A 53,492-nucleotide genomic window follows, 5' to 3' on the forward strand; every position below is an offset into this window, starting at 1 on the left:
GCTCAACGACGACGACTCGCTCGGGGACGTCCTGGCGACCGGAGCCTTCGCGGGCGACGGCACGCTGACCCTCCAGCCCGACGAGCCCGTGGAGGCAAACCGGGTGGCGCTGTGGATCTCCGAGCTGCCCTCGGACTCCAAGGGTGACGGATATCGCGGTCGCATCGCGGAGATCCAGGTCGGATGATCTCGCCGGCGGATGCCCATCTGGCGCGTCTGAAGCGCCGCCGAGGCGGGGTGCCCCGGATCTCCACCATGCTGGGGATCCCGGCTCCGCTGCTGGTCATCGCGCTGCTGCTGTCGGCAGTCGTCGGCCTGCAGCTCTCGGGCGCCCTCGAGACCGCGACGACGACCCGCTCCAGCGCCATCACGTCCGTCGACTCCACGAGCACCACCGGGAAGAATTCGTCCGGTCTCCCCGTTGTCACGGACAGCACCCTCGGCACGGAGGTGCAGCGTCAGGTCGACACCGGCGCCATCCAGCCGATGACGAGCTTCGACGCGGCGCAGTGCCTGGCGGAGCTCGGCATCACCGACTCGGTGCAGATCATGGAGGAGGTCGCATGGGGAACAGCGCAGACGCCCGCCTGGCTGCTGGTCTACGGCCCGGGAGACCGGGACACGCTCCGCGCGGCCGGGGGCACCGTGAAGGTCACGGTCGTCCTGCCGACCTGCGGGAACGGTGACGACACCGGTGCCGCGGACAAGCAGCTCTGGTCGGGATCCGTCCTGATCGGCAGCGTCTGACCGCGCACCACGGCCCCGCGTCACGCACCACGGCCCAGCGTCACGCCTCACGCCTCACGCCTCACGCCTCACGAACATCGCACGCACTCCGCCGGCTCGCTGATCCGGCATCCGTTCTCGGAAGGACATCCATGTCGCAGCCCATCCAGGCCCTGAACATCCTCGGCTCCGTCACCCCGAAGGCCGACGCCGCCCCCGCGGTCGACGCCGTGCAGGACGACACCGTGCACGAGGTCGTCATCGTCGGCTCCGGACCGGCCGGCTACACCGCCGCCATCTACGCCGCCCGCGCCGAGATGAAGCCGATCGTCCTCGCCGGGGCGCTCGACGCCGGCGGCGCGCTCATGACCACGACCGACGTCGAGAACTTCCCCGGCTTCGCCGAGGGCATCCAGGGCCCTGAGCTCATGGCGACCATGCAGGAGCAGGCCGAGCGCTTCGGTGCCGAGGTCATCCTCGAGGACGTCGTCGAGGTCTCCCTCGAGGGCGAGATCAAGACCGCCACGCTCGACGACGGCACCGTGTACCGGGCGAAGGCGCTGATCATCGCCACCGGCTCCGCTTACCGCAAGCTCTCCGTGGAGGGCGAGGAGCGCCTCTCCGGCAAGGGCGTCAGCTGGTGCGCGACCTGCGACGGCTTCTTCTTCAAGGACCAGGACATCGTCGTGGTCGGCGGCGGCGACAGCGCCGTCGAGGAGGCCACCTTCCTCACCCGCTTCGGCAAGAACGTCACGCTCATCCACCGCCGCGACGAGCTGCGGGCCTCGAAGATCATGAGCCGACGAGCGGAGTCCGACCCCAAGCTGCAGTTCGCGTGGAACAGCGAGCTCGTCAGCATCAACGGCGGCGACAAGGTCGAGTCCGTGACCCTGCGCGACACCGTCACCGGGGAGGAGCGCGAGCTCGCGACCTCTGCCGTGTTCGAGGCCATCGGTCACCTGCCCCGCACCGAACTGTTCACCGGGAAGCTCGAGCTCGACGACCAGGGCTACATCGTCTGCCAGGGTCGCTCGACCTACACCTCGGTGGAGGGCGTCTTCGCCGCCGGCGACGTCGTCGACCACACCTACCGTCAGGCGATCACGGCCGCCGGCTCCGGCTGCCAGGCCGCCCTCGACGCCGAGCGCTGGCTCGCCGACCGCGCCGCCGCCGAGACCTCCACCGCGTCGGAGACCGCGGAGACCGTCGCCGCACGCTGACCCCTGCACCGCCCGCCGCGCGATCGCGGCGGGCGGTGCCGCGTCGGCGATGCGACTCCGCGAGGTGCAGACAGTCCATGGACGATTCCCAGCGACCCATCGGCGGGCCCGGCACCGCCGTCCTCGTCCTGTGGGCTCCATGGGCGGCGCCGTCGCGCCCGGCGCCGACAGTCCTCCGGGAGCTCGGCCGACGATGGGGGGACACCATCACGACGCTCGCTCTCGAGGATCCTGATGATGCCGTCCTCGACCTTCTGGACGTCGACGTGCTGCCGACATGGCTGATCCTCCGTCGCCTCGCCGATTCGGACAGCGGCGAGAGCAATGCTGAGGACGAGACGAGCACACCGGCCCCGGACACCGAGCAGGACGAGCTCCCGTCCATCAGCCGCGGGGCGGAAGAGTCTCAGGAGGGGAGAGGCGGAGTGGTCCAGGACTTCACCATCCCGAGCGGCGCGAGTCCTCTGAGCGGAGGATCGACGCCGCCGAGGACGACCGCCCCCGCGCGTTCCCCCGAGGTCGATGCCGGTGAGGTCAGCTCGCGCGTCGTCCTCCCCGGCACGTGGCGCGTCATCTCCCGACGCACTGGAGCTCTCCCGAAGCACGAGGTCGCGAACCTCGTCGATCAGGCGTTGGAGCGGAGTGAACGACTCGCCTGACGAGTGCTGTCAACTTCCTGACGCAGGAGCCGTATGACGTGCGCGGACGCCGTCATCCACATGCTTATCCACATCTGTGTACACAGTGCTCCAGGCCTCCATCCACATGGTTGTCCACATCTGAATGTGGACAACCCGACGAGAGATTCAGATGGCGCGACACGCCAAAATGGCTTCTGACCTGCTGAAACGGGGCTGACGGCTGAGAACTCGCGAACAGCACTGTGCAGACCGCTGAGGATTTGAGATCTGTCCGTGATCTCGTCCGCGACTGTTGTCCACAGAGTTGCACACACTGTGCAAAACCTCGTCGCGGCACCGTTCCACGTGAACCGCCCGCCCCTCCAGATGCTCGAGTAGTCGCGCGTCCATCATTTCCCGGAGCGCACAGGAAGAGACCGGCGGCGAGACGCTATGCCCCGCAACGTGCAGCTGCGCTTCCCCGCAGGCAGGCGCGATCGCCCGAGAGGCGGAGGAGGAGGAGGAGGAGGGGTGCATGCGCGGAACGTTGGCTGGCTCTGACCAGACGGCAGCCCCATAAGCTCGGCTTCACATGAAACAACACCCTGGTCTCGGGGGGCGTGGCAAGTCAGGATGTCGACTTGCGAGGTTTCACGTGAAGTGCTGGCGTTACGACGTCTCGTGAGGGACCGCCTCAGCACCCCGACCGCGGGTCGCCAGCAGGCCCAGCTTCTCCTGCGTGGCGTGAGATCGTCGCCTCTGGTCAATCGAACTCGTCATGTGGACTTCCTCCCCGCACCACCGACATCACTGGTGAAGAGCTCTCCCACGCCTGGGCCGGCCGCGAGTGGCAGGCACCCTCGACGGCGCACTTGCCGCGATCCTCACGATTCACGTGAAACGCCACCCAGGCCGAGGACCCGCTAAACCTCGTACACCGAAGTGGCCTAGGTCACTCCGTGGCTTCGATCCTCGGCAGTACCGCGATCGAAGCCTCCTCGGGGAAGAGTCGGACAAGAGCACCCGGAGACAATCAAGGAACTTGCCAGCCACTCAGAGAGTAGGCCAGCGGCTCTCCCTCCGCGGGGCTGCCCAGTTCGCGCAAAGCCTTTCCCTCGATGACAAGCCCAGCTGCATCCCTCAGCGGGCTGCGGTCGCCCCAGCATCTCGCCTGGCAGAATCGCCGCCTCAGTGTTCATGCCGTTCCCTTCGTCAGCACCACAGAGAGACGGCTTCGGCTGGCCTTCGTGAGGAGCCAGCTGCTCTTTGTCGAGGGGAGCGTTTCACGGGAAACGTTGAGTCGTAGGCCGCGCACGATGTTGCATGGGACTGGGCGGGCACGTTGACGTGATTCCAGCGAGCCGGACGGATCCAACTTCTACCTCGCGAACGACCATGGCGTCGCTCGAGCGCGGGTAGCGGGCAATCCAGCGCTGAGCATCGAGGGGCTTCTGCGCCTCACCTTCCTACTTCTACGGCGGTAGATGTCTGGAGCATCTCCACATCCCCGTCTACGCATCAAGCAACTCCGGGAGACGGAACGGGTGGCGAACTCCGACCCCTCGTCGACGCAAGGGGCGTACACGAAGAGGTGGCCATCCCCGCAGCCGGCGGCCTACAGCTGGCTGGTCCACCCTCCAGAGGCATGCTGTCGCCACAACCAGCGGGACCAGTGTTTCCCGTGAAACGTCGACTGCCATCTCTCCCAGATCATGACAGTTCGGGGAGCAAGATGGGGTCACGAACGTTGTGGCGGGCAAGAGTGTCAGAGCAGTTCCAAGCTCGCGCACGTGGGAGGGACTGGACGGATGCCGCGTACCAGGCATCGACATGTCGCGGGGAGCGGTGCAGGCCTACAGCACGGGTCCTGTTCGTCCTGGATGTCTCATTCCTTCTCCGCGGATCCAGTGGCCTGTGTTCCTCGCGAAGCCGCGCGGCCGCGTCGTTCCACGTGAAACCAGCTCTCATCTAAGAGATCGACGAGGGCCCGGCCGAGATGTCCAGACCGGGTTGAGCTCCCGAGATCGAGCCCGACACCCACCTCCTTGGGCCACCTCGCCGAGGACCTGTTCTACGAGCAATCGCGCCCAATGGCGCAAGCAACACCGGTAGACGGAAGTGGTAGCCGCTATAGCTGCGTTTCCCGTGAAACATGGCCATCGCAGTCACGATCACGCCCGACCAGATGGCCCCCACACGTGCCATGCCGCGCGCGTTAGCAGGCGAGGGCTTGCCCGTGGCCGTTGGAGGACCTCCCACTCACATTCCATGTCGGCGGATGGAAGCTCGACTCCCGTCAACTGAGTCCGCCCGCTCTATGGCTGCAGCGCGCCGAGCACAGAGCACAGAGCACAGAGCACAGAGCGCGTCAGTACAGCGGCGCGGCGCGGTGCGGTTCCAGACGATGCGTGGAGCCCCTTCTGACTGTTGCTCATTCCGCATCGTCCCTCCGTTTCCCGTGAAACTTCGGATCCTCCGTCATCAGGCCGCCAGTCGCCCCGCGCTTCCAGGGGTCGCTTGCCACCATGGCCCCCAATGCGGCTGCCGTCCCTTGAGTCCAGACGGGATCCGCCTGGCATCCATCTACTCGTCGATCTCTATGACCGCTTCCCCTCGGGCACTGACCGACAGAGCGAGAACAGCACACCACCGACCTGGGGAGGCATCGGCCTATCGACTCATGAGCAAGTCAGGCAACGAGTTGTCTGTGCTGATCTAGTCATGTCGGACCATGGACCGCGAGCGGGGTCTGCTCCTGGCACACGGTTCGTGGATGCGAGCACTGTCCCTGAGACGTGTCTTGCCCACCGCAGCCCGCCATGGGATGACAGGGTCGCCATGCTGCTCAGAGGTGATCCGCTAGCCACGCAGCGAGATGCCGACTCCTGCTTGATGCGGCGGTCCGCTCTTGGGTCTTGGCTGCACACACGGATCTCGTTTCCCGTGAAACTCTCGAGATGCCTACGAATCCCCGCTGCCGCGTCCGCCTCTCCACTCCGGCTCACTCCTGTTCGCCTCGCCCCAGTGGTCGTTGAACGGGATGGTGGGCGGCGCACGGTGCACGGTGCAAAGGGGATGGGGATGCGCCGTCAGCCCCGTGCTTCACGTGAAACGCCTGGGTGATGCAGACGATCGGCTACCCCAACTGCCCCCTGCACCGTTCAATGCAGCCACCGCCGTGACACTTTCGTGCTACGTGGGATGCCTTGCGTGGCTCTCAGGGATGTTGGATGAGCAAGACTCCTCCCGTCAGCACCGACATCGTTGGGCAGATCATCCAGGAACCTTTCGGAGGCGTAGAGCAACCAGCCGACGAACACGCCCCGACGACGTCGCCAGGCGCCTCCGTACCCCGGCCGGCGCCAGTGTTTCCCGTGAAACTCCTCCTGTGACCGCACACCGCAGGTGCAGCGATGAAGACTCGACCTCTGCCGAGCACTTTCCCCAAGGGCCCCTCTGCGAACTGATCACTCCACAGCTCGCTGATCCGGCCACTGAGCATAGAAGCGAGGCGGTAGGTTCCACGGGAAACACCGCAGTTCGATGTCTACCTCGGATCTCTCGGAGCAGCGGGGGCACCGTGCACCGGGCCGCTCTATAGGAACTCCTCGCCCTTGCGCCTCTCGCGATGCGCGGTCCGAGAGCACGCCCACCTGCTCAGGTAGCCTCTCCTCCGTCAAAGGCGAGGCACTTCCCCTCAAGAGCTTCTCTCACCCAGGCCGAGCCAGAGCCACGTCGACGGACCCACAGCACGCCTATCCCCGGGACCTTCATCGGCCGTCACCCCTAGGCTGCCGTCGCCATGTTGTCTCCGCGACAACGGTGTGTCGTCGCAATCCACAGAGTTGTGCACAGTGGTGGATACTCCAGCGTCAGCGAGATGACCAGCGCGTTCGTCTCATTCTTCCCGTGGTGCGCACAGTCCGTGCACAACGATCGCTCGCCATCACCAGGGTGCAGCTGTCCGCTCTCACCCGTCCGCTCGCCCAGCCGTGCGGACCCTGGACTGCTGCAACGGGCCCCTCCCCGATGGATGTCCGTGCGCCCCCTGCACATGACAACAGTTCATTTCATCTTCAACTATCGGTTCGAGAGGTGTCTACCCATGAACCAGTCCTCCAGGAGCTCGCCGCTCTTGCAGACCACCCGCTCGGGGACCGGCCCGTACCGCCCCGCCGAGCCGAGCCGAGCCACGGATGCAGCAGCGAGCGAGGGCACGACGGAGCAGCAGGCCACCGGATACCGCAATGACAACGCCCCCGGTCCCGCGAGCATTCATCGCTCGAAGGCCCGAGGGCGTCGTCCGGGTGCTTCCGCGCCCACCGATGGAGACCGGTGGAGACCTCAGTCGGTGGTCGCGTCCTGTGCGCTCTCGCCGTCCTCCTCGACCGTGGGGTCGACGCCCAGCGTCGAGATCAGTCGCTCGAGATCGTCGATCGTGGTGAACTCCAGGGTGATGCGTCCCTTGCGCTTGCCGACATCGATCCGCACCTGCGTCTCGAGCCGGTTCGCGAGCCGGCTCGTCAGGTCGACCACGTGCGGGTCGTAGCTGGTGCGACGCGCCGTGCGCATGCCGGTGGTGCGCTGTGCTCCTCCGGCGGACACGAGACGCTCGACCGCACGCACCGAGAGACCTTCGGTGACGATCCGCTGGGCGAGCTCCTCCATGAGAGCCGGGTCATCGAGCGAGAGCAGAGCTCGCGCATGACCGGCGCTGAGCGCCCCGCTCGCGAGCCTCCGCTGGACCAGCGCCGGCAGGCGGAGCAGTCGCAGCGTGTTGCTGATCTGCGGACGGGACCGACCGATCCGCTCCCCGAGCTCGTCCTGCGTGCACCCGAAGTCCTCGAGGAGCTGCTGGTACGCGTTGGCCTCTTCCAGCGGGTTCAGCTGGGAGCGGTGGAGGTTCTCCAGGAGGGCATCCCTAAGGAGGTCGTCATCGCTGGTCTCGCGGATGATCGCAGGGATTGTTGCCAGTCCTGCCCGTCGGGCGGCCCGCCACCGGCGCTCACCCATGACGAGCTCGAAGGACTCGCCGTTCTCCGTGACCGGGATGGACCGGACGACCACCGGCTGCAGCACACCGACCTCACGCAGCGAGAAGGCGAGCTCATCGAGCTCCTCGTCGTCGAACAGCGTGCGCGGGTTGCGGGGGTTCTCCCGGATCTCGTTGATCGGGATCTCGGCGAAGACGGCGCCCGGCACGGGCAGCAGCTCGCTCTCGCTCGTGATGGCCGGCGCATCCTCGCCATCAGTCGACGTCTGCCCGGTCGACTCGGTCGGCTCGGTCGGCTCGGTCGGGGCGTCGTCGGCCGACGCTGCGGGAGTGGTCGCCGGAGCCTCAGCGACCGCGGGCTCAGGGGCCAGCGTCGCGGTGGCCGGCGTCTCGGGAGTCGAGGGCTCGAAGGCCGGCGTCAGAGCAACCTTCTCGACGTCGACGACCGGGCTGTCCTCGCCCGTGCTCGTGCGGTCCGCAGAATCATCCGACGGTGCAGCCGAAGCGGCGGCAGAGGTCTTCGCGGCGGCCGATCGGGCGGAGGATGCCTTCTTCGCGGCAGGCTTCTCCGCAACGGGCTTCTCCACCGCGGCCTTCTGCCCAGCAGACTTCGCTGCCGTCTTCTGCTCCGCAGGCTTCGTGGCAGTGCTCGCTGCAGCGGTGCTCGCTGCGGCAGTGCCCGTCGTGGTCGAGCCCTTGATCGTCGCGGGCTCCGTGGCCGTGCTCGGAGCGGCAGTCGTCGTCGCGGTCGACCTCTTCGCCGGGGTCTTCTTCGCCGGAGCCTTCTCCGCAGGCGCCTTCTTCGCCGGAGCCTTCCTCGCGGGGGCCTTCTTCGCCGGCGTCTTCGCCGAGGATCGGGTCGCGGGACGTGCGGACGCGTTCGTCGACGCCGAAGCCGACTCCTGCGCGGTCGTCTCCTGCGCGGTCGAATCCTTCGCGGTCGCCTTCTGGTCGGTCTCGTCCGCCTCCGGTACGTCGGCGGGCGAGGACGGCGAGGCGGGGGTCGCCGCCGTCGTCGCGGAGGCGGCTGTGGACGGGGACGATGCCGAACCGGCCGAGGACGCGGAGCCGCGGCGCGAGCGCGAGGATCCCGACCGGCCGCGGCGCTCCGCGGCGGCGCGCGCCATGTCGCTCGCGAGGTCACGGGAACGACCGCGCTCGCGCGGCGTCTCCTCCTCGGCGTCGCGCTCGACGCGATCGCCCGTGAAGAAGAGGTCGACGGGGCGCGCCGACGCATCCCGGCCCGTGGCGTCCACTGCTCCCGCCTGCGTGCGGGTGCGCAGCGCCGGCGCGGCCGCGGGCAGCCCCGCACCGGGGATCAGGGCGCCGAGCCCTCGCCCGAGTCCTCGCTTCTGCGTCATCTCCGTCGTCCTTCCGGATCACATGTCCACCTGGGTGATCGCCTCTTGCCGTCGGCGCGACGGTCCCCCTCCGCGAGGGCGTCCCGGGTCCTCACCGGCATCATCCTCATGGTGCCGGACGCGTCGTCAGCTCGTGGGCCGCGACCCGATAGGCCAGTGCGCCGCTCGAATGCGGATCGTACGTGAGCACCGTCTGCCCGTAGCTCGGCGCTTCGGAGATGCGCACCGATCGCGGGATCGAGACCTGCAGGGTCTGCTCCGGGAAGTGCTCGCGGACATCCTCCGACACCTGCGCGGCGAGCCGGGTGCGGGCGTCGAACATCGTGATGAGGATCGAGGAGACCACGAGACCGGGGTTCAGGTGCTGGCGGATCAGGTCGATGTTGTTCAGCAGCAGCGAGAGGCCCTCGAGCGCGTAGTACTCGGCCTGGATCGGGATGAGCACCTCACGAGCCGCGACCAGGGCGTTCACCGTCAGCAGGCCCAGCGAGGGCGGGCAGTCGACGAGCACGTAGTCCAGCCGCGGCAGCCCCTGCTCCTCGCGGTGCTGGAGGTAGTCGTGGATGGCGTTGCGCATCCGGTTCTCGCGGGCGACCAGCGAGACCAGCTCGATCTCGGCGCCGGAGAGGTTGATCGTCGCGGGCGCGCACCAGAGGTTCTCCATATCGGGAACCGGCTGGACGACCTCCGCGATCGGGGTCGACTCCACGAGCACCTCGTACATGCTCGCGACCGCCGCATGGTGCTCGATCCCGAGCGCCGTCGACGCGTTGCCCTGCGGATCGCCGTCGATGACGAGGACCTGCAGGCCTCCCATGGAGAGGGCGGCGGCGATGTTGACGGTGGTGGAGGTCTTGCCGACCCCGCCCTTCTGGTTGGCGACGGTGATGATCCGGGTGGACGCGGGGGCGGCGAACCTCAGTCCCTCGAGGGCTTCCCTCCGCTCGTGGTCACGCTGCAGTTCGCGCATCAGAGGAGTGTCCTCCAAGTCCCCGTAGCTCAGGGAGGAGCCCTCGTGAAGGTCAGCCACGCGGATCACCCTTCCTGGATTCCAGTGCGCGACGACGCACTTGGACCACTGTAGTGGGAACCTCGACCTCGTCCAGGCCGTACTGGACGATCGTCGGGTCGACCCCTCCGAGACGGGTGAGGGTCCTGCGCGCGCTCCCGACCTCGTCGGACGCGGAGCTGCCCTTCAGGGCGAGCAGCAGACCGTCGTCGGCGACCAGCGGGAGGGTCCACTTCGCGAGCTTGTCCAGCGCGGCGACGGCACGGGCGGTGACCACCTCGAAGCTGCGTCGGCCGTGCAGCTCCTCCGCGCGGGCGCGGACGACCTCGAGGCCGAGGCCGAGCTCGGCGTCGACCTCCTCCAGCCAGGTCGTCCGACGCTGCATGGTCTCGATGAGGGTCACCTGGAGATCGCCGCGGGCGATCGCGAGGACGACGCCGGGCAGCCCGGCCCCCGAGCCGACGTCGGCCAGCGTGCGGGTGCCGGCCGGGATCGCGTCGGCCATCAGCGCGCAGTTGACCACGTGCCGCTCCCACAGCCGGTCCACCTCGCGCGGCCCGATGAGCCCGCGCTCGGGCCCCTGGTCGGCGAGCATGTCGGTGAAACGGCGGGCGAGGTCGAGCCGGTCGCCGAAGAGGCGCTCGGCCGGAGCTCGCAGATGGTCGGGCAGGGGAAGCACGGCGGGAAGAACCTCCAGGTCCTCAGGAAGCGCAGCGGATCGCGGGGATCAGGACGCGGGGTAGACGACGACGTGGCGGCCCTTGCCGTCCCCGTCGGACTCGGAACGCAGGCCCTCGCGCTTGGCGACGTCGTGGACGACCTTGCGCTCGAAGGGGTTCATCGGCCGCAGCGGCACGGGGGCGCCCTCGGTGCGGGCCTTCTCCACGGCCTCCGCCGCGAGCTGCTCGAGGGAGTCCTTGTGCTCCGCGCGGAAGCCGCCGATGTCGAGCATGAGGCGCGACCGGTTGCCGGTGCGGGTCTGGACCGCCAGGCGGGTCAGCTCCTGGAGCGCGTCCAGCAGCTCGCCCTTGGGGCGGTTCAGCGTCGCCAGGCTCTCGGCCCCGCGGATCTCGACGGACGCGCGATCGCCGTCCACGTCGATGTCGATGTCGCCGTCGAGGTCGGCGATGTCGAGCAGCTCCTCGAGATAGTCGGCGGCGATGTCGCCCTCCTCCTCGAGGCGGCGGACGCGCTCCTCCGGCGACTCGCTCGCGGACTCGCCGTCGGACTCGCCCTCGGGCTCTCCGGCCGCCCCGGCCGACGGGGTCGGCTCGGACGGGGCGCCCTGCTCAGCAGGCTCGGTCGGCTCGGCAGCCGTCGGCTCGGCCGCCGTCGGCTCGGCGACGGTCTCGGCAGTCGGGACCGCGGCGGGGACGGCGTCGTCCTGCGCGGAGCCGGGGGTGGTGGTGTCGTTCATGGTGTCCTCCGGAGTACAGGGGAAAACAGGGTCCCCGGGAGCATCAGCGCCCCCGGGGGAGGGATCACTTGCGCTTCTTGCGGGAGCCCTTGCCGTCCGACGGGTCCTCGCCCTTCTCGGCGGCCTCCGCGGCCATGCGGCGACGACGCTCCTCCTGCGCCTTGGCGCGGGCCTCGCGGGCCTGGGCCAGACGCTCCTGGTCGGTGAGCTTCCGGCCGCCGTCGCTCTTCTTGGGCTGCACGCGGATCGGGGTGTCCTCGTCGATCACCACGACGGGCTTCTTGGGGGTGAAGTCCAGCGGCTCGAGGCCCTTGCGCTCGCGCCTGGCGTTGATGCGGTTGTGACGCGAGGTCTCCGCCGGCGAGCCGGGCGTCGGGTAGGTCAGGACGACGATGAGCTGCTGCGCGAGGGTCCACAGGCTCGTCGTGAGCCAGTACATGAGCACGCCGATCGGCATGCCCGGTCCCGTGATCACGTAGATGAACGGGAGCATGTACAGCATCATCTTCTGCGTGCTCGCCATCGGGCCCTCGAGGGCCGACGGCGGCATGTTCCGCATCGTCAGCTCCTTCTGGGTGACGAAGGTCGTCAGGCACATCAGCGCGATGATGACGCCGGCGAACACCTTGGTCGCCACGCCGCCGTCACCGGAGTCGAGGAAGCTGTCGGCGATGGTGACGCCGTTGACGAGGCTGCCGTGGTAGGCGCTCTGGGCGAGCTTGACGGTCAGCGGACCGAACTGCGCGCCCTCGGCCGCCTCGGGGAGCTTGTAGAACAGCACGCGGAAGAGCGCGAAGAAGATCGGCATCTGCAGCAGCACGGGCAGGCAGGAGGACAGCGGGTTGGCCCCGGCCTCCCGGTAGATCGCCTGCATCTCCTCCGCCATCTTCTGGCGGGACTCCTGATCCGTCTTGCCCTTGTACTTCTTCTGCACGGCCTGCAGGTGCGGGGAGACCGCCTGCATGGCGCGGGAGGAGCGGATCTGCCGGATGAACAGCGGCGTGATCACCGTGCGGACGACGACGGTGAGGCCGACGATCGACAGCAGCCAGGTCCAGCCGGAGTTGCTGTCCATGAACAGCGACAGCAGGGCATGGAACTTCACCATGACCCATGCGACGGGCCATTCGATCGGGTAGAGGATGTTCATCGGCCTGGTCTTCCTGCCGTCCGGATGCGCATGACGTTCATACGATGTGACGGCTGTGGTCGGGAGTCTGGGTCAAGGGTAGGCCCTACGGGCCGGGGCGCCGCAGTCCGGGTGGATTCCTCCACATGCCCGGCGCGGGCACCGGATCGGGACCGCCGCGGGTCAGCGGATTGCACCGCAGGATCCGCCCCGCGGTCAGGATCGTGCCCTTCAGGGCTCCATGCACCCTGAGGGCGTCGACGCCGTACTGCGAGCACACCGGTTCGTAGCGGCAGGCCGGCGGCGTGTACGGGGAGATCCCCTGCTGGTAGGCGCGCACCAGCAGCAGGAGCAGCAGGCGCGGGAGCCCCAGGACCCGACGGAGGATCGTGCGCGGGGCGCCCTCTCCGGCGGGACGAGCCGGCGCCTGCGAGGGGCTGCTCATCGCGGGGCCGTTCGCCGCTCGAGCTTCCGGCACGCCGAGCCCAGCGCCCCCAGCACCTCGTCCTCGAGGTCGGTGAAGGGGAGCTCGTCGATGCCCGGGGACGTCCGGATCACGGTCGAGGAGCCCGCGGGGAAGCGGTCCAGGTGCGCACGCACGATCTCGCGGAGCCGACGGGCCACGAGGTTCCGGACGACGGCGTTGCCGACCTTCTTGGACACGACGAATCCCACGCGCGGCGCATCGCCCTGCTGCGGGAGCTGGGCTAGATGCACCACCACGTGGGATCGTGCGGCGCGCACGCCGCCTCGGGTGACGGCGCGGAAGTCGTCGCCGGAGCGGAGCCGGTGCTGGGACCAGGACATCGCCCCGGGCCCGTCGTCGGCCCTCGGCCTCAGGCCGAGAGCTCGGCGCGGCCCTTGGAGCGGCGTGCGTTGATGATCGCGCGGCCGGCGCGGGTGCGCATACGGGCGCGGAAGCCGTGCTTCTTGGCGCGGCGACGGTTGTTCGGCTGGAACGTGCGCTTGCTCATCGGTTCTCCTCGTTCGCGGGCACGGGTGCGCCCTCGCGGCGGTATAGGGCGTGCTGCACGGACGATCGCGTCGGGCGCGCCCGCTTTCGCAGGGCGACTGCCAAGAGACCGAGCCGGACCGACGGACGGATCGTGGTGATCCGGGCAACCGCAGGAAGCCGGCGCGCAGCGCTGACTGAACGAGCTTAGGCGCGCCCCCTGGGCGGGTCAACGGATCGGGGCCCGCCGTCGGTCAGGTGTGGCCGGATTCTCACGTGCCGCTCCCGGGGCCCGCTCCCCGTCCTGCGGTACCCGCGACCCGCCCCCGGACCGGCCAGGGGCGGGCGGGAGGCCGGCGAAGAGTCGGCGAGCGGTCCGCGACGAGACGTCGGTCCTGCGCGCCGTCGGCCCCGCCCTCCTCATCCACAATTTTGGTCCACAATGGCGTGGATACTGTGGAAAACTACCTCGACAGTCCCCGACCCCGCCCTGGAGTGCTGATGAACGACGAGTCCGTGGACGCGATCTGGGACCGCACCCTGCAGATCCTGCGCCGCGAGAGCGCCGTCTCCCAGCGCGTCATCGCGCTGCTCATGCTCTCCCGCCTGATGGCGATCGTGGCAGAGACTGCCCTGGTCGCAGCCCCGAACACCTCGGCGAAGGACCTCTTCGAGCACCGTATCGGCACCGAGCTGAAGTCCGCGCTGTCCAAGGCCGTCGGCCGGGAGATCCGCCTGGCGGTCTCCGTCGACGAGTCGCTGTTGATGGATGGGGACGACGACGACACGCCCCTGATGTCCGCTGTGACCTCGGCATCCTCCAGTCCCTCTGTGCACAATGTGGACAGAGGTGTGGACAACCTCCCGCAGGATATCCACAGCACTCCGTTCCGCCGTGACGGGGGCTCGGTGCAGCCCTCGGACGCGCTCGGCGGCCGCGCCTCGCTGCCCGGCGGCCCCCGGCTCTCGGACGAGCCGCCCGCCTACGAGGCCCCCGCGGCGGGCGGCCTCTCGGTCTCCTCGGCGTTCACGGGCTCCAGCGCGCCCTCCCCGATGCCGTCGCCGTTCCGCGCCGGTCGGCTGACGAACGGGTCCTCGACCCTCGGCGAGGACTCGCGGCTGAACGCGAAGTACACCTTCGACACCTTCGTCATCGGCGCCTCGAACCGGTTCGCCTCGGCCGCGGCCTCCGCCGTCGCCGAGACCCCCGCGAAGGCCTACAACCCGCTGTTCATCTACGGCGGCTCGGGCCTGGGCAAGACGCATCTGCTGCACGCCGTCGGCCACTACGCGCAGAGCCTGTACCCGGACGTCGTGGTGCGCTACGTGAACTCCGAGGAGTTCACCAACGACTTCATCAACTCGGTCCAGTCCGGTCAGTTCGGCAAGGCCCAGGAGTTCCAGCGCCGCTACCGCGACATCGACATCCTGCTCATCGACGACATCCAGTTCCTGCAGCGGGCGCCCGAGACGATGGAGGCGTTCTTCCACACCTTCAACACGCTCTACAACACGGACAAGCAGATCGTCATCACCTCGGACCTGCCCCCGAAGGAGCTGGGCGGATTCGAGGACCGGATGCGCTCGCGGTTCGAGATGGGCCTGATGACGGACGTGCAGCCGCCGGACCTCGAGACCCGCATCGCGATCCTCCGCAAGAAGGTCGCGCAGGAGAACACGGGCGAGGTCCCGCATGACGTCCTCGAGTACATCGCCTCGCACATCGCGACGAACATCCGCGAGCTCGAGGGCGCCCTGATCCGCGTCCAGGCGCTGCACTCGCTCTCGCGCCAGCCGATGGACGTCACCCTCGCCGAGAGCGTCCTGAAGGACCTCCTCTCGCACGACGACGGCGCCCAGATCACGGCGTCGACGATCATCGCGCAGACCGCCACCTACTTCGGGCTCTCGGTCGAGGAGATCACCGGCTCCGGCCGCAGCCGGCGCCTCGTCTCCGCGCGGCAGATCGCCATGTACCTGTGCCGCGAGCTCACCGACATGCCGCTGATCCGGATCGGCGAGGAGTTCGGGGGCCGCGACCACACCACGGTCATGCATGCGAACAAGAAGATCTCCGAGCTCATGAAGGAGCGGCGCGCGATCTTCACCCAGGTCACCGAGCTCACCGCGAAGATCAAGAGCTCGAGCTCGCGCGGCTGACCCCCTCGCGGACGCCCGCTTGTGGATGACGGGCTCACCGCTCTCCACACGGAATCGGTCGAAACGGGCAGGCGAGGCCGGTTCCCGGGGATCTGACACCCCTCAGAGGGCCTCGAGAATCCCCAATGTGGATAACTCTGTGGACAGTGTGGACTGCTCGGCATCCGCCCAGGAGTCGATGTGGACAGCGGAATGACACGAATCCCCGAGCGGAGGGAGGCTGTGCACAGCCCGCCCCCGGGAGCAGACCGTTCCTCCACGAATGACAAGTTCTCGTGCCATGCGCAGCGACCTGCGCCGATGAGCGTCATCCACAGGATCAACAGCCGTGATGAAGAGGACTGTCTCTAGGTTCGCAACGGGGATGTGGACGGCGGCGGGTCACGACCGGCCGTCGGGCGGACCCCGGATCGGGGTCGGGAGGAGAGCCCGGAGTCCCGAGCGGAGGCGCTGCCCGGACAGGCGCAGGATTCGCTCGGGACGGTTCGGACCGGCGCGAGGACGGTCAGGAACCGCCGCCGGCGGCCCGCGGATGGCGGGAGTCCGGCCGACGGGTCGGCGGATGGCCCACGGAACCGATACGCTGTCACCCGACCTGTCAGCGACCACTGCGAAGGAGTGGCAACGGTGAAGTTCCACCTCGATCGCGGCGTCCTCGGCGACGCCGTCTCCTGGGCCACCCGAACCCTCCCCGTACGACCGGCCATGCCGATCCTGCAGGGCGTGCGGATCGTGGCCGACAGCTCCGGGCAGCTGCAGCTGTCGACCTTCGACTACGAGGTGAGCGCGCAGATCACGCTCGACGCCGAGGTCGACGAGCCCGGTGAGGTCCTCGTGCAGGGGCGCATGCTCTCGGACATCGTCCGCGCGCTCCCGAACAAGGACGTCTCGATCGCACTCGACGGGACGAAGCTGCAGGTCCGCTGCGGTTCCGCGCGGTTCGCCCTGGCGACCCTGCCGGTCGAGGAGTACCCCCAGCTGCCGGGCATGCCGCCGGCGGCCGGCACGGTCGCGGCCGACGTCTTCGCCGAGGCGATCTCGCAGGTCACCGTCGCCGCCTCGAAGGACGACACCCTCCCGCTGCTGACCGGCGTCAAGGTCGAGATCAGCGGCGAGACGATGACGCTCATGTCCACGGACCGCTACCGCCTCGCGCTGCGGGAGCTGACCTGGAACCCCGCGACGCCGGGCGCTGAGCACACCGCCCTGGTGCGCGCGCGGACGCTGCACGAGGTCGCCCGCTCCCTCGCCACCGGCGGCAGCGTCAGCATCGCCCTGTCGGATCAGGAGAGCGCGAACCTCGTCGGCTTCGAGGCCGGCGGTCGCCGCACCACCTCCACGCTGGTCGACGGCGAGTACCCGCCGGTGCGCCGGCTGTTCCCGGAGTCCTCGGCGATCACCGCCGTGGTCGCGACCGGTGCCCTCATCGACGCCGTCAAGCGCGTGTCGCTCGTCGCCGAGCGCAACACCCCCGTGCGCCTGTCCTTCACGCAGGGCCAGGTCGCTCTCGAGGCCGGTGCCGGCGATGACGCGCAGGCCAGCGAGGTGCTCGAGGCGCAGCTCGAGGGCGAGGACCTCGTCGTCGGCTTCAACTCGGGCTTCCTGCTCGACGGGCTCGGCGCGCTCGGCACCGACTTCGCCCGTCTGAACTTCATCGATTCGATCAAGCCGTCCGTGATGAGCGGTCAGGACTCCCTCGAGGGCACCCCCGACACCTCGTACCGGTACCTGATCATGCCGATGCGGATCTGACGCCGGGGGTGACCCCGTGCAGCTGACCGCTCTCGAGCTGACCGACTTCCGCTCCTATCCGCGCCTCGAGCTGGGCGTCTCCCCGGGCATCACCGTGCTCGTCGGGAAGAACGGCCAGGGCAAGACCAACGTCGTCGAGGCCGTCTGGTATCTCGCGACGCTCTCGAGCCATCGCGTCTCCCACGACGCCGCGCTCGTGCATCGCGGCGCGTCCACGGCGATCGTGCGGGCGAGCTTCGTGCGCGCCGGGCGTCCGCTGCAGGTCGACCTCGAGATCACGCCGGGCCGTTCGAACCGCGCTCGTCTGCAGGGGCAGAACGTGGCCCGCCTGCGGGACCTGCTCGGCGAGGTCCGTGCGGTGCTCTTCGCCCCCGAGGATCTGGGCCTGGTCAAGGCCGATCCCGAGGGCCGTCGGCGCTTCCTCGACGAGCTCCTGTTCGTCATCGCCCCGCGCTTCGCGGCCGTCAAGGCCGATTACGACCGCGTCCTGAAGCAGCGCAGCAACCTGCTCAAGCAGATGCGCGGCATGAAGCGCGGCGGCGCGGGTCGTTCCGTCGGCGGCCTCGACCCGGCGGAGTCGGCGGCGAGCACCCTCGGGGTCTGGGACCAGCAGCTCGCGCGGCACGGTGCCGAGCTGCTCCGCGCCCGGCTCCACCTGGTCAACCGCCTGCGGCCCCACCTCGGCTACTCCTACCTGCGGGTCTCGACCGACGAAGGGGCCGAGCAGGCGCTCGGCCTGCCGCCCGAGCGCCGCGGAGAGGTCTCCTCCCCGGCGGACATCGCCTACCGCTCCGACGTCCTCGACGAGCTGGGCGCCGGTCCGGGCGAGCTGCCCGGCACCCGCGAGATCCATGACGCCCTGCTCGAGATCCTCGCCCGACGCCACGACGAGGAGGTCGACCGCGGCGTCAGCCTCGCCGGTCCGCACCGCGACGACCTCGAGATCCGGCTGCACGACTTCCCCGCGAAGGGCTACGCCAGCCACGGCGAGTCCTGGTCGCTCGCGCTCGCGCTGCGCCTGGCCTCCTACGATCTGCTGCGCCTCGAGGAGGGCGACCTCGGCGACGGGGAGCCGATCCTGATCCTCGACGACGTGTTCAGCGAGCTCGATGCGCATCGTCGGGAGCGGCTCGGACGGATAGTCGCCGATGCTTCCCAGGTGCTCATCACCACGGCCAACGACTCCGACATCCCCGCGTCGCTCGCCGGCGAGATCCACCTGGTCGATGTGAGCCTCGGATCGGCGGTGCCGCGCACCCGGACCGGGTGGGCCTCATGAGCGGGTGGGCCTCATGAGACCGCCCCGCGGCGGCGGCTGGAGGGGGGCCGACGGCGCCGGCGACGTCGGCGACCAGGTGGACGATGCCGCATCGGCGCGACCGCGGCTCGCGAACCCCTACGACCTCTCGACCTGGACGCGCTCCGCCGCGGAGACCGACGAGCCGGGGGCGCCCGCGGCGAGATCGGCACGGACTCCGAGGCGGGGCACGTCGAGCGCCTCCGCCACCCCGCTGCCGCTGCACGAGATGATCGAGGACCCGGCTCAGACCCCGGCGCCGGCACCGCGCCCCGCGGCCGATCCTGCATCCCGCCCCTCGGCCGATCCTGCACTGCGCCGCGCCGCCGATCCTGCATCCCGCCCCCCGGCCCGCTCCACGATGCGGGCCGCGCCCGTCGGACGCGAGCTGCGGACGGACCGCGACCTCCGCGAGGCCCGGGCCGCCTGGCGGGACAGGGTCGTGGACACCGGGCCGGGCGGCCCCGTCGGCGAGGAGGACGACCGTCGGCCGGGTCCTCCCCCGGAGGAGCTCGTCGATCCGCCGGAGCTCGCCCGCCAGGACGATCCCTTCGAGCTCGCGCGCCGCACCGTGAACCGCTCGCGCGCCGCCGCCCGCGACCGCGGGCTCTTCCCGATCTCGGCGAAGACGCAGGCCAGGCGTGATGTCCGCGATCGCAGCGGACGCTCGCCCGGCTATTCGGGCGCGCGGCCGGATCCGCGCGACCCGCAGGGCGTCGAGCGGGTGCTGCGCCGGGTGCTCTCCGATCTCGGCTGGAACGAGGGCATGAGCACCGGACGGGTCCTCGAGGAGTGGGACGAGATCGTGGGCGAGCGCGTCGCCGCGCACTGCCGGCCCGTGTCCTTCGAGGAGGGCGTGCTCGTGGTCAGCGCGTCGTCGTCGGCCTGGGCCTCGCAGCTGCGCATGCTGACCCCGCAGATCGTGACCTCGATCGAGAAGCACGTGGGCGCGCACGTCGTCTCCGAGATGCGCGTGACCGGTCCGGCGGCGGCCGAGCGCAGCTGGAAGCGCGGGCGTCGGACGGTCACCTGGCGGGGACCGCGCGACACCTACGGCTGAGGCGTCGGGGCGGTGCCGACGAGCGGTGCCGTCGGGCGGTGTCGGCAGACGGTGCCGACGGGTCCCGGCGCCCGCGATCCGGGCGCCGACGGGCCGTCCGCAGACGCCCCGCAGGCGCTCCAGGACCCCCGGACGTGTACCCGACCTCCCGAGCGGTGCCCCTGAGCGGTTCTGGGGCCCGCTCCGGGCCGTAGAACGCGAGATCCTCCTCTAGTTGTCCACAGAAATCGGGGCGGTATGCGGGCGGAGACGCTCTGAGCGCGCTAGAATGGGTCAGGTCCGGCAGATGCTCCGGGGGCGACCCCGGGACTGTTCAGGGGGACGACGCCGGTTCCGCCTCCGCACCGATCGTGCGGGGTCGTTCGCGAGCGCGCGATGGCGCGCCGATCGCACGAGAGCGGAACCGCTGCCGCCTCCCCGCTCACGCCGGACCGCCCTCGGTGCCGCATTCGACCGGGGGTCCCGGACTGCGAGGAGCCACATCAGGTGAGCGAGAGCGATCGACCCATGCCCGAACAGGCCGACGCCCCGGAGGCGTCGCACGCGAGCGCGGGTGAGACCGAGGCGCATTCCCCCACGCACTACGACGCCTCGGACATCACGGTCCTCGAGGGCCTCGAGGCGGTCCGCAAGCGTCCCGGCATGTACATCGGCTCGACCGGTGAGCGCGGTCTGCACCACCTGGTGTGGGAGATCGTCGACAACTCGGTCGACGAGGCCCTCGCCGGGCACGGCGACTCCATCGAGGTGACGGTCCTGGCCGACGGCGCCGTCCGCGTCGTCGACCATGCGCGCGGCATCCCCGTGGCCATGCACCCCACCGAGAACAAGCCCGCGGTCGAGCTCGTGCTGACCGTGCTGCACGCCGGCGGCAAGTTCGGCGGCGGCGGGTACGCCGTCTCGGGCGGCCTCCACGGCGTCGGCTCCTCCGTGGTCAACGCGCTGTCGACCCGCATGGAGGTCGAGATCCGCCGCGACGGCCACGTCTGGCGCCAGGCCTACGGCCGCGGCACGCCGCTGACCCCGCTCGAGCAGGGCGAGGAGACCGAGGAGACCGGCACCCAGATCACCTTCTGGGCGGACCCGGAGATCTTCGAGTCCACGGTCTACGACGTCGAGACCCTCCGCAAGCGCTTCCAGCAGATGGCCTTCCTCAACAAGGGCCTCGCGATCACGCTGACCGACGAGCGCCCCGTCGCCACGGAGGCCCTCGACGACGTCGAGGACGCCGGCATCGAGGGCGAGGAGGCCGAGGCGGCCCCCGCGGGCCCCCGCACCTGGACCTTCAAGTACGACCGCGGTCTCGAGGACTTCGTCGAGTTCATCAACGGCGCCAAGCGCGCCGAGGTGATCCACCCGGAGATCATCTCCTTCGAGTCCGAGGACACCGAGAACCACATCGCGGCCGAGGTCGCGATGCAGTGGACGACGGCCTACTCGGAGTCGGTCCACACCTACGCCAACACGATCAACACCCATGAGGGCGGCACCCATGAGGAGGGCTTCCGCACGGCGCTCACCTCGATCGTGAACCGCTACGCGAAGGCGCAGGGGATCCTCAAGGACAAGGATCCGAACCTCACCGGCGAGGACATCCGCGAGGGCCTCACCGCCGTCGTCTCCGTCAAGCTCGGCGAGCCGCAGTTCGAGGGCCAGACCAAGACCAAGCTCGGCAACACCATCGCCCGCACGTTCATGGTCAAGATCATGAACGACCAGCTCACCGCCTGGTTCGAGTCGCATCCGAACGAGGCGCGCGCGATCGTGTCGAAGGCGCAGGCCGCGGCCGCGGCCCGTGAGGCTGCCCGCAAGGCCCGCGACGCGACCCGCCGCAAGTCGCCGCTGGAGACCGGCGGCATGCCCGGCAAGCTGCGCGACTGCTCGAGCCGGAACCCCGCCGAGTGCGAGATCTTCATCGTCGAGGGCGACTCGGCCGGCGGCTCCGCCGTGCAGGGCCGCGATCCGCGCACGCAGGCGATCCTCCCGATCCGCGGCAAGATCCTCAACGTCGAGAAGGCGCGCCTGGACCGCGCCCTCGACAACCAGGAGGTCCGCTCGCTGATCACGGCCTTCGGCACCGGCATCGGAGAGGACTTCGACGCCGGCAAGCTGCGGTACCACAAGATCATCCTGATGGCCGATGCCGACGTCGACGGCCAGCACATCTGCACGCTGCTGCTGACGCTGCTGTTCCGGTACATGCGCCCGCTCATCGAGCTCGGCCACGTCTTCATCGCCATGCCGCCGCTGTACCGCATCAAGTGGTCCAACGCCCCGCACGAGTACGTGTTCAGCGACGAGGAACGCGACGCGAGCCTCGAGGCCGGCCGCGCGGCCGGCAAGCGGATCCCCCGCGACAACGGCATCCAGCGCTACAAGGGCCTCGGCGAGATGGACTGGAAGGAGCTGCAGACCACCACCATGGACCGCGACTCCCGCACCCTGAAGCAGGTCACGGTCGACGAGGCCGCCGACGCTGACACCATCTTCTCCGTCCTCATGGGTGACGACGTCGAGTCCCGGCGCCGCTTCATCCAGGAGAACGCCAAGGACGTGCGCTTCCTCGACATCTGATCCCCCGGCCCGCCGCCGCGGCCGCCCGACCCGTCGTCGGAGCGGACCCGGCGTCGGACCCCTCCGATCCGTCGGCCCCCGCCGCGGCGCCGTGCTCGACCAGCACGACGAGCACGGCGCGCGCGGGGCCGCAGAACCGGCCCGACCCGAAAGGCCTCCCGCATGAGCGACACCCCGCAGGACCCGAGCACTCCCGAGCAGCCGGGCTCCGGCCCGACCCCCGACGGCTCCGGCCCGATCCCCGACGGGACGGGCGGCGCCGACGCCGGTCTGCCCGACGCCGGTCTGCCCGGCGCGCCCGACCTCCCGGCCGGCACGGTCCCCGAGGGCTCCACCGAGCTCTCCGGCGCCGAGGCCGCCGAGCGCACCGTCACGCTCGTCGACCCGCTCGACGAGGGCGAGGCCGACCGCATCATGCAGGTCGACCTCAACCAGGAGATGCAGCGCTCCTACCTCGACTACGCGATGAGCGTGATCGTCTCGCGCGCGCTGCCCGACGTGCGCGACGGCATGAAGCCCGTGCACCGCCGCATCGTCTACGCGATGTACGACGGCGGCTACCGCCCCGACCGCTCCTTCTCGAAGTGCGCGAAGGTCGTCGGCGAGGTCATGGGCAACTACCACCCGCACGGCGACTCGGCGATCTACGACGCCATGGTCCGCCTCGTGCAGCCGTGGTCGATGCGCTACCCGCTGATCCTCGGCCAGGGCAACTTCGGCTCCGCCGGCGACGACGGCGCCGCCGCCCCGCGATACACCGAGTGCAAGATGGCACCGCTGGCCCTCGAGCTCGTGCGCGATATCGACCAGGAGACGGTCGATATGCAGGGCAACTACGACAACACCGTCGACGAGCCCGTCGTGCTGCCCGCCCGCTTCCCGAACCTGCTGGTCAACGGCTCCGCCGGCATCGCCGTCGGCATGGCGACGAACATCCCGCCGCACAACCTGCGCGAGGTCGCCGACGCCGTCCAGTGGCTGCTGACGAACCCCGAGGCCACCAAGCCCGAGCTGCTCGAGGCCTGCCTCCAGCGGATCAAGGGCCCGGACTTCCCGACCGGCGCCACGATCGTCGGCACCAAGGGCATCGAGGAGGCGTACCGCACCGGCCGCGGCTCCATCACCCAGCGCGCCGTCGTCTCCACCGAGGAGATCAACGGGCGCATGTCGCTCGTCGTCACCGAGCTGCCCTACCAGGTCAACCCCGACACCCTCGCCCGCAAGATCGCCGAGATGGTCAAGCTCGGCAAGATCCAGGGCATCGCCGACATCACCGACGAGACCTCCGGCCGCACCGGCCAGCGCCTCGTCATCACCCTCAAGCGCGATGCCGTCGCGAAGGTCGTGCTGAACAACCTGTTCAAGCACACCCAGCTGCAGGAGAACTTCTCCGCGAACATGCTGGCGCTGTCGAACGGCGTGCCGCGCACGCTGTCCATCGACGCCTTCGTGCGCGAGTGGACCCGCCACCAGATCGAGGTCATCGTCCGGCGGACCCGCTACCGCCTGCGCAAGGCCGAGGAGCAGATCCACCTCTACCGCGGCTACCTCAAGGCGCTCGACGCGCTCGACGAGGTCATCGCCCTCATCCGCCGCTCACCAGACGCCGACGAGGCGCGCACCGGCCTGATGGGCCTGCTGGAGATCGACGAGGTCCAGGCCAACGCGATCCTCGCCATGCAGCTGCGCCGCCTGGCCGCCCTCGAGCGCCAGCGGATCATCGAGGAGCACGACCGCCTGCAAGCCCTCATCGAGGAGTACACGGCGATCCTCGCCTCCCCGGTGCGGCAGCGCGAGATCGTCTCCGAGGAGCTCGGCGAGATCGTCGACCGCTACGGCGACGACCGTCGCACGCAGATCCTCCCCTTCGACACGGACATGTCGATGGAGGACCTGATCCCCGAGGAGGACGTGGTCGTCACGATCACGCGCGGCGGCTACGTCAAGCGCACCCGCACCGACCAGTACCGTGCGCAGAAGCGCGGCGGCAAGGGCGTGCGCGGCGCCGCGCTGCGGGCCGACGACATCGTCGAGCACTTCTTCACCACGACCACCCACCAGTGGCTGCTGTTCTTCACCAACCAGGGGCGCGTCTACCGGGCCAAGGGCTACGAGCTGCCCGAGGCGGCGCGCGATGCGAAGGGCCAGCACGTCGCGAACCTGATGGCCTTCCAGCCCGACGAGCACATCGCCTCGGTGCTCGCCATCTCGACCTACGAGGACGCCGAGTACCTGGTGCTCGCGACCCGCTCGGGCCTGGTGAAGAAGACCGCGATGACGGCCTTCGACTCCAACCGCACCGGCGGCATCATCGCGATCAACCTGCGCGACATCGACGGCCCCGAGGGTCCCGAGCCCGATCGCGTGATCGCGGCGCGCGCGGTGAACGCCGACGACCATCTGCTGCTGGTCTCCCGCAACGGCCAGTCGGTGCGCTTCCCCGCCTCCGACGACGTGCTGCGCTCCATGGGCCGCGCCACCAGCGGCGTCACCGGCATGAAGTTCCGCGGGGACGACGAGCTGCTCGCGATGGACGTCGCCCGTCCCGGCAGCTACGTCGTCACCGTCACCGACGGCGGCTTCGCCAAGCGCACGCTGATCGACGAGTACCGGATCCAGGGCCGCGGCGGCCTCGGCATCCGCGTCGCCAAGCTCCCCGACGACCGCGGTCACCTCGTGGGCGCCGCGACCGTCGACGAGACCGACGAGCTGCTCGTGGTGATGGAGAAGGGCCGTGTGGTCCGCTCCCGCGTCGCGGGGATCCCGCCGAAGGGCCGCACCACCATGGGCGTCGTCTTCGCCAAGCCCGACAAGAAGGACCGCATCCTGCTGGTCACCACCAGCCCCGAGTCCGAGGAGGACGAGGAGCTGGAGGGCGTCGAGGCGCCGGAGCTCGTCGACCCGGAGGCTGAGGGCGCCGTGGAACGCGAGGATGGCGATTCGGTGGAGACCGTGGCGGCTGACGCGTCGGCGGAGGGCGATGCTCTAGGCTCGGACGCGTCCGACCCGACCGATCCGACGGCGTTCGGCGAGAGCACCACCGAGGAGTGACCCCGTGAGCACGAGCAATACACCGACCAGCACGTCCGGTGCGACCTCTGCGCTCCCGGCGTCGGGGAGCAGCGGCCCGTCGGCGAACCCCGACCACACGGGATCGCTCGACACCGGTCTCGGCGGCGGCAAGGGGCAGGCGTCCAAGGGCGCCAGCCGCAGCCCCGTGAAGCCGACGGCCGACGGGGCCGAGCGGCGCGGTCCGCGCCGCGTGCGCCTGACCCTCGCGCGGCTCGACCCGTTCTCGGTCATGAAGCTGTCGTTCCTGATCGCGATCGCGATCGGCGTGGCGACCGTGGTGGCCGTGGTGCTGCTGTGGAACCTCGTCGACGCGATCGGCCTGTGGAGCCAGATCGACCAACTGGGGCGCGATCTCAACGGCGGGTCGCCTCTGCCCTTCATGGACTTCTTCAGCTTCTCGAAGATGGTCAGCTACGGCACCGTCGTGGCCGTGATCAACGTCGTCATCATCACCGCGCTCGGAACGCTCCTCGCGTTCCTCTACAACCTGGTCGCCGCCCTGCTCGGCGGCCTCAAGCTCACCTTCACCGACGAGTGAGGCGCTGAGCGCGGGCCCCGCGGGGTCCCTCCGAACCGCAGCGGGCGGGCACCTGGGGAAGGGTGCCCGCCCGCTGTGCCGTTCGGCCTCGCGGCCTCGCGGCGTCGCGGCGTCGCGGCGCCGTCCGTCCGGTCAGGACAGCTGCTGGAGGACCGTCACGTCGGCGACCTGGGCGTTGAGATGCGCGAGGGCAGCCTCCGCCTCGACGACGACGGCGGCCCCGTGCTCGCCCGCGCCCAGCGAGATCCGTCGACCGGGCTCACCGACGAGCGAGGCGTCGGCGACGACGGGCCACGCGGTGCTCGCCCCGAAGGGGGTGATCGTGCCGCGCTCGTACCCGGTGACCTCGCGGGCGACCTCCTTGTCGGGCATCGAGATCCGGTTCACGCCGAGCACGGCCCGCAGCTTCGGCCAGGAGATCTCGCGATCCCCGGGCACCAGCACGAACAGGAAGTCACACTCCCCACGGCGCACCACGAGGGTCTTGACGATGTCGCGGGGCTCGACGCCGCGCACGGCCGCCGCCTCCGCGAGGGAGGCGACGCGCCCATGCCGCACGAGCCGGTGCTCGAGGCCGGCGGCCTGCAGGGCGACGACGGCAGGATTCTCGACGGCAGGATTCTCGGTCATGGCTCCACGGTAGTCCGCGGCCTCAGACGACGGTGAAGCCGATGCTGTGCCAGCCGCTTGCTCCGTCGGGCGCCGGCGGGGCGACCTCCTCGGTCTGGGCCTCGCCCTCGCCGTCGATCGCGCGGACGGTCGCCGTGTGATCCCCCGGTGCGGCGTCGTCCCAGCGCAGCGACCACTGGACCCAGGTGTCCTCGCTGAGGGCGGCCGCGAGCTCCGCCTGCTGCCAGTCGCCGTCGTCGATGCTGACCTCGACCGCGGCGATCCCGCGGCCCTGCGCCCAGGCGGTCCCGCCGAGGATCGCGGCGCCGTCGGCCCCGCGCTCGAGCGAGCCGCCGGAGCGGGGCACGTCGATCCGGGACGCCGTCTTGATGGGCCCGCGCTCGGACCAGCCGCGGTCGGTCCAATAGGCGGTGTCGTCGGCGAAGCGCGTGACGGTGAGCCGCTCCACCCACTTCGTCGCCGAGACGTAGCCGTACAGTCCCGGCACCACCATCCGCACCGGATAGCCGTGCTCCCGCGGCAGGGCCTCCCCGTTCATCGCGACCGCGAGGATCGCGTCGCGATCGTCGGTGAGGGCCTCCAGGGGCGTGCTCGCGGTGAAGCCGTCGACCGAGCGGGACAGGACCATGTCGGCATCGGCCGCGACGCCGGCCCGGGCGAGGAGGGTGCGCACGGGCACGCCGATCCAGGTGGCGTTGCCGGCGAGGTCCCCGCCGACCGTATTGGACACGCAGGTGAGCGTCACCCGGGTCTCGATCATCGACTCCTCCAGCAGTTCCGCGAAGCTCAGCTCGAGCTCCTGCTCGACGAGGCCGTCGATGTGCAGCGACCAGTCCTCCGTGTCGACCCGGGGCACGACGAGGGCGGTGTCGATGCGATAGAAGTCGTCGTTCGCGGTGATGACGTCGGGCATGCCGACGATCGTGACCTGCGCATCCGCCGGCACGGCGGGCGCGCTGCGGTCCGGCGTCGGCACGCGGAAGGCCTCGACGGCCTTCTGGGCGGTCGAGCGGGCGCCGGCGACGAGCCGCGAGCCGCCGCCGACGACGAGCGCGAGAGCGCCGGCAGCGCCGAGGACGAGCAGGCTCCGTCGGCCGCGGGCGGTCTCACGGACCCGGCCTTCGCCGGTGCCGGGATCCGCGAGGGCGGGGCCGACGGGGGCGGGACCGGCCGGGTCGGGGATCACGGAGGACAGCAGCGCCGACAGCACGATCACGCCGGCCAGGGTGCCGACGAGCGAGGGCGCCGCGTCGGCCGCGGTCGCCGAGGCGCGGGTGAGCGCGGCGGCCGTGGGGATCAGCCCGAGCACGGCCAGCGCCAGCGCCGCGGCGCCCGGCCTCCGTGCGCCGAGAGCCCCGATGCCCGCGCACAGCAGCGTCAGCACGATGCCCATGCAGAGCATCAGCACGAGCTTGTCGGCGGTCCCGAACAGGGAGATGACGAGGTCCTTCAGCCCGGCGGGGACGATATCGACGACGACCGATCCGACGACGGCCAGCGGCGTCGCCGAGGAGCCGAGGACGAGGCCGGTCAGCTCGGCGACGGCCAGCAGCGCGCCGCCGGCCACGATCCCGGCGAGCATCGGCAGGAGCGCGGGCGGCGAGGATGGAGGAGCGGGCGCATCGGACATGGTTCCTCGATCCCTGGTGCGGGCTGGGATGAGGGCACTGTACGCTCGACGCCTGACGCTGTGATGTGCCGTACAGCAGGGCTCTTCGATTGGACGGCGCCGGACGGCGCCGGTAAAGTGGTCTGTCGGTGGTAGGAACCGGTCGCTCCGGGAAATCCCCCACGGGCCTATAGCTCAGTCGGTTAGAGCGCTGTCCTGATAAGACAGAGGTCACTGGTTCAAGTCCAGTTAGGCCCACTTCGATGATCGGAGGATTCGTGAAGAAACTGATCAGAGTCGCCGCCATCCTCATCGGTGCCGCAGCGACGGGAATCCTCGTGTGGCGCAAGGTCGAGGCTGACAATCTTCGCAACGATTTGTGGGCCGAAGCCGAGAAGGTTGAGGTCGATAAGACCCCCCGCCCCGCATCCTCGAAGACTCAGCCGGTTCCCGCTCCGCGGTCCTGATATCGGATAACTGAACACGGGGACTTAGCTCAGTTGGTAGAGCGGTAGCTTTGCAAGCTTCAGGTCAGGGGTTCGACCCCCCTAGTCTCCACCATGTATGACAGCAGAGGCCCCCTCCTTCGGGAGGGGGCCCCTTCTATGTCTACGCAGTTGAGGATGTGTTTTGGTACCAGCGCAGTGGCAAAACTCCTCGCGGGCGGCGGTAGCGAAATGGTGGCATCCGAGTAGTACTCGGTGATGAGTCGGGTGCGCCTTGTGCGCCCCGGGGGCTGACGCTGTGACCAGGGGAGATGCGAGAGGGTTCGCACGGTGCGCCCCGTGCGCCCTGGCTCGCGCCATAGCGTCGGCGCGGAGGTGGTGCCCATGGCGAGCCCCGATCCGCGGACTGAGCGAACCGGCGGTCGAGCGTCTCGATGCTGAGGCGGCGGCACTCGGGCTGTCCCGCAGTAAGCACCTCCGCTGGCGTCTGGAGCGGAGGCTCGGGTCCGCCCCGCTGCGCCGATCACAGAAGAGGACTGGAGCCGATCGGCGGCGGCCTTCGGGGATCTTGCTGACCCCGACCTGATCGATGCCGCGTGGCGGTGACGAGCTGGCGGCGTCTTTCATCGCGCGGTCGGGTAGTAGTAGTCCGGTAGTCGTGGCCGTCGGACTATCCGACTGTCACGGGACCGATGCACGATCAGGTGTCACATTGACCTGACCGATGGCTCGGTTTCCAGTTGACGTCGCTAGTCGATGGTCTTCATGGAAGGCTCTTCGCATGCCTGAACCGCCCCGGGTTTGTTAGAGGCTCGCAAGTGCCGCGTCGGCGGGTGCTGGCACGGCCTGGTGATGGTAGACGTCTTCGAGCTCGACGGGCGGGATCATGCCGATCTCGCCGTGTAGTCGCCGGTGATTGAACCAGTCGACGTACTCCGCGGTCGCGATTTCGAGGTCGTCGATGTTCTTCCAGGGCCCGCGGTTGCGGACCAGCTCGGCCTTGAATAGCGAGTTGAAGGCCTCGGCCAGGGTGTTGTCATAGGAGTCACCGGTGGAGCCGACCGAGGCGACCGCGCCGGCCTCAGCAAGGCGCTCGGTGTAGCGGATGGCGACATATTGAACGCCCTTGTCGCTGTGGTGCGTGAGCCCGGAGACCGCCTGGCCTGCGTGATCCCGGGTCCAGATGCCCATCTCCAAAGCATCAAGCGCGAGGTCGGTCCGCAGCGACTTCGACAGCTGCCAGCCGACCACGCGGCGGGAGAACACGTCGATGACGAATGCGGCATACACCCAGCCATCGAATGTGCGGCAGTAGGTGATGCCCGCGACCCAAAGCTGGTTCGGAGCGGTTGCGGTGAAGTCACGTTCGACCAGGTCGGGACGGCCATCAGGGCCGCGGCCGGGGATCGTGGTGCGTGGGCCTTTGGCCCGGCTGATTCCTCGTAGCCCTGCGGCGCGCATGAGCCGCTCGACCGTGCAGCGCGCGCGGTCGACGCCCTCACGACGCAGCTGGGCGTGGACCTTCTTCGCCCCGTAGACGCCGAAGTTCGCGGAGTGGACCCGGCTGATCTCGACCAGCAGTTCCTCGTCGCGTAGCGATCGCTTCGAGGGTAGGCGAGTCTTGCTCGCGTAGTACGTGCTCGGCGCGATCTGGGTGCCCGCTGCGGTGAGAGTGCGGCAGATCGGCTCGACGCCGAACTCGTGTTTGTGCTGGTCGATGTACTCCACGATCAGCGCTGTGGGCGGTCGAGCTCAGCCGCGAAGAAAGCCGAGGCTGACCTCAGGATCGAGTTCGCCCTGCGCAGCTCACGCACTTCCTTCTCCAGTTCAGCCAGGCGCTGGGACTCGCTGGTCGTCGTCCCTGGACGGTGTCCCTCGTCGACTTCGGCCTGCACGACCCAGTCGCGCAGAGTCTCGGGATTGATCCCGAGCTGCTCGCCCACACGGCGGAACGTGCCCGACCTCGTCGATGGATCACGCCGTGCCTGAACGGCCATCCTCGTGGCTCTCTCCCGAAGCTCTTCGGGGTACTTCCTCGGTGCTGCCATGGTCCTCTTCCTCCCGTGGATTCAGAGCCTCCACCAGACCCGGGGCGGTTCAGAGTAGGGTGCGCCCACGTGTGCCGCCGCTTCCCTGGAATCATGGGCGCCTGATGGACCGCGTGAGGGACGGTGCGCCGTGGATGCGCCCAAGACCTTAGAGTGGACGACGTGACCGGCATCCGCACGATCGACGAGCGGCCGATAAGACGCGAAGTCGATACGGGACGAATCGAGCGCGCCGTGCTCGAGATCCTATGGGCGATCGGGGAGGATTCTGGTCGAGAAGGGATCCGGGACACGCCGCGCCGCGTCGCCCGCGCGTACGAAGAGGCATTCTCCGGTCTGCATGAGAATCCGGAGGCTGCGCTCGGGACGGTGTTCCAGGAGCGCTACCGCGATCTGGTGATCGTTCGAGACATCCGCGTCTCCTCGTTCTGCAAACACCACCTTCTGCCGTTCTCAGGCAAGGCGAGCGTCGGCTACATTCCGGGAGCCTCCGGCGCCGTGGTGGGACTATCGAAGCTCTCGCGTATGGTCGACGTGTTCGCCCGAAGGCCGCAGGTGCAGGAGCGGCTCACGTCTCAGGTGGCAGATGCGCTCGTGGAGTTCCTCGCCGCGGAGGGAGTGATCGTCGTCATCGAGTGCGAGCACGTCTGCATGTCGGTTCGCGGAGTGCGGAAGCCGGAGTCGAACACGGTGACCTCGGCACTTCGAGGGTCGCTCCGCAGCGACCCGCAGAAGCAGTCGGCAACGGTGAACCTGATCAGATCTGGAGCGTAGGACATGGTTCGGGCTTCTCGGGGTTTCTTCGATCTCGCACTTCGCGGAGAACTGCGAGATCCCTGGCGATTGATGGGCGCCCTCGTTCTGCCGCGCGGTGGCAGGCTCACGGTGGCGATCGCGCTCCTGGCGCTCGCCGCTGTCGTGCACATGGTGGTTCCGTGGTTCTTGTCGAAGATCGTCGACGAAGGGGTCATGCGCGGTGATGCGGAGGCGCTCCTTCGATGGGGGGCCGCGCTCGCTGCCGTCTCGTTCGTCAATCCCGTCTCCTATGCTGTCGGGTTCAGGATGCTCGGTCTGCTCGAAGCCGGTGCCCGTCGTGATGTGAACCTCGCCGTCAACAGGAGAGTGTCACAGGATCCGCGGGACTCTACGCAAGATCTGAGCCTCGGTGAGACTGTGAATGTCGTCACGAACGACAACGAGGTTCTGGCTTCGGTGTTCTCCACGACGGCTCACGGCGTGATGAACCTCATCGCCTTCTCCGTGGGCATCGTCCTGGTCTGGCAGATGCATCCGTCGTTGGGGATCGCCATCGCCGTCGGCGTCTGGGCAACCACGGCGGTCGCCGGCCCGCTTCTCCAGCGCTTGGAGCGCCGATCGGATCACTATCGGGAGAGCCTTGCCGAGACGGCGCGCACCGCAGCTGACATGATTCAGGGGATCCGCGTGCTGCGCGGTCTGGGAGGTGAGGCCAGGTTCGGCGAACGCTATCGTCGTCGTTCCCGCGACCTCGTGGCCGATTCCTATGCGGTCTCGAACCACAGCAGCTGGATCTACGCACTTCAGCAGGCGGTTCCGCTCGCCTACATGACGATCGTCCTATGGCTCGGCGCACGACTCTGCCTCGCCGGTGCGATATCGGTGGGCGAATTGGCCGCGGCGTTCGGGTATGCGACAGGACTCGTCATGTACTCGGGATCCCTCCTGGGCAATGCTCAAGCCATCGTCGCCCTCAGGGTGTCGGCCCGTCGAGTGTCGGAGTTCCTTTCCATGGGTCGCAAGGATTCCTCGGCGGAGCCGGCATCCGCGAGGTCCGAGATACCGCCCGAGCACGGAGGGCTGACCGTGCTCGTTCCCCGCGAGATGCGGGACGCCTGGAGCCTGTTCACAAGTTGGTCGTCGCGGAGCGCCAGCCGCGACGTCCTGCTGGTCTCCGATCAGGACTACATCTTCTCCGGATCCCTGTCGGAGGCTCTCAACGTCAGCGACGGCGATGTCGACCGAGCCCTCGACGCGGTCAGCGGGCATGACATCCGATCAAGCATCGCGACACAGCAGCGCATCCAGGACAGGGGTCTCAATCTCTCTGGGGGGCAGCGACAGCGATTGGCGCTGGCGAGAGCGCTTGCGCGCGAACCGCGCACGCTGCTTCTCTGCGATCCGACCTCGGCGGTCGATGCCGTCACGGAGCTGGCCATCGCCCGCCGCATCAAGGAGATGAGGGAGGGGAAGGCCACGATCGTGGCCACTCGCTCCCGCATCTGGCGCGCGTGCGCTGACACGGTGGTCCATCTGGACACTCCGCGCAAGGACGGAGGATCTCGATGATCGATGACGGTCAAGTGATTCAGCAGCTGCCGGTGAGCGACGGGAAAGCCTCCCGCCTGGCGTTCCTGCGTCTCGCGTTCCAGGAGCGTTCCACAGTCTCGTGCATCCTCGCCCTGTACCTGGTTGCGGCAGGCGGTGGCGTCGCCATACCGATCGCTCTCGGGGAGGTGATCGACGGTGTAGCCGAGGGGTGGACCGCAACTCAGGTCGATCTCCTCTGCGCGCTCCTGTTGATCGCCGTCGTGTGCCAGCTGCTCGCTTCACGCTTCGGTCAGCGCCTGAGCCACCGATACGGGGAACGGTGCGCGTCGTCACTTCGCGAGCGCACGATGGAGCGCGCGCTGCGCCTGCCCCTCACCGTCGTCGAGAGAGCGGGGATCGCTGATCTGCTGACGAGAACAGCCGGCGATGTGGCTGCTGTGTCGAACGTCCTCCGCCAGACGGGCCCGGGCGTCGTCGCGGCGGGGTTGGAACTCGTGGTGCTCGTGGCGGCGGTGGCTGTCGTGTCCCCGTTGCTTGCGATGCTCATCGTGCCGGTCGTCCCGTTCCTGGTCGTCGTGTCGCGGCGCTACGCGAAGCGAGCCGCCCCGGTCTTCGCGCGGGAGCGGGCGGCGATGGCGGAGATCGCCGAGATCGTCTCGGCGACGGAGTCAGGGGGGCTCACTGTCGCAGCCCACCGGCTCGGTGAAAGCCGTGAGGCAGCGGGTGCCGCGGCCATCACCGGCCATTGGCAGCGAGTTCGGCAGATCGTCGGTCTCCAGTCGTGGTTCATGCCGGCCTTGGACATCGCGCAGATCGTGCCCGTGATCGCGATCCTGTGGGTGGGCGGCCTCTGGGCTGGCGCCGGCTACGTGACGGTGGGCGCAGTCGTCGCGTGCGGAATGCTGACCTACCGCGTGGCTGGTCCGCTCGAACGGATCATGTACTCCCTCACTGACCTGCAATCCGCGTCGGCGGCGCTTGCAAGGATCGAGGGGATCGGACTGGTTCCGTCGGAATCGCGGGGCGGTCGCACCGCGGCATCAGGCATAGCTCTCGACCACGTCGTGTTCGGGTACGAGTCCGGACCCGAGGTGCTTCGAGTCGATGAGCTTCGCATCCCCGAGGGAACCCACGTCGTCGTCGTCGGCGGATCAGGCAGCGGCAAATCGACCCTCGCCAGGCTGATCGCCGGCATCGAGCGGCCGCGATCGGGATCGGCGACGATCGGCGGGGTGGTCGCAGCGGACCTCGAGCCCGAGTGCCTCCGCCGACGCGCAGTGCTTCTCACCCAGGAGAATCATGTGTTCGCAGCGACGCTCCGAGAGAATCTCGCTCTTGGCGCAGGGGAGCCGGACGACGATTCGCTCTGGGAAGCGCTGGGGAGGGTGGGCGCGTCCTGGGCGCGCAGCCTCGCGGAGGGGCTGGACACCGTGCTCGAGACAGGCGAGCTGCGTTTGACGGCCGCGCAACGACAACAGCTCGCACTCGCGCGGGCGCTCGTCGCGGACGCGGACATCGTGATCTTCGATGAGTCCTTCGCCGCCCTCGACGCTCACTCCAAAGGAGATCTCGAAGGCAGCGTCTTCACGCTGTTGCGAGAGCGAACCGTCATCGTCGTCGCGCATCAACTTGACTTCGTATCGGACGAAACGCGCATCGTCGTGGTCGCGGATGGCGAGATCGTGGAGGACGGCGTCCACGCAGAACTGGTCGTCGCCGACGGGACCTACGCGTCGCTGTGGGATTCGTGGAAGGCCGGCCACGGGAATGAGTGAGCTGAATCGCCCGGGGTCGTCGACGAGACCGAGCGAGATCGGCGATGGCGGCTCGGGATATGAGGGGATCATCCTCAGCGCCAGCGATTTTCTCTGTCGCAATGACGGGACGGCCCTGCTTCCCTAGACCAGACCGTATCTATTCAACGGTGCGGTGAGGCACGCAGACGAGGACGACCGCTGGCCGGGGCTCGGAGGAACCCAATTGGCCCGCTCGTATCGACACGGGGTGCGGGGAGAGTTCCGGAGAGCCGTCAGCCTTCTCGCGGAGCTGCGCGGTCATGCGGATCCGGCTGTGAGGCTTGTCGCCGAGAACAACATCGCCTACTGGCATGGGGCGTCAGGGGACCATGCCATGGCCGTGCGCCGTTTCGGCTCGCTGGCTCGCGATGCGTCGATCATGTTCGGACCCGGTCATGTGATGAGAGTCGCGGCTTGTGGGAGCGCTGCGCACCGGATGGCGCGTCACGGGCAGGTGAAAGAGGGCATCCGTCTGCTTGAGGACATTCTCGTCACAGGCGCGAGCGACGGGCTTTCGACAAGGGACGTGCTGCTGGTGCGAAACAACCGCGCCTTCTGGATCGGCGAGAGCGGCGATGGGGCGCGCGCCCGGGAGCAGTTCGCGATGCTGCTCCGCGAACTCGGACCCGACGACTTCTATGCGCTGGCGACGCGGAACAACCTCGCGTACTGGAGCGGGTTCATGGGAGAGGTCGGAAGAGCTCTTGACGAATACGAGACGCTCAAAGCCCAGTTGCAGAACCCCGCACTGCTGTCTCGGCTGGGGGGCGATGTCGCAGCCCGCCCACGAACAAGAAGCCGCGCAGCTACGCGCGCTGCTCGAGACCATAGATCACAAGCTCGATCAGGTGCTCCGGGGTCAACGGGATGAGATCATCGGGGATTTATCCGGAATCGAGCGTGAGCAACGGGCAGCGTCGAGAACCCTCGAGCTGGAAGGTGCGAAAGATCAAACGACATGGTCGAAGAACGACAGCGCGTCTCGCGAGCTGAGACAGGTTTAGGCCAAAGCTGTTCTCAAGCTCATCGGCATCGCCGAGGATCTTGAAGCGCTGAAGCGCTTTGGTGAACTCCGCGCACGACTCATCAGTGCTCGTGAGGAAGTCTGGCTGTGGCTCATGGTGATTTCGCGGTGCACAACGGCGCATGATGAGCACGCGATCCTTGAGCTCAATTGCACGGCAGCGACCAACCCTGATCAACTTGATATGAGGAGGGTCACGCCTGACATCCTGCGTGCGGAGGAGCGCACCGAGGTGCACGTCGTGCTCTCAACACTCGTCGCACGACTGACCGACGCTGCGAAGCGAGCCAACGTGCGCAAGCTCTTGCACTTCCGCGCCGTGCCGGAGGTGTTCGAACAGGTGACTTATGCACGCGACGCTGCTCGTCGCACGGGCGAGGCGCTGGGCATCAATGTCGACTGGACGGAAGTCGACGCGATCAGCTGGCGTGAGGCGGCGTTGCAGCGAAGCCAGTGGCGCAATGGCGTTGCAGACGGTGCAACGATCGCGTGGGAGAAGGGTAAGCCGGTTGTCGTAACCCTCGCGATTTCGGCCGTGGGCACGGTCGCCCTTGCTGTTTTCAAGGGCTCAACAGACTCCTCGGCGTCGACAGAAACGTGAGTGTTCGCCGCAAGTGCGCCCCATCGTGTTAAACGGCCCCGGAATCACGCGTTTCCGATCTGCTTTGCGAGCTTCAGGTCAGGGGTTCGACCCCCTAGTCTCCACTCGAGAAACCGTGAGACAGGGACTCGTCGCGAGGGCCCCGCCGTGAGGTGGGGCCCTCGTGCTGTCCGGAGGCGGGCGGTGGCGGCGATCCTCGGTCGACCTCTCACGCCGACGCGGTGATACGTGTCGGTAACAGCGGTGTTTCCGACACGTATGACAGCGTGGCCGCGCTCGTGGGCCGGGCTCGCGGGTCGTGGTCGGGCCCGCGTGGTCTCGTGGTCTCGCCGTGGGCCGGGCCCGCGCTCGGGGTCGATGTGCGATCCGTCCAATCCGCCCCCCCGCCGCGCTCGCCGAGGGCCATGGGGATGATGGCGGATCCACCACCCTCGAGGCCCACCTGACCGAGCTGAACCAGTCCGGGGTGTCCGGCACCGCCGGGGCGACCATCGAGGGCAACGAGGTCACCGTGACGGTGGAGAGCACGTCCACGTCGGCGGCACCAGCTCCTGCTCGGATGCCGAGGTCGAGCTCGTCGCCGCGGTGATCAGTCCGACGGCTCGGTCTCCAGGTGCTCCGCCATGGCCAGGAGGAAGTCGGCGGCGGCGCGCCTGGCGGGCTCGGGGACGTCCTGCGCGATCTCGAGCATCCGCCGGTGCATCCGGCTGAGCCGCTCGCGCACCTCGGCGTGCCCGGCGTCGGTGGCCACCACGATGCGGGAGCGGCGGTCGCGGGGGTGCGGAGCGCGCGCGAGGTGACCGGAGGCGGTGAGCCGGTCCAGCAGCTTCGAGGTGGAGGCGCCGGAGATGTCCAGCAGCTGCGCGAGGCGGAGCGGCGTGATCGGGTCCTCTCGCAGCTCATGGGCGATCACATGGCGGAGCGCGGCGAGATCCGTGGTGTTCATGCCCATGTCAGAGCTCACCCGTCGCCGCATGTCGTGGTCGGCCGCACGGAACCGGCGCAGGGCGGAGAGGAGTGCGGTGGTGGAGTCCGCCTCCGGGTACCAGTACCCGTCCCCGAGGCCTTCGTCCTCCTCATCAGGGGCATCGCGCATGGCTGGATGGTACAGTCCATTTTGATAGATAGGCTAAGCACATCGCTCGCACGCCGAGGAGGCCGCATGTCCCACCCGGCTCCACCGATCTCCGACCCGGAGGACGTGGTGGTGCTCGTCGACCCCGACGGCACCCCGCGCGGCGTCGCCCCCCGTGCCAGCGTCCACACCGAGAGCACTCCCCTGCACCGGGCGTTCTCCTGCCATGTGGTGCGGGAGGATGGTCGCGTGCTGCTCACCCGGCGCGCCCTGACCAAGCGCACCTGGCCCGGGGTGTGGACCAACTCGGTCTGCGGGCACCCTCGCCCCGGGGAGGACGATCTCGCGGCGATCTCCCGCCGGGCGCAGGACGAGCTGGGCCTCGCCGTGCACGACGTGCAGTGCGTGCTGCCGGGCTACCGGTACCGCGCGCAGGACGCCTCTGGGGTGGTCGAGAACGAGATCTGCCCCGTGTACCTCGCACGCGCGACCGCGGAACCGATGCCCCATCCCGACGAGGTGATGGACCTGCGCTGGGTCGATCCCGCCGAGCTCACGGCCCTCGTCGGCGCCGCTCCGTGGATCATCAGCCCGTGGGCGGCCGAGCAGCTGGCGCGACTCGGACCCCTCTTCGCGGCGGCCCCGGCGGTGCGAGGATGACGGTCATGGCCCACGGAGCCGTCGACGCGGAGATCGATCGTCTGCTCGCGGAGGGCGCCGGCCGGGCCGGGGCCCTCCAGCTCGCGGACCACGACGCGCTGTGGCAGGCGCTGTGCCGTGCCGTCCGCGGCGGCAAGCGGGCGAGGCCGGCGCTGCTGCTCGACGCCCACGCCGCCCTCGCCGGAACCCGCACCACGGCGGCCGTGCAGGTGGGGGCCGCGCTGGAGATCCTCCACACCGCCTTCGTGGTGCAGGACGACGTGATCGATGGCGATCTGCTGCGCCGCGGTGCGCCGAGCGTGCGCGGGAGCATCGCCGAGGCGGCCCGCCGCGCCGGTGCCGACGCCCTCGGCGCCCGACGCCTGGGCGAGGCCGGCGGCATCCTGACCGGCGACCTGGGCCTGATGACCGCCTTGCGCGCCATCCGCCGCTGCGACGCCCCGCCGCAGGTGGTCGACGCCCTCCTGGATCGCGTCGAGCGCTGCGTGCACGTCACCGTCGCCGGCGAGTTCGCCGATGTGCGCCTGCCGTTGCAGGCGCCGGGCGAGATGCGGGGACGCGACGACGAGCTGGCCGTCGCGGAGCTCAAGACCGCCGACTACTCGTTCCGCCTCCCGCTCCACGCCGCCGCCCTGCTGGCCGACGCCCCGACGGCGACGATCGACGCGCTCGAGGAGATCGGCGGACTGCTCGGCATCGGGTTCCAGCTGCACGACGACCTGCTGGGCATGTTCGGCGACGAGCGGCGCACCGGCAAGAGCGCCCTCGGAGATCTCCGCGAGGGGAAGCGCACCGCCCTCATCGCCCACGCCGCCACCACCCCCGCCTGGTCGGAGCTGCGCCCCATGCTGGGCCGGACCGACCTCGGACCTGCCCAGGCTCGCCGGGCACGCGACCTCCTCGTCGAGACCGGATCGCGGGCCTGGGTCGAGGACCTCGCCCTCTGGCACCTCGACCGGGGCCTCGAGCGCGCTGCCGAGCATGGCCTCCCCGCCCCGCTCCTGGAGGTCCTGAGGGCGGCGACGGACCGGATCCTCCGAACCACCGACCTGCTCCTGCCCGGGGAGCCCTCGCTGCACGCCGTGGACGGAATGCCCGCATGAGCGCCGACCAGCCGACGGATTCGCCGCTCGTCCTCGTCACCGGAGCCAGCGGGTACATCGGCGGCCGGCTCGTCCCCGCCCTGCTGCAGGCCGGGCTGCGGGTGCGCGCCATGGCGCGCAGCGCCGAGCGGCTGGAGGGCCGCCCGTGGCGCGGCGAGGTCGAGGTGGTCGAGGCCGACGTAGAGGACCCGGACTCGTTGCGGACCGCGCTCGACGGCGTCGACGTCGCGTACTACCTCATCCACGCCATGGGCGGAGGACGCAGTTTCGCCGAGCGGGACCGCGCCGGGGCGCGCGCCTTCGCCCGCGTCGCCGCCCGCGCCGGCACGCGGCGCATCGTCTACCTCGGCGGGATCCACCCCGATCAGGAGCACCTCTCGCCCCACATGGCCTCGCGGCGGGAGGTCGCGGAGATCTTCCTGGCGGGACCGGTGCCGACCGTGGTGCTCCGCGCCGCCGTGATCCTCGGGTCCGGGAGCGCCTCGTTCGAGATCATGCGGCACCTCTCGGAGCGGCTGCCCGTCATGATCACCCCCCGCTGGGTGAGCAATCGGATCCAGCCAATCGCGGTGCGCGACGTGCTCCACTACCTGGTCGCGGCCGCCCGGCTCGACGGCGCCCCCAACCGCAGCTTCGACGTCGCGGGGCCGGACGTCCTCACCTTCGCCGAGCTGCTGCAGGCCTACGCCCGCGCCGCGGACCTGCCCCGGCGGCGCATCCGGGTGGTGCCGGTGCTGACCCCCCGCCTGGCCAGTCACTGGATCGGGCTGGTCACCCCCGTCCCCACGTCCATCGCCCGACCCCTGGTCGAGTCCCTCGTGCACGAGTCGGTCGCCGCCGAGCAGGACATCCGCGCCCTCGTGCCCGACCCCGAGGGCGGACTGACCGGCGTCGACCGGGCCATCGGCCTGGCGCTGATCCGCATCCGCGAGCTCGACATCGCGACCGCCTGGCACGACGCGACCCCCGCGGGCGCCCCGTCCGCGCCGCTGCCGGAGGATCCGGACTGGTCCGGCGGGATCGTGCGCGGGGACGAGCGCCGACGCCGGGTCGACGCCCCGGCCGCCACGGTGTGGTCGGTGATCGAGGGCATCGGCGGTGCGCACGGCTGGTACTCGTGGCGACTGGGGTGGGTGACCCGCGGACTGATCGACCGGGTCGTCGGCGGGCCCGGGCTGCGCCGCGGTCGTCGGCACCCGAACCGGCTCGCCGTGGGGGAGGCGCTGGACTGGTGGCGGGTGGAGCGGCTCGAGCCGGGCCGCCTGCTGCGGCTGCGCGCCGAGATGCGGGTGCCCGGGGAGGCCTGGCTCGAGCTCGGGGTGGAGGAGGACGGCGACGGCGGCTCGATCCTGCACCAGCGTGCCGTGTACCACCCCCGCGGGCTGCTCGGCGATGCGTACTGGTGGGCCGTCTGGCCCTTCCACGGCGTCGTCTTCGGCGGCATGCAGCGCAATATCGCCCGTGCCGCCGAGGCCGCCGCCGCTGACGACGACTCCGACCCCGCCCCGCCCCACGACCGGAAGGACCTCCCATGACCCCCGTCGTCCGCCACCTCGCCGTGACCCTCGCCTTCGCGGCGGCGATGCTCGGCACCGCCGTCGGCGTCGGAGTCCTCGGCGGCGACCCGATCGACGAGGCCGCCGGCGGCCTGCTCTCCGCCGACGCCACGCACCTCGCCCCCGCCGCGCCCGCCTTCAGGATCTGGAGCGCGATCTACACGGGGCTGGCCGCGTACACCCTGTGGCAGTGGCGGGATGCGCGCGATCCCCGCCGGATCGCGGCCCTGGCGATCGCGTCGCTGCTGCTCAACGCCGCCTGGATCCTCGTGGTGCAGGCGGGGTGGGTATGGGTCAGCGTGTTGGTGATCCTCGCGCTGCTGGCGGTGCTGGCCGTGCTGTTCCGCCGGCTCGTGCTCCGGCCGGCGCAGGGCGTTCTCGAGCGCGTCGTCGTGGACGGTACCTTCGGGCTCTATCTCGGCTGGGTCAGCGTCGCGACCTGCGCGAACATCGCCGCGGCGCTCGCCGGGGCCGGGGTCGACGGATTCGGGGTCCCGGGGGTCCTCGCGATCGCGGTGATCCTCGTGGTGGGCGTGATCGCGCTGGCCCTGATCGGGGTCGGGCGCTCCCGGACCGGGCGGGCGCCTCTCGCCGCGCCGGCGGCCATGGTGTGGGGGCTCGCCTGGATCGCCGTGGGTCGGGCGACCGACGCCCCGCACGCCCCCGCCGTCGCCGCGGTGGCCGCCGTGGTGGCCGCGCTGATCGCGGCCGCGGCCGTGGTGCAGGCCGTGCGTCGCCCGGACCCGTCCCGCGTCGCCCGCGCCGCCATGGGATCCCGCTCCGCGGCCGACGGGGCGACCCGATGACCCCCGACCGGCTCCTCGCGCCTCCCGAGCGCCCCGAGCGTCCCCGCCGCACTGCTTTCCAACCGTCGGCGTCGGCCCGCTACGACCGGGTCGCCCAGCGCAGCGCCGCGCGCGTGATCCAGGGCTACTCCACCTCCTTCGGCTGGGCGACACGCCTGCTGGACGAGCCCGCCCGCACCCATGTGCGCAGCATCTACGCGCTCGTGCGGGTCGCCGACGAGACGGTGGACGATCCCGATCCCGGCCTCACCACCGCGGAACGGTCCCGGATGCTCGAGGACCTCGCGGAGGAGACGGCCCGTGCCGTGGCCGAGGGCCGGTCGACGAACCTTGTCGTGCACGCCTTCGCGCTGACGGCGCGGCAGTACGGGATCGGCGCGGCGCTGATCGACCCGTTCTTCGCCTCCATGCGCGCCGATCTCGCCGTCGCCTCCCACGACGAGGACAGCTTCGAGGAGTACGTGCACGGCTCCGCCGAGGTGGTGGGACTGATGTGCCTGCGCGTGTTCCTCGCGGGGGACGAGGCGGCCTGCACCCGCCTGGACGCCCCTGCCCGCGCGCTCGGCTCCGCCTTCCAGACGGTGAACTTCCTGCGGGATCTCGCCGAGGACCACGACCAGCTCGGCCGTGCCTATCTGCCGGGGGTGGATCCCGAGGCGTTCGACGAGGCGGACAAACATCGCCTGCTCGACACGATCGACGCCGACCTCGATCTCGCCGCGTCGGCCCTGCCCGAGCTCCCCGGCTCCTCCCGTCGGGCGGTCGCGGCGGCCCTGGGGCTGTTCCGCGCCCTCTCCCGCCGCCTGCGGCGCACCCCCGCCGAGGACATCCTGCGCGCCCGGGTCCGCGTGCCCGATCCCGAGAAGGCGATCGTCCTCGCCCGGGCCGTGCTACGGGGGCGCGGATGAACGCGCCCGGCTCCGTGGTCGTGATCGGCGGCGGGATCTCCGGACTCGCCACCGCCGCGCTGCTCGCCCGGGACGGCTGGGACGTGGACCTGGTGGAGGCGCGCGATGCGGTGGGCGGTCGGGCAGGCACCTGGGAGCGCGACGGGTTCCGCTTCGACACCGGGCCGTCGTGGTACCTGATGCCCGAGGTGTTCGACCACTTCTTCCGCCTGCTCGGTAGCTCGGCCGCGGAGCAGCTGGACCTGCGTCCGCTCGACCCCGGGTACCGGGTCCTGTTCGACGGCCACGAGGAGCCGCTGGACGTCACCGCCTCCGCCGCCCGCAACGCCGACCTGTTCGAGCAGATCGAACCGGGGGCGGGCCGCCGGCTCTCCACCTATCTCGACGAGGCCGCCCGCACCTACGACCTCGCCCTGGAGCACTTCCTCTACACGTCCTTCGACTCCCCCCGCTCTCTGCTCGCCCCAGCCGTGCTGCTGCGGGCGCCGCGGCTGCTGGGCCTGCTGCTGCGGAGCCTCGAGAGCCACATCGCCCGACGCATCGACGACCCGCGGCTGCGACAGGTGCTGGGCTATCCGGCGGTCTTCCTCGGCTCGTCGCCCGACCGCACGCCCAGCATGTACCACCTGATGAGCGCGCTCGACCTGACCGGCGGCGTCCGGTACCCGATGGGCGGCTTCGGCCAGGTGATCGAGCGGATCGCCGCCCTCGCCGTCCGCGAGGGCGTGCGCGTGCACACCTCGACGCGGGCGGAGCGGATCCTCACCGAGCCGGCCCGCCCCGGGGCCGGGCGCCGTCGCGCCCGGGCGCGCGGGGTCGAGGTCGTCGGGGCCGACGGCGGCCGGCGCACGATCCGCGCCGACCGCGTGGTGGCCACCGCCGACCTCCACCACGTGGAGACCACGATGCTCCCGCCCTCGCTTCGCACCTACCCCGAGCGGTGGTGGGAGCGCCGCATCAGCGGCCCGGGCGCGGTGCTGGCGATGCTCGGCGTGCGCGGCGAGCTGCCCCAGCTGGAGCACCACACCCTCCTGTTCACCGCGGACTGGCGGGAGAACTTCGGCGCCCTGCGCGAGGGCCGCGTCCCCAGCCCGGCCTCGAGCTACGTCTGTCGGCCCTCGGCCACCGACCCCTCCGTCGCCCCGTCCGACCACGAGAACCTGTTTGTGCTGGTCCCCGTCCCCTCCGATCCCGCCCTCGGCAGGGGAGGGATCGACGGCAGCGGCGACGCGGCGGTCGAGCGGATCGCCGACGACGCGATCGCCCGCCTGGCTGCGAACGCCGGCATCCCCGACCTCGCGGACCGCATCGTGGTGCGGCGCACCGTGGGTCCCGGCGACTTCGCGGAGGATCTCGGGGCATGGCGGGGGAGCATGCTCGGCCCCGCCCACACGCTGCGGCAGAGCGCCTTCCTGCGGGCGGGGAACGTCTCCCGCCACGTGGACGGACTGCTCTACGCCGGCTCCGGCACGATCCCCGGGATCGGCCTGCCGATGTGCCTGATCAGCGCGGAGTTGGTGGTCAAGCGCCTGCGCGGGGACCGCTCCTCCGGGCCGTTGCCGGAGCCGAAGCCGTCGTCGGAGTCAGAGTCACCGTCGGCGTCGGGAACCGGGGGACGCCGATGAGCCTGCTGTACCTCACCGCCCTGCTGGGCTCCGCCGCCGGGATGGCCGCTCTCGACCTGCGGTTTCGCCTCGTGCTGGCGGCGGGCGGCCGACGGGCGCGGTCCGCGCTGATCACGCTGGGCATCGGCGTGGCCTTCTTCCTCCTGTGGGACCTGGCGGCGATCGCCTCGGGCCACTACCGCACCGGAGAGAGCGCGGCGATGACCGGCATCCACCTCGCCCCCGAGCTGCCGCTCGAGGAGCTGGTGTTCGTGAGCTTCCTCGCCTACCTCACCCTCGTGCTGCGGGCGCTGATCGCTCGGGGCCTCGACGTGGCGGCGGGACGGCGCGGGGCCGCGGTCCCCGCCGAGCGGGACCAGGCTCCCGGCGACCGGGACGGGGCGGAGGCATGACCTACGCCGCCCTCGCCGGGCTCTTCCTCCTCCCACCGCTCGTGGTGACCGCCGTGGCTGTCGTGCGACGTCGGCCGGATGCGCGCTGGTGGGCGGCGACCGCGCTCACCGTCGTCGGGCTCATGGTCCTCACCGTCGTCTTCGACAGCCTCATGGTGGCCGCGGACCTGTTCCGGTACGACGAGTCGCAGCTCAGCGGGTTGCGCCTGGGCCTCGCACCCGTCGAGGACCTGGCCTGGCCCCTCGCCGCCGGGCTGCTGCTGCCCTCGCTCCACCTGCTGCTCACCCCCCAGGAGCGCCCATGACCACCGCCCTCGCCTCCGGCCCGCTCACCGCCCTCCGGCAGCTCGTGGGGTCCTCCCGACCCCTCAGCTGGATCAACACCGCCTACCCCTTCGCGGCCGCGTACCTCCTGGGCGGCGGGGGAGCGGGCCCCGTGCTCGTCGTCGGGACGATCTTCTTCCTGATCCCCTACAACCTCCTCATGTACGGCGTGAACGACGTGTTCGACCACGAGTCGGACCTGCGCAACCCGCGCAAGGGCGGGGTCGAGGGGGTCGTGCTGGACACCCGGTGGCACACCCTCACCCTCTGGGCCGCGGGACTGCTCTGCCTGCCGTTCGTCATCGCCCTGGCCCTGTGGGGGACGGCGGCCTCGACGGCGCTGCTCGTGGGGGTGCTCGCCGCCGTCGTCGGCTACTCCGCCCCGCGGATCCGCCTGAAGGAGCGGGCTGTGCTGGACTCGGCGACCTCGTCGGCCCATTTCGTGGGCCCTGCGGCCGTGGGGCTCGCCCTGGCCGGCGCGGAGCCCTCGGGACCGGCCGTGCTCGCCCTGATCGCCTTCTTCCTCTGGGGGATGGCCTCGCACGCGGTCGGGGCGGTCCAGGACATCGTGCCGGACCGGGCGGCGGGCATCGGATCCATCGCGACCGCGCTCGGCGCCCGGGCCACGATCCGCACCGCCGCGGCCCTCTACGCCGCCTCCGGACTGCTGCTGCTCGCCCTCCCCTGGCCGGGGACCCTCGCCGTGCTCCTGGTCATCCCCTATCTCGCGAACATCGCGCCGCACCTCGCGCTGACCGACGCGAGCAGCGGCCGCGCCCACGCCGCCTGGCGACGGTTCCTGGTGCTGAACCTGGTGGCCGGGGCGCTGCTCACGCAGCTGGTGATCGTGGAGCTCCTGGGCCGGTGACGCCGACGGGCCCATGGACTCCGTCCGCCGCCTCGGGGCGCGGCACACTGGGGGCATGGCCTCGAACCCCAGCCCCTCCCCGGGCGCGTCCGCCCCGTCCCCGTCGGACCCGCGTCCCGCCGCGACCCCCGGCAACCAATGGGACGCGGCGGTCACGCGCGACGCCGCCGACGCGCAGCGGTATGCGGGCTCATCCGATCTGAGGGTGTAGCGGCGGTGGCGTGACCGGGTCGGGAGTTGGGTCGAGGTCCCCTGATGATGGGGGTTCCTACACCAACCCATCCAGAAGACCTCGACATGAGTGACGCTACCTTCCACTGCCCTGACCTGACCACGTTCTGCCGCCTGGACGAGCTCGGCCTCGTCGTGGTCGGGCAGCGCTTGGAGCCCGACCGCGCGGTGCTGGAGTGCCGCGTCGTGACGCGCGAGGACAACGCGTTCTGCCGCGAGTGCGGTGCCGAGGGCGTCGTGCGTGACACCGTCTCGCGGCTGCTGGCGCACGAGCCCTTCGGGTGGCGGCCGACAACGCTGCTGATCAGGGTGCGCCGCTACCGCTGCGCGACCTGCCGGCGGGTGTGGCGTCAGGACACCACGGCCGCAGCCGAGCCACGGGCGAAGCTCTCTCGGGCGGCGGTGCGCTGGGCGCTGGTCGCCCTGGTGGCCCAGCATCTGACGGTCGCCAGGATCGCCGAAGCTCTTGACGTGTCGTGGGACACCGCGAACGACGCCGTCCTCGCCGAAGGTCGCCGACCGCTGATCGACGACCCCGCCCGGTTCGACGGCGTCGCCGTCATCGGCGTCGACGAGCACGTGTGGCGGCACACCCGCCGCGGCGACACGTACGTCACCGTCATCATCGACCTGACCCCGATCCGCGACGGCACCGGGCCTGCCCGGCTGCTGGATATGGTCGAGGGCCGATCCAAGAGTGCGTTCAAGTCCTGGCTCGCCGCCCGTCCGAAGACCTGGCGCGACGGCGTCGAGGTGGTCGCGATGGACGGATTCACCGGCTTCAAGACCGCTGCTGCCGAGGAGCTGCCCGACGCAACCGCAGTCATGGACCCCTTCCACGTGGTGCGCCTGGCCGGCGACGCGCTGGACCGCTGCAGGCGCAGGGTCCAGCGCGATCTGCACGGCCACCGCGGTCGCGCTAAGGATCCGCTCTACCGTGCTCGACGGACCCTGCACACCGGCGCCGACCTGCTCACCGACAAGCAGACCGCCAGGATCAAGGCGCTGTTCGCCGCCGAGGAACACGTCGAGATCGAGGCGACCTGGGGCATCTACCAGCGCATGATCACCGCCTACCACCACCCCGACCGCGCCCAGGGCAGGGCTCTCATGACCGCGGTGATCGACTCGGTAGCCCGCCGCGTCCCGGCCGCGCTGAGCGAACTCGTCACGCTCGGACAGACCCTGACCAAGCGCGCCGCCGACGTGCTCGCGTACTTCGACCGGCCCGGCACCAGCAACGGGCCCACCGAGGCCATCAACGGCCGCCTCGAACACCTACGCGGCTCCGCCCTCGGCTTCCGGAACCTGACCCACTGCATCGCCCGCTCGCTCCTGGAAGCCGGCGGCTTCAGACCCCGGCTACACCCTCAGATCGGATGAGCCCGAAAAACGCTGAGGCGGTTTTCAGGATCTCGTTCGCGCGTCGCGCCTCGGCCAGTTCGCGCCGGAGCCTGCGGTTCTCCTCCTCGAGCGATCCTTCTGGGCCGGCTGGTTCGGTGGGGCCATAACGGTTGCACCAGATACGCAGAGTCTCGGTGCCGACGCCGAGCTGGGGTGCGACGGCGCGGATCGATGCTGCGCGGGGACCTCCCTCGCGGGCCTGACGGTGGTAGACCATGCGCACGGCACGGTCACGCAACTCTGGACTGAACTTCTTGGGCGTGCTCCGATTCTCCTTGCTGAGACTAGGAACGGAACCCAGGGCGCTTCATAGTGCTGCAGGCCGGCCTGCTCGGGCGTCACCTTGGCGCGTCGGCTGACCAGGAAGTCTCGGATCTCCTGGTTCCTGGCGTCGCGCTGCGGGGTCATGTCCCTACGGCAGATCCGGCGCTGCTACCCTGGCAGGCCCTGACGGACCCCCGGATGCTCGGGGCCTGTCGGAGGGCCCCGGTGAAGGGTGAACAATGTGCGCATGCCCGCCGACACAGACCGCGACCACCGCCCGGACGCACCTCGCGAGCCCCGCGATCCTCGGACGGATACGCCCCGCGAGGAGCTCGGCCGCTTCCTGCGGGCCCGACGGGCCGAGCTGACGCCTCGCGCCGCCGGCCTCCCGGAGGGGACGGGGACGCGCCGCGTCGTCGGCCTGCGTCGCGAGGAGGTCGCGCAGCTGGCCTCGATCAGCACCGACTACTACACGCGCATCGAGCAGGGACGCATTCGCGTCTCCGCGCCCGTGCTGGCGACCCTCGCCGACGTGCTCCGGCTCGACGAGGACCAGCGCCTCTACCTCGTGAGCCTCACCGGGGAGACCGCCGTCGGGCCCCCGCGCAGCGCGAGCCAGGAGGTCCGTCCGCAGCTCCGCCGCCTCCTCGACGACCTCGGCACGACGCCGGCGATCGTCATGGGCCGACGCATGGACGTCCTCGCCTGGAACCGGCTCGCCGCGGCGATGATCGTCGACTTCGCCCGGTTCCCCGCCGCGCAGCGCAACTACGTGCGGATCCTCTTCACGGTCCCCGCGATGCGGAGCCTCTACGAGGACTGGGAATCGGTCGCCCGCACGGCCGTCGCGCAGCTGCGGATGGAGGCGGCGAAGGAGGCCGACGACGCTCGGCTCGCCGCGCTCGTCGCGGAGCTGACCGCCCGGGATGCGCAGTTCGCGCACTGGTGGGAGGCCCGCGGCGTCGCGAGCCTGTCCACCGGCACCAAGACCCTCGTGCACCCGCGGGTCGGGCGCCTGGTCCTGGACTGGGACACCCTCGCCGAGGCGAGCGACGCCGATCAGCAGCTCGTGGTCTGGACCGCCGACCCGAACAGCCCGACGGGCGCGGCGCTGCGCATGCTGGCCGCCGACGCGGCAGCAGGGCCCGGCTCCGGGGCGCCGACGGGCGGGTCGAGCAGACGCTGACTCGCGGGTCGAGCGGGCGCCGGGGGCGATCCCAGCCGGGTACTGGCAGGCCCTGCCTCCCGCGGCGGCGGCTCCGTAGCGTGGGGCGCAGGGCGTCCGCCAACCCCACCACACGCAGGAGGAACGACCATGCATACGAGGATTCTCGGACAGGGCCTGGAGGTCTCGGCGATCGGACTCGGAGCGATGGGCATGTCCCAGAGCTACGGCCCGAACCCCGGTGACCGCGATGCCATGATCGCCGTGCTGCGGCAGGCGGTCGAGGACGGCATCACCTTCATCGACACCGCCGAGGTCTACGGCCCGTACGTGAACGAGGAGCTCGTGGGCGAGGCCCTCGAGCCGCTCCGGGACCGTGCGGTCATCGCCACGAAGTTCGGCTGGGACATCCAGGACGGGGCCATGGTCGGCCTCGACAGCCGTCCCGAGCAGATCCGTCGCGTCGCCGAGGCGTCGCTGAAGCGCCTGCGGACCGACGTCATCGACCTCTTCTACCAGCATCGGGTGGACCCCTCCGTCCCGATCGAGGAGGTCGCCGGGACCGTCGGCGAGCTCATCGCCGAGGGCAAGGTCAAGCACTTCGGGCTGTCGGAGGCGTCGGCCGCGACGATCCGCGCCGCGCATGCCGTGCAGCCCGTGACCGCGGTGCAGAGCGAGTACTCGCTGTGGACCCGCGACCCCGAGGCCGAGGTGCTGCCGACCCTCGCCGAGCTCGGCATCGGCCTCGTGCCCTTCAGCCCGCTCGGCAAGGGCTTCCTCACGGGCACCGTCGACACCTCGACCGCCTTCGCCGAGGGCGACATCCGCCGACGGGTGCCGCGCTTCGAGGCGGAGAACCTCGCGGCCAACGAGGCGCTCGTCGCGCGCGTCCGCGCCCTCGCCGAGACGAAGGGTGCGACGCCCGCTCAGATCGCGCTGGCCTGGCTGCTCGCGCAGCAGCCGTGGATCGTGCCGATCCCCGGGACCCGTCGGACCGAGCGCGTGCGCGAGAACGCGGCCGCGACGGAGGTCGCGCTGTCGGCCGACGAGAAGGCCGCGCTCGACGCCCTGGCCAGCACCGTCGGCGTCCACGGCGACCGGTACAACCCCGCCGGGATGGCCATGGTCAACCTGTGACGCCTCAGAGGGCCGACGGGCCTCCGGGGGCCGACGCCCGGGCGCTCGCCCGCAGGATCCCGTCATCGGCGGTGAGGCGCAGGTCGTGCACGCGCAGCGGCGCGCCCTGGCGCGCGAGCATCTCGTTGAGGTCGACGCGCGTCGCCATCAGGCTCCGCAGCGGGCGGCGCGCGATCAGCAGAGTGAGCGCGACCAGCGGGTTCGCGCTGCGCAGGCGCACCTCGTGCAGGGCGATCCGCCCGTCGGCGCTCACCTCGACGCGGGCCTCGGCCCGTGCGCTCGCCCGCAGCAGGCGGTAGCCGGACCGCATCCGGACGCGCACCCGCAGATCCGGGTCGACGTCGACCTCCAGGCGCGTGACCCGCAGGCCGGAGGCCTCGGCGGGCGGGATGAGGATCGCCCGCAGCAGCGGTCCCAGATGCGCGACGGGGACCGCGGCCTGCGCGTCGACCAGGGCCCCGTCGGCGGCTTCGGCGGCTTCGGTGGCCTCGTCAGGCTCGATCGCGCAGATCGACTCGGGGACCGCCGGATCCACCGGCTCGGCGTAGGTCAGCCAGCGGATCGGCAGCTCGTCGACGCGCACGTCGAGGGTGACCTCGGCGGTGTCCACGAGCACCGGGGCGGCGTGCACCCGCAGCCGGCGCAGCATGCCCTCGACGCTGCGCACGACCGTCGGCGACGGCTCGTCGAGATGGTCCGACGGCCGGTCGCCGGCGGCGGGCGGCCGGACCTCGAGGCGCAGGCGCGCGCCGGTGGCGTCGAGATCGAGGAGCTGCAGGTCGGAGCCGACGACCTCGGCGTCGACGCGCACGTCCTCGAGGCCGCGCACACGCGCCTCCTGGCCTGCGCCGCCGGACCCGTCGGCGCCGCCGGCGCGCAGCAGGGCGCGCGCCCAGTGCGCGACGGTCGCGGAGGAGCCGGGCCAGGAACCGGGGGAGGTGGTGAGCATGGGGACGATTCTCGCGCAGTCCCCCGCGCAGGGCGACCTCCGCCGACGGGGTCATCCCGTCGGCGGAGGTCGCCCGAGGGGATTCCGCGTCGGCGGGGGCGCGTCGGAGGGATCACCAGCGGTGGGCGACGTCCACGACGATCCGGGAGCCGTTCCCGGGGCCGTCGAGCACGAAGACTCGCATCGGCAGCCGAGCGCGGACGCCCAGGCCGATGACCGTCTCCCCCTCGAAGCTGCCCGCGAGGGCGACCTGTCGGAAGGTCCGGTAGCCGTCGACCGCGACCGCATGGTCGCGATCGGTCGGCGCGTAGGTCGCCCGTCCGGCGTCGTCGTATGCGGGTGCCTGGACGACGATCTGCAGGTCCGCGCCGCCGTCGAGGGCGACGACGGCACCGGAGCCGGGACGGTGGACCGCGCTCACGTACCCCGCCGTGTATCCGACGACGTCGTGGTCGAGGTCGATGACCAGCCGGTCGTAGCAGGTGTGCTGACCGGTGCGGAGGTCCTCCACGTGAGCGGACGACGAGGCCGTCGCCGTCTTCTCGAGAGAGCCCCAGGCGATGCCGCAGTACGGTGCGGCCTCGGCGGCGACGGGGATGATCATCCCCAGGCCGAGCATCAGGAGCAGGGCGGAGAGCCCTGAGAGCAGCCGGTGCATGGTGCGCTCCTTCGCGTCACCGCGATGCCCGAGTAGCATCGCTCGTGTCCGGATTGTCCGCCTTCAGTCGGGGTGGTGGCGAGACCCTGCGAGCCCTTGACCCCCGGATCGTTGCGATCCTGACCGATCGTGACCGCCGACGCCGGGCAGGGGGCGGCGACGGTCATCGTCGGGGCGGTCGCCGCGAGCGGATCGGGTGCGGGCCGAGCGCGAGCGGATCGGGCCCGCGTCGGGCGTGACCTCGGTCCCCGGAGGCGCGCCGGGAGCCTGGGAGGATCGCGGCATGACCGTTCTCGTCGCCTATGCGACCCATTCCGGAGCCACCCGCACGCTCGCCGAGGCCATCGCCGAGACCCTCGTCGCCGAGGGCACGGCCGCCGAGGCCGTCGACATCGAGGACGCCCCCGACCCGTCGGCCCATGACGCCGTCGTGCTGGGCTCCGCGGTCCGCGTCGAGTCCGTCGAGAAGTCCCTGGAGCGCTGGACCGCCGCGCACGCGGCCGCGCTCGCAGATCGGCCGGTCGCGTTCTTCTCCTGCTCGGGCTCGGCCGCCGATCCCGCCAAGCGCGAGCGCCAGAAGGCGACCGACGGCTATCTCGCCCGCGCGCCCTTCGTCCCGGTCGCCGCGGCGAACTTCCCCGGCTGGGTGCTCATGGACCGGATCCCGCTGCATGAGCGGGTGCTGCTGACCTCGATGCGCACGCCGACGGGCGACTTCCGCGACCTCGACCTCGTCGCCGCCTGGGCGCGCGAGATCCGCCCGCTGCTCCTCGGCTGAGCCGGAGCGGCGGGCGGAACGGGCGCCTGGCGCGGGAGGTTCAGTCGAGCGGGTTCGCCTGCGGCGGGAGCGCGGCGATGAGGGGGTGGTCCTTGTCGATCTTCCCCATCTTCGCGGCACCGCCGGGGGCCCCGAGGTCGTCGAAGAACTCGACGTTGGCCTTGTAGTAGTCGGCCCAGGGCTCGGGCAGATCGTCCTCGTAGAAGATCGCCTCCACCGGGCAGACCGGCTCGCAGGCGCCGCAGTCGACGCACTCGTCGGGCTGGATGTAGAGCGAGCGGTTGCCCTCATAGATGCAGTCCACGGGGCATTCGTCCACGCAGGCGCGGTCCTTGACGTCCACGCACGGCAGCGCGATCACATAGGTCATGCTTCTCCACCTTCCAGGGGTCCGACGGCATGGTCGGCGCCTCCCGGGCAGGGCGTGCAGGATGGCCGACGACTGCTCCGACCGTAAGAGCTCAAGTGCCCTTGAGGTCAAATGCGGCATGATGGGCGGATGGACGCAGCGCGGACCCCGAGCACGGAGCAGGAGCAGGAGACGGCGAGCATGGGCGGCGACGGCGCGCACGAGCCGGAGGACCTGCTGACCATCGGCGAGATGAGCAGGCGCACGGGCGTGGCGGTGTCCGCGCTGCGGTACTACGAGGACCTCGGCCTGATCGCCTCCGAGCGCACCCCCGGCAATCAGCGGCGCTATGCCCGCCACATGCTGCGCCGCGTCTCCCTCGTCTCCGTCGCGAAGCGCCTGGGCATCCCGCTCGCCGACGTCCAGGCCGCCTTCGCCGAGGTCCCCATGGAGCGCACCCCCTCGCACGCCGAATGGCAGCGCGCCTCGCGCAGCTGGAAGCGCCAGATCGAGGAGCGCCGGCGCGGCCTCGAGCGCCTCGAGCACGAGCTCACCGGCTGCATCGGCTGCGGCTGCCTCTCCCTCAAGGCCTGCGCGCTGCTCAACCCCGACGACGCCCTCGCGGCCACCGGCGCCGGTCCCCGCCGCCTCGACGGCCTGCCCGACGACGAGGTCGACGGCGGGGCCGACCAGGAGCGTCCGGCGGGCGCGTGACGCGCGGATGGCCGGCCGGCGATCGGCCGACGGCGGGCGCTGGTCCAGGTCACAGGATGACGCGGCACTTGACCTCAGGGGTGCTTGAGGTCTTAGGGTCGGATCACGTTCATCTGACAGGAAGGCACACCATGGCGGAGTACACGCTTCCCGAGCTCGACTACGACTACAGCGCACTGGCCCCG

The 53,492-nt window shown here is 70.4% G+C and carries 47 protein-coding genes, 2 tRNA genes and 1 other annotated feature (1 of these 50 cut by a window edge); of the genes, 33 read left to right on the top strand and 16 right to left on the bottom strand.

Annotated features, from left to right (window positions below; all coding sequences use genetic code 11):
* The 3 genes from ACXET9_RS12920 to trxB form a co-directional block, all read left to right on the top strand.
* Positions 1–187 carry the end of a hypothetical protein gene (locus tag ACXET9_RS12920; RefSeq protein ID WP_457887041.1) on the top strand. Its footprint begins 2,222 nt before the window's first position, so the window shows 187 of its 2,409 coding nt (coding positions 2,223–2,409); its start codon lies beyond the left edge, outside the window; the stop codon is at positions 185–187.
* A 50-nt stretch (positions 188–237) separates the two neighbouring features.
* Positions 238–747: a hypothetical protein gene (locus ACXET9_RS12925; RefSeq protein WP_457887042.1), complete on the top strand. Its 510-nt coding sequence runs from the start codon at positions 238–240 to the stop codon at positions 745–747.
* A 131-nt stretch (positions 748–878) separates the two neighbouring features.
* Entirely contained in the window at positions 879–1,946 is a 1,068-nt protein-coding gene (trxB, locus tag ACXET9_RS12930) for a thioredoxin-disulfide reductase (RefSeq protein ID WP_457887043.1), read from the top strand.
* 4,964 nt (positions 1,947–6,910) lie between these two features.
* Here the strand turns inward: trxB and ACXET9_RS12935 are convergent.
* The 8 genes from ACXET9_RS12935 to rpmH form a co-directional block, all read right to left on the bottom strand.
* Positions 6,911–8,920 carry a ParB/RepB/Spo0J family partition protein gene (locus tag ACXET9_RS12935; RefSeq protein WP_457887044.1) on the bottom strand — a complete coding sequence of 670 codons (2,010 nt, stop codon included), beginning with the start codon at positions 8,918–8,920 and terminating at the stop codon, positions 6,911–6,913.
* A 106-nt stretch (positions 8,921–9,026) separates the two neighbouring features.
* Positions 9,027–9,890, bottom strand: coding sequence for a ParA family protein (locus tag ACXET9_RS12940; RefSeq protein WP_457887046.1), 864 nt, complete (start codon positions 9,888–9,890; stop codon positions 9,027–9,029).
* 52 nt (positions 9,891–9,942) lie between these two features.
* Positions 9,943–10,608, bottom strand: a complete 666-nt coding sequence (gene rsmG / locus ACXET9_RS12945) for a 16S rRNA (guanine(527)-N(7))-methyltransferase RsmG (protein WP_457887047.1) — start codon at positions 10,606–10,608, stop codon at positions 9,943–9,945.
* Between the two features lie 48 nt (positions 10,609–10,656).
* On the bottom strand, positions 10,657–11,346 hold the full coding sequence (locus tag ACXET9_RS12950; protein ID WP_457887048.1) for a R3H domain-containing nucleic acid-binding protein: 690 nt from the start codon (positions 11,344–11,346) through the stop codon (positions 10,657–10,659).
* 64 nt (positions 11,347–11,410) lie between these two features.
* Positions 11,411–12,496: a membrane protein insertase YidC gene (yidC, locus tag ACXET9_RS12955; protein ID WP_457887049.1), complete on the bottom strand. Its 1,086-nt coding sequence runs from the start codon at positions 12,494–12,496 to the stop codon at positions 11,411–11,413.
* Positions 12,497–12,581: 85 nt separating this feature from the next.
* Positions 12,582–12,920: a membrane protein insertion efficiency factor YidD gene (yidD, locus tag ACXET9_RS12960; protein ID WP_457887050.1), complete on the bottom strand. Its 339-nt coding sequence runs from the start codon at positions 12,918–12,920 to the stop codon at positions 12,582–12,584.
* The gene (rnpA, locus tag ACXET9_RS12965) at positions 12,917–13,282 is read right to left on the bottom strand and encodes a ribonuclease P protein component (RefSeq protein WP_457887051.1); all 366 of its coding nucleotides are present in this window, start codon (positions 13,280–13,282) and stop codon (positions 12,917–12,919) included. The genes yidD and rnpA overlap by 4 nt, the downstream gene beginning before the upstream one ends.
* A gap of 29 nt (positions 13,283–13,311) precedes the next feature.
* Complete coding sequence (gene rpmH / locus ACXET9_RS12970) at positions 13,312–13,449, bottom strand: 50S ribosomal protein L34 (RefSeq protein ID WP_376981537.1); 138 nt, start codon at positions 13,447–13,449, stop codon at positions 13,312–13,314.
* A 479-nt stretch (positions 13,450–13,928) separates the two neighbouring features.
* On the opposite strand from rpmH, the gene dnaA reads away from it, so the two are divergent.
* The 7 genes from dnaA (at position 13,929) to ACXET9_RS13005 (ending at position 25,880) form a co-directional block, all read left to right on the top strand.
* Positions 13,929–15,587, top strand: coding sequence for a chromosomal replication initiator protein DnaA (gene dnaA / locus ACXET9_RS12975; protein ID WP_457887052.1), 1,659 nt, complete (start codon positions 13,929–13,931; stop codon positions 15,585–15,587).
* A gap of 627 nt (positions 15,588–16,214) precedes the next feature.
* On the top strand, positions 16,215–17,339 hold the full coding sequence (gene dnaN, locus ACXET9_RS12980; protein ID WP_457887053.1) for a DNA polymerase III subunit beta: 1,125 nt from the start codon (positions 16,215–16,217) through the stop codon (positions 17,337–17,339).
* Between the two features lie 16 nt (positions 17,340–17,355).
* Positions 17,356–18,618, top strand: coding sequence for a DNA replication/repair protein RecF (gene recF, locus ACXET9_RS12985; protein WP_457887054.1), 1,263 nt, complete (start codon positions 17,356–17,358; stop codon positions 18,616–18,618).
* Between the two features lie 13 nt (positions 18,619–18,631).
* Positions 18,632–19,696 (top strand): DUF721 domain-containing protein, encoded by a 1,065-nt coding sequence (locus tag ACXET9_RS12990; RefSeq protein WP_457887055.1) that lies wholly within the window; start codon positions 18,632–18,634, stop codon positions 19,694–19,696.
* Positions 19,697–20,182: 486 nt separating this feature from the next.
* Positions 20,183–22,270: a DNA topoisomerase (ATP-hydrolyzing) subunit B gene (gyrB, locus tag ACXET9_RS12995; RefSeq protein ID WP_457887057.1), complete on the top strand. Its 2,088-nt coding sequence runs from the start codon at positions 20,183–20,185 to the stop codon at positions 22,268–22,270.
* Positions 22,271–22,432: 162 nt separating this feature from the next.
* Complete coding sequence (gene gyrA, locus ACXET9_RS13000; protein WP_457887058.1) at positions 22,433–25,321, top strand: DNA gyrase subunit A; 2,889 nt, start codon at positions 22,433–22,435, stop codon at positions 25,319–25,321.
* Positions 25,322–25,325: 4 nt separating this feature from the next.
* The gene (locus ACXET9_RS13005; protein ID WP_457887059.1) at positions 25,326–25,880 is read left to right on the top strand and encodes a DUF3566 domain-containing protein; all 555 of its coding nucleotides are present in this window, start codon (positions 25,326–25,328) and stop codon (positions 25,878–25,880) included.
* 132 nt (positions 25,881–26,012) lie between these two features.
* On the opposite strand, the gene ACXET9_RS13010 is transcribed toward ACXET9_RS13005, so the two are convergent.
* Entirely contained in the window at positions 26,013–26,510 is a 498-nt protein-coding gene (locus ACXET9_RS13010; RefSeq protein ID WP_457887060.1) for an aminoacyl-tRNA deacylase, read from the bottom strand.
* Between the two features lie 22 nt (positions 26,511–26,532).
* Entirely contained in the window at positions 26,533–28,140 is a 1,608-nt protein-coding gene (locus ACXET9_RS13015; protein ID WP_457887061.1) for a molybdopterin-dependent oxidoreductase, read from the bottom strand.
* Between the two features lie 163 nt (positions 28,141–28,303).
* Between ACXET9_RS13015 and ACXET9_RS13020 the strand changes: the two genes are divergently transcribed.
* From ACXET9_RS13020 to ACXET9_RS13030, 3 genes are all read left to right on the top strand, one after another.
* Positions 28,304–28,377, top strand: a tRNA-Ile gene (locus tag ACXET9_RS13020).
* 20 nt (positions 28,378–28,397) lie between these two features.
* Complete coding sequence (locus ACXET9_RS13025; protein ID WP_457887062.1) at positions 28,398–28,586, top strand: DLW-39 family protein; 189 nt, start codon at positions 28,398–28,400, stop codon at positions 28,584–28,586.
* 18 nt (positions 28,587–28,604) lie between these two features.
* Positions 28,605–28,680 (top strand) — tRNA-Ala (locus tag ACXET9_RS13030).
* A gap of 689 nt (positions 28,681–29,369) precedes the next feature.
* On the opposite strand, the gene ACXET9_RS13035 is transcribed toward ACXET9_RS13030, so the two are convergent.
* A protein-coding gene (locus tag ACXET9_RS13035; RefSeq protein ID WP_457887063.1) for an IS3 family transposase occupies positions 29,370–30,613 on the bottom strand; the annotation gives its coding sequence in 2 pieces (ribosomal slippage) (positions 29,370–30,319 and positions 30,319–30,613; 1,245 coding nt in all).
* Positions 30,207–30,335, bottom strand: a sequence feature (AL1L pseudoknot). (Overlaps the previous gene by 129 nt.)
* A gap of 162 nt (positions 30,614–30,775) precedes the next feature.
* Here ACXET9_RS13035 and folE point away from each other — a divergent pair.
* The 5 genes from folE (at position 30,776) to ACXET9_RS13060 (ending at position 36,341) form a co-directional block, all read left to right on the top strand.
* Positions 30,776–31,387: a GTP cyclohydrolase I FolE gene (gene folE, locus ACXET9_RS13040; protein WP_457887064.1), complete on the top strand. Its 612-nt coding sequence runs from the start codon at positions 30,776–30,778 to the stop codon at positions 31,385–31,387.
* Positions 31,388–31,498: 111 nt separating this feature from the next.
* Positions 31,499–32,938: an ABC transporter transmembrane domain-containing protein gene (locus tag ACXET9_RS13045; protein WP_457887065.1), complete on the top strand. Its 1,440-nt coding sequence runs from the start codon at positions 31,499–31,501 to the stop codon at positions 32,936–32,938.
* Positions 32,935–34,695, top strand: coding sequence for an ABC transporter ATP-binding protein (locus ACXET9_RS13050; protein ID WP_457887066.1), 1,761 nt, complete (start codon positions 32,935–32,937; stop codon positions 34,693–34,695). Before ACXET9_RS13045 ends, ACXET9_RS13050 begins: the two co-directional genes overlap by 4 nt.
* A 295-nt stretch (positions 34,696–34,990) precedes the next feature.
* Positions 34,991–35,587, top strand: coding sequence for a hypothetical protein (locus tag ACXET9_RS13055; RefSeq protein ID WP_457887067.1), 597 nt, complete (start codon positions 34,991–34,993; stop codon positions 35,585–35,587).
* 247 nt (positions 35,588–35,834) lie between these two features.
* A complete protein-coding gene (locus ACXET9_RS13060; RefSeq protein WP_457887068.1) occupies positions 35,835–36,341 on the top strand; it encodes a hypothetical protein in 507 nt (168 codons plus the stop codon).
* 589 nt (positions 36,342–36,930) lie between these two features.
* Here ACXET9_RS13060 and ACXET9_RS13065 read toward each other — a convergent pair.
* Complete coding sequence (locus tag ACXET9_RS13065) at positions 36,931–37,437, bottom strand: MarR family winged helix-turn-helix transcriptional regulator (RefSeq protein ID WP_457887069.1); 507 nt, start codon at positions 37,435–37,437, stop codon at positions 36,931–36,933.
* A 66-nt stretch (positions 37,438–37,503) separates the two neighbouring features.
* On the opposite strand from ACXET9_RS13065, the gene idi reads away from it, so the two are divergent.
* From idi to ACXET9_RS13120, 11 genes are all read left to right on the top strand, one after another.
* Positions 37,504–38,076 (top strand): isopentenyl-diphosphate Delta-isomerase, encoded by a 573-nt coding sequence (gene idi, locus ACXET9_RS13070; RefSeq protein ID WP_457887070.1) that lies wholly within the window; start codon positions 37,504–37,506, stop codon positions 38,074–38,076.
* Positions 38,077–38,081: 5 nt separating this feature from the next.
* Positions 38,082–39,179: a polyprenyl synthetase family protein gene (locus tag ACXET9_RS13075; RefSeq protein WP_457887072.1), complete on the top strand. Its 1,098-nt coding sequence runs from the start codon at positions 38,082–38,084 to the stop codon at positions 39,177–39,179.
* Positions 39,176–40,714 (top strand): SDR family oxidoreductase, encoded by a 1,539-nt coding sequence (locus ACXET9_RS13080; RefSeq protein ID WP_457887073.1) that lies wholly within the window; start codon positions 39,176–39,178, stop codon positions 40,712–40,714. Before ACXET9_RS13075 ends, ACXET9_RS13080 begins: the two co-directional genes overlap by 4 nt.
* Positions 40,711–41,541, top strand: coding sequence for a tryptophan-rich sensory protein (locus tag ACXET9_RS13085; protein WP_457887074.1), 831 nt, complete (start codon positions 40,711–40,713; stop codon positions 41,539–41,541). The genes ACXET9_RS13080 and ACXET9_RS13085 overlap by 4 nt, the downstream gene beginning before the upstream one ends.
* Positions 41,538–42,449 (top strand): phytoene/squalene synthase family protein, encoded by a 912-nt coding sequence (locus tag ACXET9_RS13090; protein WP_457887075.1) that lies wholly within the window; start codon positions 41,538–41,540, stop codon positions 42,447–42,449. Before ACXET9_RS13085 ends, ACXET9_RS13090 begins: the two co-directional genes overlap by 4 nt.
* The gene (gene crtI, locus ACXET9_RS13095) at positions 42,446–44,074 is read left to right on the top strand and encodes a phytoene desaturase family protein (protein WP_457887077.1); all 1,629 of its coding nucleotides are present in this window, start codon (positions 42,446–42,448) and stop codon (positions 44,072–44,074) included. Before ACXET9_RS13090 ends, crtI begins: the two co-directional genes overlap by 4 nt.
* A complete protein-coding gene (locus ACXET9_RS13100) occupies positions 44,071–44,466 on the top strand; it encodes a lycopene cyclase domain-containing protein (protein WP_457887078.1) in 396 nt (131 codons plus the stop codon). The genes crtI and ACXET9_RS13100 overlap by 4 nt, the downstream gene beginning before the upstream one ends.
* The gene (locus ACXET9_RS13105) at positions 44,463–44,771 is read left to right on the top strand and encodes a lycopene cyclase domain-containing protein (RefSeq protein ID WP_329749347.1); all 309 of its coding nucleotides are present in this window, start codon (positions 44,463–44,465) and stop codon (positions 44,769–44,771) included. Before ACXET9_RS13100 ends, ACXET9_RS13105 begins: the two co-directional genes overlap by 4 nt.
* Positions 44,768–45,658: a prenyltransferase gene (locus tag ACXET9_RS13110; protein ID WP_457887079.1), complete on the top strand. Its 891-nt coding sequence runs from the start codon at positions 44,768–44,770 to the stop codon at positions 45,656–45,658. The genes ACXET9_RS13105 and ACXET9_RS13110 overlap by 4 nt, the downstream gene beginning before the upstream one ends.
* Positions 45,659–45,713: 55 nt before the next feature.
* Positions 45,714–45,869 (top strand): hypothetical protein, encoded by a 156-nt coding sequence (locus ACXET9_RS13115; protein WP_457887080.1) that lies wholly within the window; start codon positions 45,714–45,716, stop codon positions 45,867–45,869.
* 86 nt (positions 45,870–45,955) lie between these two features.
* The gene (locus ACXET9_RS13120) at positions 45,956–47,272 is read left to right on the top strand and encodes an ISL3 family transposase (protein WP_457887081.1); all 1,317 of its coding nucleotides are present in this window, start codon (positions 45,956–45,958) and stop codon (positions 47,270–47,272) included.
* Here ACXET9_RS13120 and ACXET9_RS13125 read toward each other — a convergent pair.
* Entirely contained in the window at positions 47,241–47,594 is a 354-nt protein-coding gene (locus ACXET9_RS13125) for a transposase (protein ID WP_457887096.1), read from the bottom strand. The genes ACXET9_RS13120 and ACXET9_RS13125 overlap by 32 nt on opposite strands.
* Positions 47,595–47,804: 210 nt before the next feature.
* Here ACXET9_RS13125 and ACXET9_RS13130 point away from each other — a divergent pair, with 210 nt between their 5' ends.
* A complete protein-coding gene (locus ACXET9_RS13130) occupies positions 47,805–48,743 on the top strand; it encodes a helix-turn-helix domain-containing protein (protein WP_457887082.1) in 939 nt (312 codons plus the stop codon).
* Between the two features lie 129 nt (positions 48,744–48,872).
* Positions 48,873–49,859, top strand: a complete 987-nt coding sequence (locus ACXET9_RS13135; protein WP_457887083.1) for an aldo/keto reductase — start codon at positions 48,873–48,875, stop codon at positions 49,857–49,859.
* A 4-nt stretch (positions 49,860–49,863) separates the two neighbouring features.
* Here ACXET9_RS13135 and ACXET9_RS13140 read toward each other — a convergent pair whose 3' ends face one another.
* The gene (locus ACXET9_RS13140; protein ID WP_457887084.1) at positions 49,864–50,808 is read right to left on the bottom strand and encodes a hypothetical protein; all 945 of its coding nucleotides are present in this window, start codon (positions 50,806–50,808) and stop codon (positions 49,864–49,866) included.
* Between the two features lie 112 nt (positions 50,809–50,920).
* Complete coding sequence (locus ACXET9_RS13145) at positions 50,921–51,466, bottom strand: AMIN-like domain-containing (lipo)protein (protein ID WP_457887086.1); 546 nt, start codon at positions 51,464–51,466, stop codon at positions 50,921–50,923.
* Between the two features lie 283 nt (positions 51,467–51,749).
* On the opposite strand from ACXET9_RS13145, the gene ACXET9_RS13150 reads away from it, so the two are divergent.
* Positions 51,750–52,244, top strand: a complete 495-nt coding sequence (locus ACXET9_RS13150; RefSeq protein ID WP_457887087.1) for a flavodoxin domain-containing protein — start codon at positions 51,750–51,752, stop codon at positions 52,242–52,244.
* 40 nt (positions 52,245–52,284) lie between these two features.
* Here the strand turns inward: ACXET9_RS13150 and fdxA are convergent, their stop codons facing one another.
* Complete coding sequence (fdxA, locus tag ACXET9_RS13155; RefSeq protein WP_457887088.1) at positions 52,285–52,614, bottom strand: ferredoxin; 330 nt, start codon at positions 52,612–52,614, stop codon at positions 52,285–52,287.
* 180 nt (positions 52,615–52,794) lie between these two features.
* Here fdxA and soxR point away from each other — a divergent pair, with 180 nt between their 5' ends.
* Entirely contained in the window at positions 52,795–53,307 is a 513-nt protein-coding gene (gene soxR / locus ACXET9_RS13160) for a redox-sensitive transcriptional activator SoxR (protein ID WP_457887097.1), read from the top strand.
* The last annotated feature ends 185 nt before the right edge of the window (positions 53,308–53,492 follow it).

The organism is Brachybacterium netajii (SeqCode), assembly GCF_054114245.1.

Coding starts and splice junctions, on each gene's coding strand:
- ACXET9_RS13060 (WP_457887068.1), top strand. CDS start 35,835: ATGGTGATTTCGCGGTGCACAACGGCGCATGATGAGCACGCGATCCTT.
- gyrA (WP_457887058.1), top strand. CDS start 22,433: ATGAGCGACACCCCGCAGGACCCGAGCACTCCCGAGCAGCCGGGCTCC.
- ACXET9_RS13120 (WP_457887081.1), top strand. CDS start 45,956: ATGAGTGACGCTACCTTCCACTGCCCTGACCTGACCACGTTCTGCCGC.
- idi (WP_457887070.1), top strand. CDS start 37,504: ATGTCCCACCCGGCTCCACCGATCTCCGACCCGGAGGACGTGGTGGTG.
- crtI (WP_457887077.1), top strand. CDS start 42,446: ATGAACGCGCCCGGCTCCGTGGTCGTGATCGGCGGCGGGATCTCCGGA.
- ACXET9_RS13110 (WP_457887079.1), top strand. CDS start 44,768: ATGACCACCGCCCTCGCCTCCGGCCCGCTCACCGCCCTCCGGCAGCTC.
- rpmH (WP_376981537.1), bottom strand. CDS start 13,449: ATGAGCAAGCGCACGTTCCAGCCGAACAACCGTCGCCGCGCCAAGAAG.
- ACXET9_RS13090 (WP_457887075.1), top strand. CDS start 41,538: ATGACCCCCGACCGGCTCCTCGCGCCTCCCGAGCGCCCCGAGCGTCCC.
- ACXET9_RS13150 (WP_457887087.1), top strand. CDS start 51,750: ATGACCGTTCTCGTCGCCTATGCGACCCATTCCGGAGCCACCCGCACG.
- ACXET9_RS13050 (WP_457887066.1), top strand. CDS start 32,935: ATGATCGATGACGGTCAAGTGATTCAGCAGCTGCCGGTGAGCGACGGG.
- ACXET9_RS13140 (WP_457887084.1), bottom strand. CDS start 50,808: ATGCTCACCACCTCCCCCGGTTCCTGGCCCGGCTCCTCCGCGACCGTC.
- ACXET9_RS13010 (WP_457887060.1), bottom strand. CDS start 26,510: ATGACCGAGAATCCTGCCGTCGAGAATCCTGCCGTCGTCGCCCTGCAG.
- soxR (WP_457887097.1), top strand. CDS start 52,795: ATGGGCGGCGACGGCGCGCACGAGCCGGAGGACCTGCTGACCATCGGC.
- ACXET9_RS13085 (WP_457887074.1), top strand. CDS start 40,711: ATGACCCCCGTCGTCCGCCACCTCGCCGTGACCCTCGCCTTCGCGGCG.
- dnaA (WP_457887052.1), top strand. CDS start 13,929: ATGAACGACGAGTCCGTGGACGCGATCTGGGACCGCACCCTGCAGATC.
- ACXET9_RS12990 (WP_457887055.1), top strand. CDS start 18,632: ATGAGACCGCCCCGCGGCGGCGGCTGGAGGGGGGCCGACGGCGCCGGC.
- ACXET9_RS13145 (WP_457887086.1), bottom strand. CDS start 51,466: ATGCACCGGCTGCTCTCAGGGCTCTCCGCCCTGCTCCTGATGCTCGGC.
- ACXET9_RS13115 (WP_457887080.1), top strand. CDS start 45,714: ATGGCCTCGAACCCCAGCCCCTCCCCGGGCGCGTCCGCCCCGTCCCCG.
- trxB (WP_457887043.1), top strand. CDS start 879: ATGTCGCAGCCCATCCAGGCCCTGAACATCCTCGGCTCCGTCACCCCG.
- ACXET9_RS12940 (WP_457887046.1), bottom strand. CDS start 9,890: ATGCGCGAACTGCAGCGTGACCACGAGCGGAGGGAAGCCCTCGAGGGA.
- ACXET9_RS13015 (WP_457887061.1), bottom strand. CDS start 28,140: ATGTCCGATGCGCCCGCTCCTCCATCCTCGCCGCCCGCGCTCCTGCCG.
- ACXET9_RS13105 (WP_329749347.1), top strand. CDS start 44,463: ATGACCTACGCCGCCCTCGCCGGGCTCTTCCTCCTCCCACCGCTCGTG.
- ACXET9_RS13065 (WP_457887069.1), bottom strand. CDS start 37,437: ATGCGCGATGCCCCTGATGAGGAGGACGAAGGCCTCGGGGACGGGTAC.
- ACXET9_RS13080 (WP_457887073.1), top strand. CDS start 39,176: ATGAGCGCCGACCAGCCGACGGATTCGCCGCTCGTCCTCGTCACCGGA.
- ACXET9_RS13075 (WP_457887072.1), top strand. CDS start 38,082: ATGGCCCACGGAGCCGTCGACGCGGAGATCGATCGTCTGCTCGCGGAG.
- ACXET9_RS12935 (WP_457887044.1), bottom strand. CDS start 8,920: ATGACGCAGAAGCGAGGACTCGGGCGAGGGCTCGGCGCCCTGATCCCC.
- ACXET9_RS13100 (WP_457887078.1), top strand. CDS start 44,071: ATGAGCCTGCTGTACCTCACCGCCCTGCTGGGCTCCGCCGCCGGGATG.
- rnpA (WP_457887051.1), bottom strand. CDS start 13,282: ATGTCCTGGTCCCAGCACCGGCTCCGCTCCGGCGACGACTTCCGCGCC.
- yidC (WP_457887049.1), bottom strand. CDS start 12,496: ATGAACATCCTCTACCCGATCGAATGGCCCGTCGCATGGGTCATGGTG.
- yidD (WP_457887050.1), bottom strand. CDS start 12,920: ATGAGCAGCCCCTCGCAGGCGCCGGCTCGTCCCGCCGGAGAGGGCGCC.
- ACXET9_RS13135 (WP_457887083.1), top strand. CDS start 48,873: ATGCATACGAGGATTCTCGGACAGGGCCTGGAGGTCTCGGCGATCGGA.
- fdxA (WP_457887088.1), bottom strand. CDS start 52,614: ATGACCTATGTGATCGCGCTGCCGTGCGTGGACGTCAAGGACCGCGCC.
- ACXET9_RS13130 (WP_457887082.1), top strand. CDS start 47,805: ATGCCCGCCGACACAGACCGCGACCACCGCCCGGACGCACCTCGCGAG.
- ACXET9_RS12950 (WP_457887048.1), bottom strand. CDS start 11,346: ATGAACGACACCACCACCCCCGGCTCCGCGCAGGACGACGCCGTCCCC.